This is a genomic window from Janthinobacterium sp. 61, from assembly GCF_002846335.1.
Classification (GTDB): Bacteria; Pseudomonadota; Gammaproteobacteria; order Burkholderiales; family Burkholderiaceae_D; genus Janthinobacterium.
On sequence record NZ_PJMQ01000001.1, the window covers coordinates 5373875 to 5431545 of the forward strand.

Below are 57671 nucleotides of genomic sequence, written 5' to 3' on the forward strand. Positions count from 1 at the left end.
GTCGTATGATGCGATGGGGGGACGGATCGCGGAAGGTTGTCCAACTGTTGGAATAGTTGGTTTTTGGCTCATAGAAGGCACTTAGGCAAATCCGGGTGCGGAATTCAAGGGGTTGAGACGAGTGAACTTGTTCACGAAGCAATCGGAAGTGGTTCCAAGAAAAGCCTCTAAGCTTCAGTCATACGAGACCGTACCGCAAACCGACACAGGTGGGCGAGATGAGTATTCTAAGGCGCTTGAGAGAACTCGGGAGAAGGAACTCGGCAAATTGGTACCGTAACTTCGGGAAAAGGTACGCCCCGGTAGCTTGATTGGTTTACTCCATGAGGGTGAAAGGGTTGCAATAAACTGGTGGCTGCGACTGTTTAATAAAAACACAGCACTCTGCAAACACGAAAGTGGACGTATAGGGTGTGACGCCTGCCCGGTGCTGGAAGATTAAATGATGGGGTGCAAGCTCTTGATTGAAGTCCCAGTAAACGGCGGCCGTAACTATAACGGTCCTAAGGTAGCGAAATTCCTTGTCGGGTAAGTTCCGACCTGCACGAATGGCGTAACGATGGCCACACTGTCTCCTCCCGAGACTCAGCGAAGTTGAAATGTTTGTGATGATGCAATCTACCCGCGGCTAGACGGAAAGACCCCATGAACCTTTACTGTAGCTTTGCATTGGACTTTGAACCAATCTGTGTAGGATAGGTGGGAGGCTTTGAAGCGGGGACGCTAGTTCTCGTGGAGCCAACCTTGAAATACCACCCTGGTTTGTTTGAGGTTCTAACCTTGGTCCGTTATCCGGATCGGGGACAGTGCATGGTAGGCAGTTTGACTGGGGCGGTCTCCTCCTAAAGTGTAACGGAGGAGTTCGAAGGTACGCTAGATACGGTCGGACATCGTGTTGATAGTGCAATGGCATAAGCGTGCTTAACTGCGAGACTGACAAGTCGAGCAGGTACGAAAGTAGGACATAGTGATCCGGTGGTTCTGTATGGAAGGGCCATCGCTCAACGGATAAAAGGTACTCTGGGGATAACAGGCTGATTCCTCCCAAGAGTTCATATCGACGGGGGAGTTTGGCACCTCGATGTCGGCTCATCACATCCTGGGGCTGTAGCCGGTCCCAAGGGTATGGCTGTTCGCCATTTAAAGTGGTACGTGAGCTGGGTTTAAAACGTCGTGAGACAGTTTGGTCCCTATCTGCCGTGGGCGTTGGAAATTTGAAGGGGGCTGCTCCTAGTACGAGAGGACCGGAGTGGACGAACCTCTGGTGTACCGGTTGTCACGCCAGTGGCATTGCCGGGTAGCTAAGTTCGGAAGAGATAACCGCTGAAAGCATCTAAGCGGGAAACTTGCCTTGAGATGAGATTTCCCAGAGCCTTGAGCTCTTTGAAGGGTCGTTCGAGACCAGGACGTTGATAGGCTGGGTGTGGAAGTGCAGTAATGCATTAAGCTAACCAGTACTAATTGCCCGTACGGCTTGTCCCTATAACCTTAGCAGGTACAGAGGATAAGACGGTACAACGTTGTGAGTTTGTTGATACTACTATTCATTACCCCAATCTTTGCTTCTTCCAGATTCAGGCTTTGTCGCTCAATTGAGGACAAATGCCAGTACAAGTTATGCCTGATGACCATAGCAAGTTGGTCCCACCCCTTCCCATCCCGAACAGGACCGTGAAACAACTTTGCGCCGATGATAGTGCTGCAACCAGTGTGAAAGTAGGTTATCGTCAGGCTTGTTATTCGCAGTAGAAGAAAACCCCACCGGAATCCGGTGGGGTTTTTTTTCGTCTGCTGCTTTGTCTTGCAAAGCAAACAGGCGTAAAAAAAGCAGCGCTGCGCGCTGCCTTTGTCGCTTAACGTCGCTTAACTCCCCCGGTAAGTCGAATACGACCAAGGAGATACCACCAGCGGTACGTGGTAGTTTTCATCGGTATGCGCAATGCCGAAGGCCAGGGTAACCAGGTCGATGAAGCGCGGTGTAGGCAAGTCGAGGCCTTGGGCGGCGAAGTAGTCGCCTGCGTTGAACACCAGCTCATACTGGCCCGCTTTCATGCTGTCGCCTTCCAGCAAAGGCGTGCTGCAACGGCCGTCGCTATTGGTCATATCCATCTTTAACAGCACTTTTCCTGCCGGCGCGACTGAAAACAAGGCCACCTTGACGCCGGCTCCCGGTCTGCCGTGGGCGATATCGAGTACATGCGTGCTGAGTTTTCCCATTTGCTATCCTGTATATAGGGTGAGTGAATGTGCTTATCGTGCAAATCATATACCGGTGACTGCGCCCCGCTATATGATTGGGCATATAGCCAACATTGTCCTCCTATAGGCGCGCCTCCGCATGAACAATTACGAACATTATCCACGCGACTTGATTGGCTACGGCCGCACGCCACCCCATCCGCAATGGCCAGGCAAGGCCCGCATCGCGCTGCAATTCGTCCTCAATTACGAGGAGGGGGCGGAAAATAGCGTGCTGCATGGCGACCCCGCGTCGGAAACGTTTTTATCGGAAATGATCGGCGCGGCCGCTTTTCCTGCGCGCCACCTCAGCATGGAGTCGATTTATGAATATGGCTCGCGCGCCGGGTTGTGGCGCCTGCTGCGCATGTTTGAGGAGCGGCGCTTGCCGTTGACGGTGTTTGGCGTCTCGATGGCCTTGAAGCGCAATCCGGATGCGGTGGCCGCGTTCCAGGAACTGGGACATGAAATCGCCTGTCACGGCTTGCGCTGGATTTCTTATCAAAATATGGATGAAGCGACGGAACGCGAACACATGCGTGTCGCCGTGCAGATCATCCGTGAATTGACGGGAGCCGCCCCGCAAGGCTGGTACACGGGGCGTGATTCGCCCAATACACGTAAACTGGTGGTCGAGCACGGCGGTTTCCGCTACGACGCCGATTATTACGGCGATGACTTGCCATTCTGGGAGAAAGTGGCGTATACGGATGCAGCCGGCATGCCGGCCGTGCAGCCGCAGTTGATCGTGCCCTACACCCTGGATACGAACGACATGCGCTTTGCCGCCATGCAAGGCTTTAATTCGGGTACGCAGTTTTTCGATTATCTGAAGGATGCCTTCGATGTGCTGTATGCGGAAGGCGATCCGAACGGCTTGAATCAGCCGAAGATGCTGTCGGTGGGCTTGCATTGCCGTCTGGTGGGGCGTCCTGGACGGGCCGCGGCACTGGCGCGCTTTCTCGACTATGTACAGCGACACGAGCAGGTGTGGATCACGCGTCGCATCGATATTGCCGAACACTGGCATGCGACACATCCCTATGCCGCTTGATAGGTATTGATATTGGATGATAAGTAAAATCAGTCTTTGCATATAGTTGTCCCATATGCCGGTGTTAATCTCCTATACTGGGACTATACCGAGGCCAGCATGTCAGAACCGATCCGCTTTTACTACCGTGGTGCCGTACAGGAAGTACGTAACGCCGCCCCTACGCAGACTGTGTTGCAGCACCTGCGGGAGGATTTGCATTGCACGGGCACCAAGGAGGGCTGCGCGGAAGGCGATTGTGGCGCCTGCACCGTCGTCATCGGCAGCCTGGTCGATGGCCAGGTCGAGATGAAGGCCGTCAACGCCTGCATCCAGCTCACCCCTACCCTCGACGGCAAGGCCCTGTTTTCCGTGGAAGACTTGCAACAGCCCGATGGCGCCTTGCACCCGGTGCAGCAGGCGATGGTCGAGTGCCACGGTTCCCAGTGCGGTTTTTGTACGCCAGGTTTCGTGATGTCGTTGTGGGGCATGTATCTGCAGAAAAACGGCGAAACCCCCACGCGCTGCGAAATCGACGATACGCTGTCCGGCAATTTGTGTCGCTGCACGGGCTACCGGCCGATCATCGATGCGGCCAGGCGCATGGGCGAGTTGCCGCATGTCGCGTTTGACCGCGATGCTCTGGCGCAACAATTGCAGGCGCTGCAGCGCGGCAGCCTGAGCACCTATGAACATGGCGGCCAGCACTTCCACGCACCGCGCAGCATCGACGAACTGGTGGCGCTGCGCGCGGAAAAGCCGCAAGCGTGCCTGCTGGCCGGCTCTACTGACGTGGGCTTGTGGGTCACCAAGCAACTGCGTGACCTCGGTGACATCATTTATCTGGGCAACGTGGCCGCGTTGAAAACCATCAGCATCGTTGACGGCAAGCTGCACATCGGCGCTGGCGCCAGCCTCAACGATGCCTATGCGGCGCTGTGCCAGCACTATCCAGACGAGTTGTCGGAACTGTGGCAGCGCTTTGCCTCTTTGCCGATCCGCAACGCGGGTACTTTGGGCGGCAATGTGGCCAATGGTTCGCCCATCGGTGACTCGATGCCGTGGCTGATTGCGCTGGGTAGCGATATCGTGCTGCGCGGCCCCGGAGGCCAGCGCGTGATGCCGCTGGAAAACTTCTATCTGGCTTACCAAAAGAAAGATCTGCAACCTGGCGAATTCGTCGAAGCCGTGCGCGTACCCTTGCCGCGTGCCGATGTGCATTTCCGCACGTATAAACTGGCGAAGCGTTTTGACCAGGATATTTCGGCCGTGTGCGCCGCGTTTGCCTTCCGTCTGGATGGCGACGTGATCGTCGATGCGCGCATCGCCTTTGGCGGCATGGCGGCCACGCCGCAACGGGCAGCGCAAACGGAAGCATTTTTGCTTGGGCAGGCGTGGACGGAGGACAACCTCGTCATCGCCATGCGCTTGCTGGCCGACGATTACGCGCCGCTGTCGGACATGCGCGCCTCGAATACCTACCGCATGACGACGGCGCAAAACCTGTTGCGCCGCTTCTGGCTGGAAACACGCCCTGGTGCGCCGCTGCTGCGCACTGCCGTCAACGCCTACGCTTGCCGCGCCTGAAAGGACCAGCATGAACCATCCTGTCACGCCCGAATTGCAAGCGGCCGCCTGGGCCGCCGTGGGCAAGCCCAGCCCCCATGAATCGGCGCAATTGCATGTGCTGGGGCAAGCCACGTACACGGACGATATCGCCGAATTGCAGGGTACTTTGCACGCGGCGCTGGGCCTGTCGCAAAAGCCTCATGCGCGCATCACGGCCATGGACTTGTCGGCCGTGCGCAATGCGCAGGGTGTCGTCGCCGTCTACACGGCGCAGGATATTCCCGGCACCAATGATTGCGGCCCCATCATCCATGACGACCCCATCCTGGCTTTTGATCTGGTGCAATACGTGGGCCAGCCCATCTTCATCGTCGTGGCCGATACGCATGACCATGCGCGCCGCGCCGCCCGTCTGGCGCAAGTGTCGTATGCGGAATTGCCCGCGATCATGACGCCGCAGGCGGCCAAGGCGGCGCAATCGTACGTGCTGCCGCCGATGCAGCTGACGCGGGGCAACTACCAGGCCGCGTTCGAGAAGGCGCCGCACGTGGTCAAGGGCCAGCTGTATGTGGGCGGCCAGGAACAGTTTTACCTCGAAGGACAGATTTCCTACGCCATCCCCAAGGAAGCGCAAGGCATGTTGGTGTTGTGTTCGACCCAGCATCCGAGCGAGATGCAGCACGTGGTAGCGCATGCGCTGGGCGTGCATTCGCATAACATCACCGTCGAATGCCGCCGCATGGGCGGTGGTTTCGGAGGCAAGGAATCGCAATCGGCTCTGTGGGCGGCGGCGGCATCGATTGCGGCAGCCAAACTGAAGCGCCCCGTGAAGCTGCGTGCCGACCGCGACGACGATATGTTGGTGACGGGCAAGCGCCACTGTTTTTACTATGAATACGAAGTGGGCTATGACGATGACGGCAACATCCTTGCCGCCAAGGTCGACATGACCACGCGCGCCGGCTACTCGGCGGACTTGTCCGGTCCCGTCGCCACGCGCGCTGTCTGTCACTTTGATAACACCTATTATTTGTCCGACGTGGATATCCGCGCCGCCTGCGGCAAGACGAATACCCAGTCGAACACGGCTTTCCGCGGATTCGGCGGGCCCCAAGGCGCCATCGCCATCGAGTACGTGATCGATGAAATTGCCCGCCATTTGCAACGCGATGCGCTCGATATCCGCCTGCTCAATTTCTATGGTCGCAATGATGCGGAAGGGCACAACGTCACGCCATACGGGCAGAAAATCGTCGATAACGTGATCCATGAACTCGTTGCCGAACTGGAAGACAGCAGCGATTACCGGGCGCGTCGCCGCGCCATCGATGCCTTTAACGAGGCCAGCCCTGTCTTGAAGAAGGGCTTGGCATTCACGCCCCTGAAATTCGGCATCGCCTTCAACGTCACGCATCTGAACCAGGCCGGTGCGCTCGTGCACGTGTACGTGGATGGCTCAGTGCTGGTCAACCATGGCGGCACGGAAATGGGACAGGGCATCAATACCAAGGTGATGCAGGTGGTGGCGCACGAACTGGGACTGGACCTGGACAGAGTACGTGCCACGGCCACCGACACCAGCAAGGTGGCGAACACCTCGGCCACGGCAGCGTCCACCGGCGCAGACCTGAACGGCAAGGCGGCGCAGGATGCGGCGCGCCAAATCCGTGAACGCATGGCCGATTATGCGGTCAAACTGTATGGCGGCGAGCCAGCTTGCGTGCGCTTCTTCGACAATCACATCCACGTCAACGGCCATGTCGTGCCGTTTGCCGAGCTGGTGCAGAAGGCTTACCTGGCCAGGGTACAACTGTGGTCGGATGGTTTTTATGCCACGCCCGGCCTGTCGTGGGATGCGAAGACGATGACGGGCCATCCGTTTTCCTACTACGCGTATGGCGCGGCCGTGGCCGAAGTGGTGGTCGATACCTTGACGGGCGAATGGAAACTGCTGCGTGCCGACGCCTTGTATGACGCGGGCCAGTCGCTCAATCCCGCGATTGATCTGGGTCAGGTGGAAGGTGCATTTATCCAGGGCATGGGCTGGTTGACCACGGAGCAGCTGTGGTGGAATGCGGCGGGCAAGCTGATGACGCACGCGCCATCGACATACAAGATTCCCGGCATTTCGGATTGTCCGGAAGATTTCCGGGTGAAACTGTTCCAGAACCGCAACGTGGAAGACAGCATCCACCGTTCCAAAGCCGTGGGCGAGCCGCCGCTGCTGTTGCCGTTTTCCGTGTTCTTTGCCATCCGCGACGCCATTTCCAGCGTGGGAAATCACGCCGTGCAGCCGCCGCTGAATGCACCGGCCACCAGCGAGGAAATCCTCAAGGCAATCATGGCCGTACAAGCGGTTTGCGCCAAGGTATAGGAACAGATGATGAACGACTGGTTGACGGCAATCGAGAACGACACGCAGGCATCTGTGCTGGTGACGGTGGCCCTGGTGGAAGGCTCGGGTCCGCGCGAAGCGGGGGCGAAGATGCGCGTCACCCTCGATGGCCAGGTCGATACCATCGGTGGCGGCCACCTGGAATTGCGTGCAGTAGAAATCGCCAAGACCATGCTGACCACGGGAGACACCCATGCGCGGCTCGAGCGTTTCGCGCTGGGCCCCAGCCTGGGCCAATGCTGCGGCGGCGTCGTGCACCTGGCATTTGAGCATGTCGACGCCAGCCTGACAGCGTTGCTGGCCGCCTTGCGCGAGCGCCGTCAGCAGGATAGTTGGCGCCTGACGGCGCTCGATGGCGACACCGCCGCCGCCCTGTTCGATGCGGCGGGCGCGCTGATCGCCGGTGTGCCGGCACAGGCGCCGGACACGTTTTCGCGCGAACGCAGTACCCATGTTGCGCAGGATGGCACGGGGCGGCGCTGGCTGGTCGACCCTTGCCGGGCACCGCGCGCGCACCTGACCTTGTTCGGCGCCGGCCACGTGGGCACCGCCATCGTGCGCGCGCTGGCCCACTTGCCCTGCAATATCACCTGGGTTGACGAGCGCGAAGACATGTTTCCCGCGGCGTTGCCTGCGGGTTTGCCAGCGAATGTGCGCATCGCCGCCACCGATATGCCGGAGGAATTTGTTGCGATGGCGCCGCCGGGCGGCAGTTTTCTTGTCATGACACATAGTCATGCGCTCGATCAGCGCCTGACGCAAGCCATCATGGAGCGCGAGGATGCGGGCTGGTTCGGCTTGATCGGCTCGCAAACGAAACGCAAGCAGTTCGAGCACCGTCTGCAGGCGCGCGGCGTGCCGGATGAGCGCATTGCCGCCATGGTGTGCCCGATCGGCATGCCAGGCATCCGCAACAAGGCCCCGGCCGTGATCGCCGCCTCCGTGGCCTGTCAATTATTGATGGTGTGGGAAGAGGCCGCCAGCGCGGCCCTGGCCGCACCGCTGCGGCTGGCTAATGCCAGCACGCCACTGCGCCGCCCAACCCGCGCCGCCATTCACCCCTTATAGAAAGAAGTCATGCCGATTGTTCCTGCCACATTGCAAGCTTACCGTGCCAGCTTGCTGCACTTCCACGCCGATCCCGCTGTCAACGAGGAGGCGCACGCCTGGCATGCGGATGGCTTGCTGATCGTGGCTGATGGCAAGGTCGTGGCAGCGGGCGATTACGCGCAACTGCTGGCCACCTTGCCACCCGGCACGCCTGTCGTCGATTACCGGGGCAAGCTGATCGTGCCCGGCTTTATCGACACGCATTTGCATTTCCCGCAGACGGAAATGATCGCCTCGCCCGCGCCCGGTTTGCTGCCGTGGCTGGAAACGTACACCTTCCCCACCGAACGCGCATTTGAAGACCCTGTCCATGCGCGCGATGTGGCCGAGTTTTTCCTCGATGAACTGCTGCGCTGCGGCACCACGACGGCCATGGTGTATGGCAGCGTGCATCCGCAATCGGTCGATGCCTTCTTTGGCGCCAGCGAGGCGCGCGGCTTGCGCATGGTGGCGGGCAAAGTCATGATGGACCGCAATTGTCCTGAATTCCTGCGCGACACGGCCGAGTCCGGCGCGCGTGAAAGCGAGGAACTGATCCGGCGCTGGCACAAGCATGGCCGCTCGCTATATGCGATCACACCCCGTTTCGTACCCACCTCGACGAACGAACAGATGCACCTGGCGGGCGAGCTGGCGCGCGCCTATCCGGATACGTATCTGCAAACCCACGTGTCGGAGAACGAGGATGAGTGCCGCTGGGTGCGCGAACTGCATCCGCAGGCGCGCAGCTACCTCGATGTGTATGACCAGTACGGCATGCTACGCCCGCGCGCCATGTTCGGCCATTGCATCTGGCTCGATGAGCGCGACCGCGCGCGCATGGCGGAAACGTCCTCGGCGGCCGCCATTTGTCCCACATCCAACCTGTTCCTGGGCAGCGGCCTGTTCGATTTCGAGCGGGCCGATGCGGCGAGAGTGCTGCTGTCGCTGGCCACCGACGTGGGCGGCGGCACCTCGTTCTCGATGTTGCAAACCATGAACGAAGCCTATAAAGTAGCACGCTTGAAAGGCAGCTATCTGCCCGCCTTGCGCATGTTTTACCTGGCAACCCTGGGCGCAGCACGGGCCATGCAACTGGAAGGCATCCTGGGCAATTTCGCGGCTGGCACGGAAGCGGATTTTATCGTGCTCGACAAGCAATCGACGCCGCTGCTGGCTCGCCGCACGGCCGGCTGTCAAAGCCTGGAGGAATTGCTGTTTGCCTTTGCGCTGCTGGGCGACGACCGGGCCGTGGCTGCCACCTATTCAGGCGGGCAATGCGTGCATGTGCGGGGGCAGGGCTGACCTACCCGTTGTTCCATACGAATTATCCTGAGCGAGAACGCGAATGCACAAGAAACTCACTGGCCTGGCGCTTGGCGCCGCGCTGGCATTGACCGGACCGGCGCAAGCAGCCAAAGCAGTGGCCGCCCCAACTTCCAACGAAGCTGCCACCGCGCGCCATTTTGCCGCCTTGGTTGCGGGTACGCAGCCTAAGACGGCCGAGTTGAGCCTGTTCTTTTCCATGATGCCCAAGGGCGGGGACTTGCATCACCATTACTCAGGCGCCATTTACGCCGAGCAATTCCTCGACTGGGTCGACAAGGAGAATTACTGCGTCAACAAGACGACCTACCGCATCGAAAGCAACAGGGACGTCGTGGCGGCCGAGCGCGCCAAGCCGGCCGCGCAGCGTGGCTGCCTGTCGTCCACGGAAGTGTTTGCCGATGCGGGCCTGTATGCGGAATTGCTGCAGCGCTGGTCAACCAAGGATTTCTACAACCACGGCGCCATCCAGACGCCGCCGGACCGCACTTTTTTTGATACCTTTGGCTATTTCGGCCCCGTGGCGTCGAGCAACACGGCGGATGGCCTGAAAACCCTGAAGCAGCGCGCCATCGCGGAAAACCTCAGCTACATCGAGACGATTTTCGAGCTGTCGCCCTTCGTGCAGAACGCGCAGTTCGACCAGCAAGTGCTGGCGCCGGGCTTGCAGCCGGCAGCGTTGCAAGCCGTGCTGGCCAACTGGACGCAGAGCCTGGAGCAGGACGCCAGCTTCCAGAAAAGTATCACCGCCTACAACGATAACGTCAACGCCAGCAGCGCCGGCATCGACGATGCGAATTTCACCATGCGTTACCAGGCGTATGTGCTGCGTTTCCTGTCGCCATCGCAAGTTTTTTCCTCGATGGTGGCTGCGTTCAAGGCAGCGAGCCTGAATCCGCTGCTGGTGGGCGTGAACATCGTGGGCCAGGAAAGCGTGAACGTGTCCATGCGCGATTACAGCCTGCACATGGAAATGTTCAAGTTCCTCAAGGCAAAGTATCCGAACGTCAAGATCGCCCTGCATGCCGGCGAGCTGGCGCTGGGCATGGTGCCGCCGGAAGGCATGGCCTTCCATATCGCCGAAGCCGTCGATGTGGCGGGCGCCGACCGTATCGGCCACGGCATGGATATCGCCTACGAGCACAATGCGCTGGCCACCATGCAGAAGATGCGCGAGCGGGGCATTCCCGTGGAAGTGAATCTGACCAGCAACGATTACATTCTCGGTATCAAGGGCCAGGCCCATCCGATCACCCTGTACCGCAAGTATGGCGTGCCATTCGTCATCTCCACTGATGATGCGGGCGTTTCGCGCAATACCCTGTCGAATGAATATGTGCTGTTTGCCAGCCAGTACAAGACCGATTATGCGGAAATCAAAAAGCTATCCTATAACAGCCTGCGGTATTCCTTCCTGGCGGAAGCGGACAAACAACGTTTGCTGAAAGCACTCGATGCCCGTTTCACCCGTTTTGAAGCGGACATTGCCGCAGCCGACAAGGCAGGCAAGAGCAACAAACCGTAAGTTGCGCGACGTTCACGACTGACACTATCAAGGCGGCCGGATCTTCCGGCCGTTTTTCATTTTCCCCCTCAAACCTTCGCGATGCTATTTTGCCAATTTTGTGGCAGCCATGCGACACAATTCGCACCAGATGCACGACTTTATACAATTTCCTGGATGAATCAATTTCAAGTACATATTGCTCATTTATAATCTCGCGCCATAAGCCCGGACGCTGCCAGCACGATATCAATCCAGCTAGTTACTCATGCTATTTATACTTTAAACATATAAATATGTAAAAAAAAACGTATTTGTCATCCATTTTTTGATGATGCATAGTGGGATGAGGGTGATATTAAAAAGTCACAATTTACTTTGGCGATATCGTATGAAGATGGGTATTTGCAGTAAATAAAGGTGAGATGCAGAGTGAAACACACAGTCGCGCAGCTAGATGACGACATTCTTCTGTATTTTGCCACCGTGTCACAGTCTTGAAATATTTAACAATTACACTCGCGGCTTGCCATGTTAGCCGGGTAAGGCTGTCGGGTGAATGACACAGGTGCTAGCGCCCTGGGTCGTACGGATCGGTTGCAGTTTTTTCCGCCGTTTTTGTCTGGATAGGAATAGTTGTGATGTGTGGAGTGGCGTTTTGTGATGGTCTTATCAGGACCGCAGCCAGTCCCGCCGGCGTAACAGTTGCAGCATCGTAAAGAGGAGATCTTGAGTTTGTGTTGCTGTGCGGCGCAGCCGGACGGTGGGGCAATCCAGGATTTTCAAAAATAATAGTCTTTTCTGGGGTTAAAGATGATCAATCACAAACGACTTCGGCTAACGCAAATCGCGTTCAGCCTGTCTATTGCACTGGCGGCGGTACCATCGTTCGCACAGAACACTACCTCGGCCATCAGCGGACGTATCTCGTCCAATGACGGCAAGCCTGCAGCTGGCGCCCAGGTCAATATCGTTCACGTTGAATCTGGCTCCGTCAGCAACGTGACCACCGATGCCGAAGGCCGCTATGTTGCACGTGGCTTGCGCGCAGGCGGTCCTTACACGATCACCATTACCAAGAATGGCGAAGTGGAAAAACGCGAAGGCGTCTTCATCCAGCTGGCTGAAACGGCCAGCGTCGATGCGACCCTGGGCGCGCAGATGCAAGTGGTGAATGTCAGCACGAACGCCATCCGCAATCAGGTGTTTAACCGCAACAACATGGGCGCCGGCACCAATATCAGCCCGACCGAACTGGCTACCCAGGCATCGATCTCGCGCAGCCTGCAAGACTATGCCCGCGCCGACCCACGCCTGTCGCAAACAGACAAGGAACGCGGTGAAATTTCCGTCGCTGGCCAGAACTCGCGCTACAACTCAATGACGATTGACGGCGTGGCCGTGAACGACACCTTCGGCCTGGAAGCGTCCGGCACAGCAACGGGCAAGCAACCGATCTCGATCGAAGCGATCCAGTCGGTGCAAGTGAACGTCGCCAACTATGACGTGACGCAAAAAGGCTACACGGGCGCCAACATCAATGCCGTGACCAAGTCCGGTACCAACAAGGTCAAGGGCAGCGTGTATTACGTCTTCCGTAATGACACCACGTCCGGCGACCGTTACAACAGCACCGACGACACCTACAGCGCGCCACCGAAATCGAAGGACACCACCAAGGGCATCACCCTGGGCGGCCCGCTGATCGAAGACAAACTGTTCTTGTTTGCTAACTACGAAGAAACCAAGAGCTCGCGCGGCGCCCCTTCCTTCGGTCCGATCGGCAGCGCGCAGACTAACGTTGCTATTACGCAATCGGCTATCGATGGCGCCGTCACCATCGCCAAAGACAAGTACGGTCTCGATATCGGCACCTCGGCTGTGCCTAGTGGTTCGGAATTCACGGCCAAGGAAAAGCTGCTGAAACTGGACTGGAACTTGACCGACACCCAGCGCATGATGGTGCGTTATGCCAAGACCGAACAATCCGAGCCAATCTACACGGGTTTCTCGGCGACTGGCCTGTCGCTGAGCTCGTACTGGTACGCGCAAGAGAAAAGCCTGGAGACTCTGGTTGGCCAGTGGACGGCCGAGTGGACGCCAACGTTCTCGACCGAAGTAAAGGTGTCGTCGCGCAAATATGACAGCGTGCCAAAAAACAATGCCTTCCTGCCGGCCATGGGCTTGCAGTTCACGGGCGCGCTGCCAGCCGGAGCGCCGGCTGGCCTGGCTACCGGTAGCCGCTTCCTGAACTTTGGTACGGAACAGAGCCGCCAGAAAAACGTATTGGGCACCAAGACCAAAGATTTCTACGCAGCCGGTACCTGGGCGCTGGGCGATCATGAAGTCAAGTTTGGTACCGATTACAGCAAGAATGACGTTTATAACGCGTTCCTGCAAAACGTCAACGGTAACTACACCTTCGGTTGTATCAACAGCAGCGCAACTGTGGCCTATTCGTTTGGCGCGATCAATTGCGGTACCGCCACTGCGGCGCAACTGCAAGCCGCCGTACTGGAAAACTTCAGCCGCGGCCGTCCAAGCTCGTACTCCTATCAGGTGGCGCAGCCTGGCCGCACGCTGAACGATGCCATTGCGACGTTCTCGCTGAAAAACATCGGCCTGTTCCTGCAAGATAGCTGGGATGTCAGCAAGCAACTGACGGTCATGGCCGGTTTGCGCATCGATGGCACACGCATCGGTGAAAAACCGCTCTACAATGCATTGGCTGCCCAGCCAACGGTGGCACGTACGACGCCAACCGGTCGTCAAACGGGCGGTTTCGGCATCGACAATTCGCACACCATCGATGGCGAGAACCTGTACCAGCCACGCGTTGGCTTCAACTACAAGCTCGATTCGGCACGTCCGACGCAGTTCCGCGGCGGCTTCGGCCTGTTCCAAGGTGCGGCAGCCAGCGTATGGCTGGGTAATCCTTACCAAAATACCGGTCTGGTCACCCAAAACATCACTTGCACCTCCTCGGCTGGCACCTGCCCGACAACCGATGGGTTCTTCAACCCGGATCCAACCAAGCAGCCTAGCAACCTGAGCGCTGTTGTTCCAGCCATGAAGGTCGATGCCCTTAGCACGGACTTGGCGCAGCCATCCGTATGGAAGGCCAACCTGGCGTTCGAACATGAGTTGCCATGGATGGGTCTGATTTTTGGCGCTGAATACCTGCGCCTGCAAACCAAAAACTCGATTTACTATGAAGAGTTGAATCTGGGTGCGCCAACGGCTTTCGGTAGTGATGGCCGTCCAATGTACTATGGCCCGAACGCCTACAAAACCTCGTGCTGGAATGCGACGGGCGGTCTGATCGGTGGTGCGAATTGCAGCGCGTTGACAAAAGCCGGCAGCAATGCCGCCTTCGGCCAGGTGCTGATCGCCAAGAACACCGATAAAGGTGAATCGAACGTGATGACCCTGTCCTTGCGCAGCCCGCTGCGTGAAGGCCTGTCGTGGGGTACGTCGTACACGTACAGCGATGCCACAGAAGTGTCGCCGCTGACGTCGTCGACCTCGAGCTCGAACTGGGGCGGCCGTGCCGTCTTCAATCCGAACGAGAATGTCGCGTCGAACTCGAACTACATGGTCAAGGACCGCTTCACGGCCAACGTCAACTGGCAAAAACGCTTCTTCGGCGAATACAAGACCACGTTTGGTCTGTTCTATGAAGGCCGTAGCGGCAAGCCATACAGCTGGACCATCAACAATGACTTGAACGGTGACGGTCTGGCCGGCAATGACTTGATGTACATTCCTAGCGCGCCAGGTTCGGGTGACGTCGTGTTTGCCGGCGCCACGCCAGCGGCACGTGCTGCCAACGAAGCGGCGTTCTGGAAAGTGGTCAACGCCAATGGCGACCTGCGTAAAGCCAAGGGCGGCGTGATTGGCCGTAACGAAAGCTTTGCACCATGGACCAACAGCTTCGACGTGCGTTTGAGCCAGGAAGTTCCCGGCTTCTTCAAGGGTAACAAGGGTATCTTCACCTTCGACATCCTGAACGTCGGTAACATGATCAACCGTAAATGGGGCCGTATCAATGAAGTGGCCTTTCAATCGGCTGGTGGTCAGGTACGCAGCTTCGTCGACTACGTCGGTATGGAAAACGGCAAGTATGTCTACAACACCCGTCCTGTCGTAGAGGGCCTGGAAACGCGTCAAGCCAAAGGCGAATCGCAATGGGCGCTGCAAGCAACGGTCAAGTACGAATTCTAATTTCGTCCTTGCCTCGTAGCTCGGCAAAGTAAAAAACGGCTGGTGGCGACACCAGCCGTTTTTTTATACACAAGATGGTTTACTCTTCCCCTTTTCAATAAATATCATTCCATGGCTCACTTCCTACGCACTCCGGTCGCTGCCGCGGCCCTGATCCTGATCCTGTCCGCCTGCAGCAACCTGGCGCCTGCACCCAGCGGCCCGATTGAAGTGAATCTGGTTGCCCTGAACGATTTTCACGGCAACCTCGACCGCAGCAAATTCACCTACACGAGCGCTGCCGATGCGGAGCGCAAGACGGTGCAGGCCGGCGGCATCGATACCTTGTCCGGCGCCCTGACGGCGTGGCGCCGCGAAGACGCGCAGCTGATTTTTGTCGGCAATGGCGACCTGGTCGGCGCCAGCCCCGCCATGTCGGCGCTGTGGGCGGACGAACCGAGCATCGTGGCCATGAATATGCTGGGCATGAAGGCCAGCTCGGTCGGCAACCATGAATTTGACCAAGGCAAGGCGGAGCTGCTGCGCCAGCAGCGCGGCGGCTGCGAGTCGTCGCGCGCCGACAAGGCCTGCAAGTTCACGCCCGACTTCAAGGGCGCCAGCTATACCTATATGGCGGCCAATGTCATCGATACGCAAACGGGCAAGTCCCTGCTGCCAGCCTACCGCATCGAAGAGGCCCATGGCGTCAAGGTGGGCTTGATAGGCGCCGTGCTGAAAGATACGCCGTCCGTGGTGACGGCCGCCGGCATTGCCGGTTTGCAGTTTGGCGATGAAGCGGACGCCATCAACGCCACCTTGCCGCAGTTGCGCGCGCAGGGCGTAGGCGTGTTCGTCGTGCTGCTGCATCAGGGCGGCGAGACGAAGGAAGCCGTCGATCAGCCCGATTGCAGCCACTTGAAGGGCGCAGTGGTCGACGTGGTGAAACGCCTCGACCCGGCGATCCAGCTGGTCGTCAGCGGCCATTCGCACCAGGGTTATCTGTGCCGTGTCGATGGCCGCCTAGTGACGCAGGCACAGATGGGCGGGCATATGTTGACGCGCATCAAACTCAAGGTCGATCCCCTCAAGAACGCGCTGATCAATGCCAGCGCGCAAAACGTTGTCATGCTGCCGGGCATGTATGAGCCGGACCCGGCCGTGGCAGCTTACCTGGAATCGGTGAAGCAGCGCAGCGCGGCCGAGTTGTCGCGCCCCGTCGCCGCCATCGCCGTGCCCACCGTGGGCCGCAGCACCAAGGGCAGCGGCGCTTCCGCGCTGGGCGACCTGGTGGCCGACAGCACCCTGTTCGGCGCGCGCGCTGCCGGCGCACAAATCGGTCTGATGAACAATGGCGGCATCCGCAAGGATCTGGAAGCGGGCGCCGATCTGATGACGAACGTGGGCCAGAACCAGGCGGTTGTCCCGTTCGGTAATACCCTGATCGTGGTCAGCCTGTCCGGCGCACAAATCCGTACCTTGCTCGAGCAGCAATGGCCGGGTGCCGAAGCGGAAGACAACAACTTGCTGCAAGTGTCCGAAGGTTTCAGCTATCGCTGGGACAGTACACGTCCCCAGGGCCAGCGCGTGCTGCCGGGCAGCATCATGCTCAATGGCGTGGCTATTGATGACAATCAACAATACCGTGTCGCCGCCAATAGTTTCCTCGCTGGCGGCGGCGACCGTTTCACCGTGCTGGCGGCCGGCACCCGCCGCCTCGACACGGGCGTGCGCGATATCGACGCCTTCAGCGATTACCTGATTGCCCGCGCGCGCGCCGGCAAGCCCGCTGGCAGCGCCACGGCAGCCGGCCGCATCGTGCGCGTCAAATAACATTTCAAGGAATAACCATGCGTCGCTTATTTGTTTCCGTACTTCTCTCCAGCCTGTTCGCAGGCACGGCCCACGCCGAATTCAGCATTCCCGGCTTTGAGCTGGTGCATACCTCGCCCGTGGAAACCACCTTGACGAATCCCGACTTGCGCGAACCTGTCGCCGTGTGGACTGAGCTGTTCGATGCGGCAAAAAAAGAGATCGTTATCGCCCAGTTCTATGCCGTCAGCAAGCCGGGCACGGCCTTTGAAAAGGTGCTGGCCAGTTTGACGGCCGCCGGCCAGCGCGGCGTGAAAATCCGCTTCCTGCTGGACCAGAAAGGCGTGGGCTTGTCGGACGCGGCGACCATCGCCCGTATCAAGGCGATGCCCAACCTGGACTTGCGCCTCATCGATTTCAATAAAATCACGGGCAATGGCATCGTGCACGCGAAATATCTGGCCGTCGATGGCCAGGTCGCCTATATCGGCAGCCAGAACTTCGACTGGCGCTCGTTCGAGCACATTCATGAAACGGGCTTGAAGATCACGGAGCCTGCCATGGTCAGCCAGGTGCAAGCCATCTTCGAGCAAGATTGGCAAGCCCAGGCGTTGACGTCGCAGGGCGGCCGCGCCACGGTGCTCAACAGCAAGGTGGTACCGGCCAATTACGCGCAGAACGCTTTCCTGCTGGCCAGTCCGAATGCGTACAACCCGGCTGGCGTGGGCGACTCGGAAACGGGCTTGCCTGCCTTGCTGGCCGAAGCGAAAAGCGAAGTGCGCATTCAGCTGCTCGACTATGCGCCCTTGTCGTATGGCCCGAACCGCACGCGTCCATACTACGCCGTGATTGACAACGCCGTGCGCGCAGCTGCCCAGCGTGGCGTGAAGATCAAGCTGATGGTGTCAAGCTGGAATACGGAAGCGCCGGCCATCGCCTACCTGAAAAGCCTGGCCCTGCTGCCGAACGTGGAAATCCGCATCGTGACGATTCCTACGGCTTCGACAGGGTTCATTCCGTTTGCGCGCGTGATCCACAGCAAGACCATGAGCATCGATGGCAAGCTGGCCTGGGTCGGCACGAGCAACTGGGCGGGAGGCTATTTCGACTTGTCGCGCAACCTGGAAGTGGTACTGCGCAATGATGCCATGGCGCAGCGGATTGCCGCGCTGCATGAACAGACGTGGAGCTCGGCGTATGCGCAGCCCATCGACATCAACAAGCAGTACCCGAAACCGGCCAAGGCAGCGCCGCAAGGCAAGGAGTAATGGTGAGAAAATCGATGAAGAAGTTAGTTTGCTTGCTGGCGCTGGGCGCCGCTTTTGCTTCCGGCAACGCACTGGCCTGGGGCAACGACGGCCACCGCGCCGTGGGCGCCATCGCCGACCAATTGCTCAAGGGCAGCGCCGCCCAGGTTCAGATGGCCAAGTTGCTGCTGCCGGGTGAAAGTCTGGAAAAGATCGCCAACTGGCCCGACTGCGTGAAGGGTACGTATTGCGGCCCGCAATCGCCCGAAATGCTGACCTATGTCGCGGCAAACCCCAAGCATGGCCAATACCATTACACGAACGTGCCATTCCAGAACGAGCACTACCATGACCATGGCGTGGGCACGGCTGACGACGATATCGTGCAAACGCTCAAGCAGGCTATCCTGGTATTGCAGGGCAAGGCTGATGCCGCCAGCAATCCGCATGGCTTCAGCCAGCGCGAGGCGCTGATCCTGATCACGCACCTGGTGGGCGATATCCACCAGCCATTACATGTTGGCAATGCGTTTCTCGGCAAGGATGGCCAGTTTTTCGTGCCGGCCACGCAGGCACAGATCGACGACGTCGTCATTTTCAATGCGCGCGGCGGTAACGACTTGCTGCTCGACGATGCGAAGATGACGGCGCTGTCGGACGCCGTGATTCCCGCGCCGCCGCCGGTGGAAGAAGGCATGGCGAAAGCTCCCGCCTATCCGAAGTCGCCCACCAAGCCCCTGCATTCGTACTGGGATACGACCGTGGTCGATTACGCCATGCGCCGCCTGAGCACGCGCACGCCGCAGCAGTTTGCGCGTACGGTGATTGCCAGCCAGCCACAAGTGAGCGGCAATACTGGCGACCCTGCCACCTGGCCGTATCAGTGGGCTGATGCCTCGCTGGCGGCATCAAAAATTGCTTTCACGGACGTGGTAGCCGGTCCGGCCACGCAGCAGACCAGCCGCAAGGGCGAGGTGTATAAGGTGTGGGCCTTGACGGTGCCGGACAATTACCCCGTGCCCAGCTCGGCGCTGGCGAAGCAGCAACTGATCGAGGCGGGCTATCATCTGGCTGCCCTGTTGCAGGTGATTTGGCCACAATAATTTGGCGACGACAGGCTGTGGAATAGAAAGAAAGCGGCCTGCGGGCCGCTTTTTTTATGCCAGGGTGATGGCAATTCCCATGTCGCGGTAGGGCGCGACCAGGGCGTCGTCGATGTCGCGGTGCACGATGATATCGTTGACCTGGCTCAAGGGCGCGATCTGGAACGGCGAGGCCGTATTGAACTTTTCCGGCGAGGCCAGCACGACAGTGCGGTTTGACGCCTCGCTCAGCGCGCGTTTCACGCACGCTTCTTCATAGTCCCCGGTGGTGATGCCCGCTTGCGGATGCAGGCTGGCCACGCCCATGAAATACAGGTCGGCGCGAATGCGGCCGATGGCTTCCACTGTCGCTGCGCCGACGCCCACGATGGAGTGCTTGTACAGGCGCCCGCCCAGCATCAGCACCTCGATTGATGGGTGATTCACCAGTTCGACGGCAATCGAGGGACTGTGCGTGACGACGGTGGCGTGCAATTCGCGCGGCAGCTGGCGCGCCAGTTGCACGGCGGTCGTGCCGCCATCAATGAACACCACGTGTCCCGCTTGTATCATGGCCGCTGCCGCGCGGCCGATGGCGGGTTTTGCTTGCGGCGAAATCTGTTCACGCCCGGCAAACGGCGCCAGGGCGGGCGAGCGGGGCAGCAAGGGCAAGGCGCCGCCGTGCACACGTTCCAGCAAGCCCTCCTTGGCCAGTTCGCGCAGGTCGCGCCGTATCGTGTCTTCCGACAAGCCCAGGGCATCGCTGACGGCCCTGGCGACGATCTGTCCTTCGCGCTGGAGCAAGTCCAGCAGGTATTGTTTGCGCTGATGTGTGAGCATAGATTTTCTTGAGTTTTCTTGTATTTTCTTGATATTGCACGAGTCTGCATGATAAAGTCGACAAAAGCAAGTACACGCAAGCACAAGGAGATGACATGCGCGAAGACAGTACAAAGCAGGAACGGGTTCGCATCCAGCAAGTGCAGACCCTGTCGCACGACTGGTATCTATTGCAAAAGACGACGTTCGACTATCTGCGCCACGATGGCCAGTGGCAGACGCAGACGCGGGAAACCTATGACCGCGGCGATGGCGCCACCATCTTGCTCTACAACAAAGTCAAACGCACGGTGATCCTGATCCGCCAGTTCCGCTTTCCCACGTATCGCGAGGGGCACGATGGATTCCTGATCGAATCAGCGGCCGGCTTGCTGGAAGAAGCCAGCGCGGAGCAGCGCATCCGCGCCGAGGTGGAAGAGGAAACCGGTTACCGGGTGGGGCAGGTGCAAAAGATATTCCAGGCCTTCATGAGCCCCGGTTCCGTGACGGAGCGTTTGCATTTCTTCGTGGGCGAGTACGACCCCGCCAGCCGCATCGGCGACGGTGGCGGCCTGGCGCACGAGGGGGAAGATATCGAAGTGCTGGAATTGCCATTGGCGCAGGCACTGCAGATGGTGGCGGACGGCCGCATCTGCGACGGCAAGACCATCATGCTGCTGCAGCATGCGCAGTTGCACTTGATGCCGCGCAAACGGGGACTGCAGATTCTGGTTGCCGGCCCTTACCGTTCGGGCACGGGCGACGATACGGTCTTGATTGCGCGCAATGTAGCGGCCATGGAAGCCGTCTGCCTGCCTTTGTACGCGAACGGTCACATGCCCGTGCTCGGTGAATGGCTGGCCTTGCCCATGCTGGCGCTGGCCGGCTCAACCCGGGTGGGCGACCTTGTGTATGAAGAACTGTTCCATGCACACGCGACGCGCCTGCTCAGCCACTGCGATGCCGTGCTGCGCATCGGCGGCGCGTCCCAGGGCGCCGACCAGATGGTGGATGTGGCGCATGGCCTGGGGCTGCCGGTCTATTTGTCGCTGGACGAGATTCCACCGGCGTAAAAAAAGCGAAGCCCGCGGGCTTCGCTTTTTTTTTGCATCAAGTTACAGTCAGACTTAGCGAGATTTTACAAAGGGGATGCCAATAGCTTTTGGCGCGATGGATTTCGCCATCAAGCCCGCCAGCACGATCACCGTGACCACGTAAGGCACCATCTGGATCAGCGAGCCGGGGATGCGGCCCACGACTGGTAAATCCACGCCTTCGATCTGGATCTGGATGGCCGCGAAGAAGCCGAACATCAAACAGCCGAGGAAAGTGTAGACAGGGCGCCAGTTGCCGAACACCATGGCCGTCAGGGCCAGGTAGCCGGCGCCGGCCGACATGTCGCGCAGGAAGAAGCCGCTTTGCACGATGGCCAGATAGGCGCCCGAGAACGAGCACAGAACGCCTGCCACCAGCATCGCCATGTAGCGCGTTGCTTCGACGCTCACACCAGCGGAGTCGGCCGCATGCGGGTTTTCGCCGCAGGCACGCAGGCGCAGGCCGAAGCGCGTGTGGTACAGCAGCCAGTGCACGAGCGGTATCAGCAGGAACGCCACGTAGACGAGGATGGAATGGCCGCCGATCAGGTGGGCATACACCCAGCCGATGAAGGGAATGTGTTCCACATACTGCGTGCCTGGCAAGACCACGTCGAACAAGCGCGCCGAACCGAGGTCGGGCGTACGGCCGCCTTGCTGGAAGAAAAATTGCGCCAGCACAAACGTCAGGCCGCTCATGGCAATGTTAATCGCCATGCCAGCCACCAGCTGATTGCCCTTTTGCGTGATGCTGACATACGCCTGCAGCAGGGCCAGGGCGACGCACACGAGCATGCCGGCAGCCATGCCGTAGTACGGGTTTTGCGTCGTGTAGGCCACGGCGGCGGAGGCGAAGGCGCTGGCCAGGATCTTGCCTTCCAGGCCGATGTCGATCATGCCGCTGCGTTCGGCAAACAGGCCGGCCATGGCGGCAAAGATCAGGACGGGCGCATTGCGCACGGTCGATACCAGGATGCTGGCGAATTGAAAGTCGTCGAGTGTCATGGTGTTAGCCTTTGGTGCGCTTGAGCAGGGCGGAAATGGCCGGTGCGTAGAAGTTTTCCATGGCGCCGCAGAACAGGATGATCAAGCCCTGGATGAAAATGAAGGTTTCCGTCGGGATATTCGGTTTTTCCAGCGACAGGTCGAAGCCCCCCTGGATCAGGGCGCCGAACAGCACGGCCGACAAAAAGATGCCGACCGGATGCTGGCGGCCCATCAGGGCGATGGCGATGCCGATGAAACCGGCGCCGCCCACGAAATTGAGCGACAGATAATGCGTCGAACCCATGATGGAATTGACGGAGCCGAGGCCCGCCAGCGCGCCGGAAATCAGCATGACGATGATGATCATCTTGCTGATCGATACGCCCGCGTAGTGCGCCGCATGCTTGTTGAGGCCGGTGGCGCGCAGCTTGAAGCCCCACGACGAGCGCCATACCATCACGCCGTAGATCACCAGCGCGGTAATTGCCAACAGAAAACTGATGTTCAGCGGCGTATCGCCCAGCGACGGGAACCAAGTGGAGAGGCGCGGCATTTCGCCGCTTTCCGCAAACACGCGGCTGGCCGTGTTCTGTTCACCGGGCGGAATCAGGTACTTCACGATGATGAAGTTCATCAGGCTGGCTGCGATGAAGTTGAACATGATGGTGGTGACCACGATGTGACTGCCGCGCCTGGCTTGCAGATAGCCGGGCAGCAAGCCCCACAGCGCGCCGAACAGGGCCGCGCCGATCATGGCTGCGGGTATCAGCAGCCAGGCGGGCAGCGTCTGGTCGAAGGCCAGCATGGCCACCGTCAAGCCCAGGCCGCCGATATACATCTGGCCTTCGGAACCGATATTGAACAGGCCGGCCTGCATCGCCACGGAAACCGACAGGCCCGTGAAAATGAAGGTACTGGCATAGAACAGGGTGTAGCTCAAGCCTTCCGGATTGAGGATGGCGCTGTGGATCAGGATCGACAGCGATTCGGCCGGGTCTTCGCCCAGCATATAAATGACCAGGGCTGCGACCAGCAAGGCCGACAGCAGGTTTAACATGGGCATGACAAAGGCTGTCGCCCAGCGTGGCAAGTCGTTATTCATGATTTATGCATTCCCCCCATCAGCAGACCGATGCGGGTGGTATCGAATTCTTCAATTTTCAGTTCGCCGGTGATGCGTCCGCCGCACATGACCAGAATGCGATCGGCCAGCGCCCGCACTTCTTCCAGTTCGACGGACACCAGCAGGATCGCCACGCCCGCGTCGCGCAGGGCCAGCAATTGCGTATGGATGCTTTCGATGGTGCCGATGTCGACGCCGCGCGTGGGCTGGCCCACCAGCATCAGTTTCGGCTTGGCCAGCACTTCGCGCGCGATCACCACCTTTTGCTGGTTACCGCCAGACAACAAGCCGATGCGCAGGTCCGGATTGGCCGGGCGCACGTCGAAGGTTTTCAGCAGTTGCGCGCAGCGGGCGCCGATGGCCTTGAAGTTGAACAGGCCCCAGCGGTTTTTCAGGTGATCCTGGTAACCGAGGATGGTGTTTTGCATGACGGAGAAATTTTTCACCACACCATCGCGCAAGCGGTCTTCCGGAATGTGGGCGATGCCCAGTTCGCGGAAGGCCAGCGGCAAGCCGTCGGCATCAGTGCGCTTGCCAAACGGCAAGTCCTTGTCCAGGAAACGCAGCTTGCCGGACGTCGGCAAACGCATGCCGGACAGGATTTCCAGCAATTCGCTCTGACCATTGCCGGAAACACCCGCGATGGCGACGATTTCGCCGGCGCGCAAGTTGAAACCGATGTCGGCCAGCAGCTTGACTTGCTGCGCGTCGGCCAGTTGCAAACCGTCCACTTCCAGCACCGTGGCGCCCGGATTGTAGGGCGCGCGTGGCAAGTGGCTCTGGATGGGGCGGCCCACCATCATGTTGGCCAGTTCCTCTTTCGAGGTGCCGGCTGTCGCCACGGCGCCCACCACCGTGCCGCCGCGCATGACGGTGACGTTGTCGGTGATTTCCAGGATCTCTTGCAGTTTGTGCGTGATCAGGATGATGGTCTTGCCCTGTTCCTTGAACAGGCGCAGGATTTCAAACAGCGAGGCCGTTTCCTGGGCCGTCAGCACGGCCGTCGGCTCGTCGAGGATCAGGATGTTGGCGCTGCGGTAAATCTGCTTGAGGATTTCCACGCGCTGCTGCGCCCCGACGGAGAGGTCTTCGATCTTCGCCAGCGGGTCGACGTCGAGGCGGTAGCGCGCGCAAATCTCGCGCAATTTGGCTTCCGCTTCGGTACGGTGGCTGGCCAGGCGGAAACCGCCTTCCGTGCCCAGCATAATATTGTCGAGGACGGTGAAGTTCTCGACCAGCATGAAATGCTGGTGCACCATGCCGATGCCGAGATTGATCGCTTCCTGGCTGTTGCGGATAGGCTGTACTTTTCCGTCGAGCAGGATCTCTCCGCCGTCGGCACGGTAATACCCGTACAGGATACTCATCAAGGTCGATTTGCCGGCGCCGTTCTCCCCCACCAGGCCGTGGATACTGCCCTTGGCGATGGAGAAACTGACGTCGGCGTTCGCCTTCACATGTCCAAACTGCTTGGAAATGCTGCGAAATTCTACTGCTGGCTGCATAGGTTCATAACTGGATAGTTTCATGGAAACGCGCCGCGCGGAGACAGGCCCCGGCGGCGCGCTAAAAGATACGGAGAAAAATTAAACCGGGCAGCTGCTGCCGACGCGGTAATCGATCACTTTGATCTTGCCATCGATAATGTCCTTACGCGCACCCAACACGCGTTTTTCGATTTCCGGCGTAATCAGCTTGCGGTTGTTCGCATCGAGCGCCCAATCCACGCCGCCTTCTTTCAAGCCTTTATAGCTGACGCCGCCCTTCCAGGTGCCGTTCTTGACTTCCATGAAGCTGTCATACACCGTGTTGTCGACGCGCTTGACCATCGAAGTCAGGATGCTGCCCGGGTACAAACCATTCTGGTTCGAATCAACGCCGATGGCCAGCTTGCCTTTTTCCTTGGCCATTTGCAGGGTACCCATGCCGCTGCCGCCGGCGACGGCGAAGACGACATCGACGCCGCGCTCGAATTGCGAGCGGGCCAGTTCGCCACCCTTGGCTGGGTCATTCCAGGCGCCGGACGTGGTGCCAACCATGTTTTGCGTGATTTCCGTCTTTGCATTGACGGCCTTGACGCCTTGCGCGTAGCCGCAGGCGAAGTTGCGGATCAGAGGAATATCGATGCCGCCGATGAAGCCAACCTTCTTGCTCTTGCTGGCCATGGCTGCAGCCACACCCACCAGATAAGAGCCTTCTTCTTCCTTGAAGACGACGGAATTGACGTTGCTGCCGGCAGCCTGGCCGTCGATCAGCACGAATTTCACGTTAGGGAATTCTTTTGCGACTTTTTGCACGGCTTGCGTTTGCGCAAAGCCGATGGCGGCGATCATGTCGAGTTTCTTGCGGGCCAGGCCGCGCATGACTTGCTCGGCTTGCGTATCGCTCGATGCCTGAACTTCGATGAAGGAAATGCCTGTGTCTTTTTTGAAGCGCGATGCGCCTTCGAAAGCGGATTGGTTGAACGACTTGTCGAACTTGCCGCCCGCGTCATACACGACACCCAGTTTTGGGGTAGCCGCGGACGCTTGAGCAGTCAGAAATACGGCTGCGATCGTCAAACTAAATTGTGTAAGTTTCATGAATTGGCTCCTGGAAGATCGATATTGTATATTTTTTATAGGTGAAACATATAATTTGGGGCTGATTTAGCCTGTTTTTGATGCACGAGATGATAATTCCTTATCAACATTGCACCGTATTGCACAAGATCATTGCCGGCCTCGTGTGCTTTTATGTCAACAGTGTGATGCTCATGCAACAGTCGCGCCCCGTCTCTTTTATAGTTACAACATCGAATGGGGCTGCCGGAGCGGGCTGTGATGCGCCGTCAATGGACGGGCAGGGCAGGCGCAGGACCGGCGCCACGATGGGCGTCCGAATCACTATGCATCATGCCAGATATGTATGACAAATACGTTTTTGTTTAACTATTTATATGAATGCCATATAAATAGGCCGTGTCAGGCCGGGCAGCGTCAGGCTGACGGGGGATTGATGATATTCAGGAAGGCCCGCACGACGGGAGCGTCGTCGAGCGTGGTGTAGCTGATGTACAGGTTGGCCGACGGCGGATTGGTCTTGATCGGCAGGAAGACGACGCCGGGCCAGCCGATGCGGCTTGTCGTTTCCGGCACCAGGGTCACGCCCAGGCCCGCGCCCACCATGGCCAGCAGGGTTTGCGGCTCGCTCGCTTCCTGGAAAATCACGGGTTCGAAACCGGCATTGATGCAGCATTGCACCAGGTAGCGCGGAAACGCGGATTTATCGAGGTTCAGGGTCAGCATCGGCTCGTGGGCGATGTCGATCAGCTCGATGGCCGTGTTTTTTGCCAGCGAATGGTGTTCGTTGACGGCCACGCAGACATTTTCGCGGAAGCACAGCTCCTGGCGCAGGTTGTCGTGGCGTAAGTCGTCGTCATTGAGTTTCGGTTCGCGCCAGAAACCCACGTCGATCTGCTTGGCGCGCAAGGCTTCGTATTGCACCGTGGGACCAAATTCGTGGATGGTCCAGCTGACGCGGGGAAATTTGGTCTGGAATTCTTCCAGCAGGCTGGGGATGGGACCCCACATGGCCGAGCCGACGATGCCCACGCGCAAGCGGCCCACTTCGCCACGGTCGATCTGGCGGATGGTATCGATGGTCATGCGCATCTTGGCCAGCAGGTCGGCCGCTTCGTTCATCAGCGCCTTGCCTGCCACGGTCAGCTCGAAAGTACGCGTGGTGCGCGCAAACAGGCGCACGCCCAGTTCGCTTTCCAGTTTCATGATCTGCTGGCTCAGGGGCGGCTGCGAGATATGCAGGCGCTCGGCGGCGCGGCTGAAGCTTTTCTCCTCGGCGACGGCAAGAAAATACTTTAACTGTTTCAGATCGATGGACATGCTTTCCTTGGCGTTGCGTGGTGCTTGGCGATGGAACGGCGCGCAGACCTTGATGCAGGCATGCGCGCTTTCTTTACAGCAGTCCTATTATCGTGCCACGACTGCCTGCATGGCAATGGCAAGTGCCGTACCGACCTGGGCATTGTGCTTGACCAGGGCGATATTCGTCGCCAGGCTGCGCCCGTCCGTCAGCTGCTTAATGCGCGACAACAGGAATGGCGTGACTTGCTTGCCTTTCACGCCGCCCGCATCCGCTTCCTGCAAGGCCTGCGTGGTGATCGCATCGATTTCTTCCTTGGGCATGGCTTGCGCGGCCGGCACGGGGTTGCTGACGATCACGCCGCCTTTCAATCCCAGTTGCCACTTGGTACCGATGAAGGCAGCCTGCTCGGCGGCCGTGTCGAGGCGGAAATCGGCTTTGTAGCCGCTTTCGCGCGTGAAGAAGGCGGGGAAACCTTCCTGGCCTACGCTGATGACGGGCACGCCATGGGTTTCCAGGTATTCCAGGGTCAGGCCGATGTCGAGGATGGATTTGACGCCCGCGCAGACGACGGCCACCGACGTTTGCGCCAGTTCCTGCAAGTCGGCGGAAATGTCGAAGCTGGTTTCTGCGCCGCGGTGCACGCCGCCGATGCCGCCCGTGACGAATACGGCGATGCCGGCCAGTTCTGCGCAAATCATCGTGGCGGCCACGGTGGTGGCGCCCAGCTTGCCTTGCGACAAGACGAACGGCAGGTCGCGGCGGCTCACTTTCATGGCGTCGGGCGAAGTGCCCAGCAATTCCAGCTGCTCGGGCGAGAGGCCTACGCAGATTTTGCCGTCGATGATGGCGATGGTGGCCGGCACGGCGCCGCCGTCGCGGATGATCTGTTCCACTTCGCGTGCCATTTCCACGTTTTGCGGATACGGCATGCCGTGCGAAATGATGGTCGATTCCAGTGCCACGATGGCCTTGCCGGCGGCGCGCGCGTCGAGGACTTCTTGCGAGAACGAGAGGAAATTATTCAGTTGCGTCATGGTTCAATCCTGTTGAAAGAGGGTAGGGGGAGGTGGCGCCAGATCGGCGTCGTCGATGTCGTCGAGCGCGCCCGCCGAAATCAGGGGCGAGACGGTGGCATCGGATTCCAGCGTCATGGCGGCCAGCTTCAGGCCGCGCCGGCACGCCAGTTTCAAGTCGCTGCTGTCGTGGTAGAGCGACCAGCAGACGGCGGCGGAAAACGCGTCGCCGGCGCCCGTCACGTCGACGGCGTCCACTTCGCGCGCGGCCAGATGCACGACAGGCGCGTCCGGGCTTTCGCCATCTGTAAAGTACACGCCTTCGCCGCCGCAGGTGACGATCACCTGGCGCGCGCCCTGGCGCTGCACTTCACGACAGGCGGCGCGCACGTCAAACGCCGTTGGCAAGGCCCGCGCCACGCGCGTTTCCAGTTCGCCCCGGTTAAGGATCAGCAGGTGCAAGCCCGTCAGGTCTTGCGGCAAGTGCGCCATCTTCGGCTGCGAGACGGCGACGATGACGAGCGGCGTCGCGTTGGCCGCGTCCTGGCGCGCGTCGGCCAGCAATGCCTGCACGCTGTCGTGGCCCAGGTTCAGGTCGCAGACGGTGAGGGCGGCGGCGGCGCGCTGCGGTTGACGGCTATGCAAGAAGGCCGGGGTCAGCTGTTCGTAGAGTTGCATGTTGGCCATCGCCAGCAGCATTTCGCCATGTTCGTCGAGCACGGCCGTATAGGTGCCGCTGCTGGTGTTGCTCAGATGCAAGCTGCCGCGCATATCGATGCCCGCGTCTTCCGCATGCGTCTGCAGGGCGTGGCCGGCCGCGTCGTCGCCCAGCGCCGTCAACAGGGCCACGGGGATCGCCAGGCGGGCCAGGTTTTCCGCGATGTTGCGGCCTACGCCGCCAAACACTTCTTCCGAACGCACGGGATTCGAAGTGCCCATCTGCAGGGTTGCCAGGGTGCGCATCTTGCGGTCGAGGTTGGCGGCGCCTATGCACAGCACGGGGCGGCTGTCGGGCAGCACGTAGGCGCGTCCCAGCAGGCGGCGCTCGCGGATCAATCCGGCGATGTGGCCGGCGACGGCAGAGCGCGACAAGCCCAGTTCGCTCGCCAGGTCTTGCTGCGAGATGAAGGGGTTGTTGCGGATCAGCGTGTACAGCTGGTCTTTTTTATTGGTATCGGTCACAAGGTTTTCACTGAAGGTTTAAACATTTGTCTGAAACTGTAAACATTTGTCTGTTTGATGTCAAGTTCGTGTCAGGAGAGCGCCAAACGTGTTCGTATGGAGCATGTATGCATGCATTTCCGGGGCATCGCCGGGGCGTGGCCGCTGCTGGCAGGCGAGCGCTTGCCTGGACTATAATATCGGCCATTTATATTTGAATTGTATAAATGGGCAAGAAAAATGGTATTTGCCATACATATTCCGTTTGATGCATAGTGGCGGCAAATAGAAGCAATACGCATTTCGATATACCTGTAACAGCAAACATACCCGATACCTGGGCCTTAATCCCTCACCGGGCACGGCCACGCAGGCAGCAACCATCATCATTAGTCAATCAGAGGATAACCATGTCGAACAACACCCCTTTCCACGCCGCCGAAATCATCCGTGCCCGCGCTCCTGAAAATTTCAAGCCGCGCGTGGCGATGGTCCTCGGCTCCGGCCTGGGTGTGTTGGCCGAGCAGATGACGGACGCCGTCAGCATCAGCTTTGACGAATTGCCAGGCTTCCCTATCAGCACCGTGCACGGCCATGCCGGCGAACTGGTGGTCGGTACCCTGTCGGGCGTCGCCGTCGTCTGCATGAAGGGCCGTGGCCACTTCTATGAAGGCTATGGCATGGGCGTGATGACGAGCGCCATCCGCACGCTGAAACTGCTGGGCTGCGAAATGCTGTTCGTCACCAACGCCGCCGGTTCCCTGCGCCCTGAAGTGGACGCCGGCAGCCTGGTGGCCATCAGCGACCATATCAACCTGCTGCCAGGCACGCCGATGGTCGGCCCGAACGACGACCGCTTCGGCCCGCGCTTCTTCAGCATGGCCAACGCCTATGATGCGGACCTGCGCAAGCTGGTCAAGGACACGGCTGCCTCGAACGGCATCACCCTGCACGAGGGCGTGTTCGTCGCCTACCCTGGCCCGAACTTCGAGACGGCTGCTGAAATCCGCATGATGGCCCGCCTGGGCGCCGACACGGTCGGCATGTCCGTGGTGCCGGAAGTGGTCTCGGCCCGTCATTGCGACCTGAAAGTGGTGGGCGTGTCCGTCATCACCAACCTGGCCGAAGGCATGTCGCCATTCGCACTGTCGCACGAGCAAACCCTGAAATACGCGGCCATCGGCGCGAAAGATCTGGTCAAGCTGATCCTGGCTTTCCTGGCGACCGTATCGGCTACGCCGCAAGCCTAAGCACCTTTTTACGCAGTAGCGGCGCGCCGGCCACCGGCGCTGCCGCGCGGCAGGCCGGGGAAATCCGGCCTACACTGTCCGCATCACCCCGCATCAATCCATAAAGCGAGCCTTATCATGTCACGCGCATTTATCCTCCTGCTTGATTCCTTCGGCCTTGGCGCGACGCCAGACGCCGCCAAGTATGGCGACGCAGGTGCCAATACCTTTGGCCACATTGCCAGCACTGTCGCCAAAAGCGGCAAGACCTTGAAACTCCCGAACATGGAACGCCTGGGACTGGGCGCCGCCGCGCACCTGGCCAGCGGCGAATGGGCCTCGGGCTTCGACCAGCGCGACGGTTTTACCGGTGCCTACGGCGCGGCGCGCGAGCGCTCCACCGGCAAGGACACGCAGAGCGGCCACTGGGAAATCGCCGGCGTGCCCGTCGAATTCGACTGGGGCTACTTCCCTCGCACCACGCCGTCGTTCCCCGCTGACCTGACCGACAAGCTGAAAGCCATGTCCGGCGTCCCCGGCTTCCTGGGCGACTGCCATGCCTCGGGCACGGACATCATCAACAAGCATGGCGATGAACACGTCGCCACCGGCAAGCTGATTATTTATACGTCGGGCGACTCGGTGATGCAGATCGCCGCGCACGAAGAATCGTTCGGCCTTGAGCGCCTGTACCAAGTGTGCGAAATGGCTTTCAAGCTGGTGGAGCCATACAACATCGGCCGCGTCATCGCCCGCCCGTTCACGGGCAGCAATGGCAACTACACGCGCACTTCCAACCGCCACGACTACGCCGTCGCGCCACCCGCACCGACCCTGCTCGATCACGTGAAAAATGCGGGCGGCGAAGTCGTCGGCCTGGGCAAGATCAGCGACATTTTCGCCACCCAGGGCATCTCGCGCGTCGTCAAGGGCGTCGACAACATGGCGCTGTTCGAAGCGCTGTTGAAGACGGCCGATGAAGTGCAGGACAAGTCGCTCACTTTTGTGAACTTCGTCGATTTCGACCAGGCTTTCGGCCACCGTCGCAACGTCGAGGGCTATGCCGATGCGCTGCGCGAAATGGATGCCCGCCTGCCTGAATTCATGGCCAAACTCAAAGATGGCGACCTGGTCGTGATCACCGCCGACCATGGCTGCGACCCCACCTGGCACGGCTCCGACCACACCCGCGAACATATACCGATGATCTTCTTCGGCCCCGGCGTCGCCCCGCGCGCACTGGGTATTTCCGAGACCTTCTCCGATATTGGCCAAACCCTCGCCAAGCACCTTGGCGTACCACCACTTGCTAATGGAACCAGCTTGTTATGACACTCATGCACCCCGAATTCAAGCGTAACGAGGCCGTAGGCCTCGACCTGGGCTGGATCAACCAGATCCGCGTCAACCGCGCCGCGACGGACCGCCGCGCGGCCAGCCTGGCGAACCGCCGTACGGTGAAAAAGGAATACCAGGCCGCCTGGCTGGTCAAAGCCATCCAGATGATCGACCTGACCACCCTGGGCGGCGACGATACGCCAGGCCGCGTGGAACGTCTGTGCATGAAGGCCATGCGCCCGCTGCGTGCAGACCTGATGGATGCACTGGGCCTGACGGAACTGAGCACCGGCGCCGTGTGCGTGTACCACGAGATGATCGCCCCGGCCGTAAACGTCATCCAGGGCCGTTTGCCTATCGCCGCCGTGTCGACCGCCTTCCCGGCCGGCCTGACGAACATGGAAACGAAGCTGCGCGAGATCGAACTGTCGGTCGCCGCAGGCGCTTCCGAAATCGATATCGTCATCACGCGCCAGCACGTCCTGAACGGCAACTGGCAAGTGCTGTACGACGAAATGCTCGCTTACCGCAAGGCGTGCGGCGAAGCGCACGTGAAGGCGATTCTCGCCACGGGCGACTTGCTGACCATGGAAAACGTGGCCAAGGCATCGTGGGTCTGCATGATGGCGGGCGCCGATTTCATCAAGACCTCCACCGGCAAGGAAAGCGTGAACGCCACCATACCCGTGGCCCTGACGATGGTGCGCACGGTGCGCGAATACTACGAGCAGACGGGTTTCAAGGTGGGCTTCAAGCCGGCCGGCGGCGTCAGTTCGGCCAAGAGCGCGATGCAGTTCCTGACCCTGATGAAGGAAGAACTGGGTAACGAATGGCTGCAGCCGCACCTGTTCCGCATCGGCGCTTCCAGCCTGCTGACCGACATCGAGCGCCAGCTCGAGCACTACGTCACCGGCAGCTACTCGGCCAATCATCGTCACGCACAACCTTAAAGAACAATCGTCATGCCAACAATTAACGAGATTCTCACTACTATGGACTACGGCCCTGCTCCCGAAAGTCAAAAAGAAGCGCAGGCGTGGCTCGATGGCCACCAGCGCACATTCGGTCTGTTCATCGACAATGCATGGAGCGAGCCGGCGGAGCTGTTCGCCTCGACCAATCCTGCCGACGGCACGCAGCTGGCCGAGCTGACGCAAGCCACTGATGCTGACGTGGAACGCGCCGTGGAAGCGGCACGCCGCGCGCTGCCCGTATGGCAGGGCATGGGCGGCCACGGCCGCGCGAAAGTCATGTATGCGCTGGCCCGTCTGCTGCAAAGGCATTCGCGCCTGTTCGCCGTGCTCGAAACCCTGGACAACGGCAAGACCATCCGCGAAACGCGCGATATCGACCTGCCGCTGGCCGCGCGCCACTTCTACCATCACGCCGGCTGGGCGCAGCTGCAATCGGAAGAATTCGCCGACTACCGCGCCGTGGGCGTGGTGGGACAGATCGTGCCGTGGAATTTCCCCTTGCTGATGCTGTCGTGGAAAATCGCCCCGGCGCTGGCGGCCGGTAACACGGTGGTCTTCAAGCCGGCCGAATTCACGTCGCTGACCGCCATGCTGTTCGCCGAATTGTGCGTGCAGGCGGGCGTGCCGGCCGGCGTGGTCAATATTGTCACCGGCGACGGCCGCGTGGGCTCGGCCATTGTCAACCACCCTGGCGTCGACAAGATCGCGTTTACGGGCTCCACGGAAGTGGGCCGTTTGATTCGTGTAGCGACGGCCGGCAGCGGCAAGAAGCTGTCCCTGGAGCTGGGAGGCAAGTCGCCGTTCATCGTCTTCGAAGACGCTGACCTGGATGGTGCCGTGGAAGGCCTGGTCGATTCGATCTGGTTCAACCAAGGGCAAGTGTGCTGCGCCGGTTCGCGCCTGCTGGTGCAGGAATCGATCCAGGAGCGCTTCCTGAACAAGGTGCGCGTGCGCATGGAAAACCTGCGCCTTGGTTCGCCCCTGGACAAATCGATGGACGTGGGCGCGCTGGTCGACCCTGTGCAGCGCCAGCGTATCGCCGCGCTGGTCGATTCGGCTAGAGCCGAAGGCTGCGACGTCTGGCAGCCCGCGTGCGAATTGCCGGCGGACGGCTCCTGGTTCCCGCCTACGCTGATCACGGGCGCGTCGACGTCGGCTGCCGTGGCACAGGCTGAAATCTTCGGCCCCGTGCTGGTGGCCATGAGCTTCCGCACGCCGCCCGAAGCGGTGCAGCTGGCGAACAACACGGTGTACGGCCTGGCCGCCAGCGTGTGGACCGAGTCGATCAGCCTGGCGCTGGACATTGCTCCCGCCATCAAGGCCGGCGTGGTGTGGATCAATAGCGCGAACCAGTTCGACGCCGCTTGCGGCTTCGGCGGCTACCGCGAGTCGGGTTTCGGTCGCGAAGGCGGCCGCGAAGGCATGCTGGAATACATGACGGCCCTGGCCGAAGATGCGCGCCCGGCCTTGCCGGTAGTGGAAGCCAAGGCTAAAGGCAACGCGAAACCGGCGGCAGCCGATCCGTTCGCCATCGACCGCACGGCCAAGATGTACATCGGCGGCAAGCAGGCGCGCCCTGACAGCGCCTACAGCGCACCCGTGTTCGGCGCCAATGGCACTCTGCTGGCCGAAGTGGGCGTGGGTAGCCGCAAGGATATCCGCAATGCCGTCGAAGCGGCACATAAAGCGTCCGGCTGGACCAGCGCTACGGCGCACAACCGCGCGCAAGTGCTGTACTACATCGCCGAGAATCTGGCAGCGCGCGCCGACGAATTCGCCGCCCGCATCGCCGCCATGACGGGCAGTAAAAATCCGGAGAAGGAAGTACAGGCATCGATCGAGCGCCTGTTCTACTACGCCGCCTGGGCCGACAAGTACGACGGCCTGGCGCACCAGCCGCCTACCAAGGGCATCACCGTGGCGCTCAACGAAGCGGTCGGCGTGATCGGCATCGTCTGCCCGAATGAAGCGCCACTGCTCGGCTTCATCTCGCTGGTGGCGCCGGCCATCGCGCTGGGCAACCGCGTGGTGGTGGTGCCGTCGGAGGCGCATCCGCTCTCCGCGCTGGACCTGTACCAGGTCTTCGATACGTCCGACTTGCCGGGCGGCGTCGTCAACATCATCAGCGGCAACGCCGATGAACTGGCGCGCACCCTGGCGACACACGCCGACATCGACGCCGTCTGGCGCCATGACGGTTCCGGCGAAGGCTGCGCGGAAGTCGAGCGTCTGTCGGCCAGTACCCTGAAGCGCACCTGGGTCGGTGGCGCCAAAGGCCGCGACTGGTACAGTGCCGCTCAAAGCGGTGGCCGTGCCGTGCTGGCGCATGCGTCGCAAGTGAAAAACGTGTGGATCCCTTACGGCGTCTAATCGATAAGTAGTGCTGGAAAAGCTGGGGTCAGAGCCGTCGGCTCTGACCCCAGATCTCATGATTGGAGTTATTCCATGTTGTTAACCCAAGAAATCATCCGCAAGAAGCGCGACAAGGGTGTTTTGAGCGCCGAGGAAATCCAGTTTTTCGTGCGCGGCATCACTGACGGCAGCGTCAGCGAAGGCCAGATCGCGGCACTGGGCATGGCCGTCTTTTTCAATGACATGAACATGGACGAGCGCGTGGCGTTCACCCTGGCCATGCGCGATTCCGGCCACGTGCTGGACTGGCGTTCGCTGAACCTGCCTGGTCCCGTCGTCGACAAGCATTCGACGGGCGGCGTGGGCGATGTGGTTTCCCTGCTGCTGGGTCCCATGATCGCCGCGTGCGGCGGCTACGTGCCGATGATCTCTGGCCGCGGCCTGGGCCATACCGGCGGCACCCTGGACAAGTTCGACGCCATTCCCGGCTATTGCACGGTGCCGGACAATGAATTGTTCCGCAAAGTAGTCAATGAGGTTGGCGTGGCCATTATCGGCCAGACGGCGCAGCTGGCACCGGCCGACAAGCGTTTTTACAGTATCCGCGACGTCACCGCCACGGTGGAATCTGTGGCCATGATCACCGGCTCCATCCTGTCGAAGAAACTGTCGGCGGGCCTGGACGCGCTGGTGATGGACGTGAAAGTGGGCACGGGCGCCTTCATGCCTACCTACGACAAGTCGGTGGAGCTGGCCGAGAGCATCGTCGCCGTCGGCAATGGCGCGGGCATGCAGACCTCGGCTATTTTGACGGACATGAATGAATCGTTGGCGCCGTACGCCGGCAATGCGCTGGAAGTGCGTGGTGCCATGGATTACCTGACGGGCCGTTCGCGTCCCGCACGCCTGCATGAAGTGACCCTGGCGCTGTGCGCCGAGATGCTGGTGCTGGGTGGCCTGGCCGCCACCGAAGAGGAAGCGCGCGTCAAATTGATGGCGGCCCTCGATTCGGGCGAAGCGGCTGAACGCTTCTCGCGCATGGTGTCCGCCCTGGGCGGCCCGGCGGACCTGGTCGAGAATCCGGACAAGCATCTGGAACAGGCGCCATTCGTCGTGCCGGCGCCAGCGCTCACCGCCGGTTCTGCCAATGTGCGCGATTGCCGCGGCATCGGCCTGGCAGTCGTCGCGCTGGGCGGTGGCCGTCGCCGTCCAAGCGACAGCATCGATTTCGCCGTCGGCCTGACGGATCTGGTGGGCCTGGGCGAGCAAGTTGCCGTTGGCCAGCCGTTGGCCATGGTGCACGCGCGCACGGAAGCGGCGGCGCAGCAAGCCGTCAAGGAAATCCAGGAAGCGTATGCCATCAGCGCGATCGCGTTGACGGCCAATCCGGTGATTTACCGTACGATTCGTCCCTAAAGTAACACTGGGGTCTGCCTCCCGTTTGCGAGAACGCTGAGCTATGCGTCAGCGGCATTGAGGGGCTGACCCCGGCCTTAATGATTTCAAAGGTATTACAGAAAAAATGAACAACCAAGAACTGATCGCGGAAGCCAACGCCGGCCGTGAACTGGCCTACGCGCCGTATTCGCGTTTCAAGGTGGGCGCGGCATTGCTGTGCAAGGATGGTCGCGTCTTCCGTGGCTGTAACGTGGAAAACGCCGCGTATGGCCTGTGCAACTGCGCCGAGCGCACGGCGTTTTTCAGCGCCATCGCGCATGGCTGCAAACCGGGCGACTTCGCCAAGCTGGCCGTCACGGGAGACACGGCGGAACCGATCTCGCCATGCGGCGCCTGCCGCCAGGTGATGTTCGAGATGGGCGGCGCCGACCTGCCCGTGATCCTTACCAATCTGAAAAACGATGTCATGGAAGTGACGGCGGGCTGGCTGCTGCCACACGGCTTCGGCAATTCCGACCTGGACATGAAGTAACAGGATACGCTTGAACAAGACGATCGACATCCAGGCGGCCGTGGCGATTGCCGCGGCCGAAGCCATGGCGGCCAAGACGCAAGGTACCTTTGGCGTGGGCGGCGTGCTGCTCGATGGCACCGGCAACGTGCTGCAATCGATGCACAACAATGTCGTGCGCCAGGGCCTGGTGTTCGACCCCACCGCGCATGGCGAGCGTCAGTTGGTGGACTGGTATTTCGCCGAGCGCGCCAAGGGCACGCCCTTGCCGCCGCCAGGCGAACTGACTATCGTCACTTCGCTCGACCCTTGCTGCATGTGCACGGGGGCGATTTTGGCTGCCGGTTTCAATGTGGTGGTGGCCGCGCCCGATGTCAAGGCCGGCGTCAATTACGATGGCGCTGCCACGTTCACGGCCTTGCCGGCGCCGCTGCAGGCGCAGGCTGGCCGCAGCTTTTGCTATCCGGCCGTGCGCGGCGCCACCGAGTATGCGCGCGTGCCTTCCGGCGCCGCTCCCAAATCTTTTTTCATTGGCAAGAGCATCCACGAGGCGACGCAGGCACTGTGCTCGCTTGTGTTTGAAGCGACATCGGCCCAGGTGATGCAGCTGTTGAACGCCGGCGACGATGTGCACTTGCGCGATCCCGCCACCTTGCCATCCGAGCATGCCGTGGTGCGCGCTTTGCGCCGCCGCTATCCCGACGCCCTGACTTACCGCTGCGCGCCGCATGCGCCCGATGCCGGCCTGGCGCCATTCCTGCAGGCGGCCATGGAGCAGGACGCGCGCGATGGCGGCCAGGGCGACGCAGCCGCCTTGCTCGATTCCTTTGGCAACCTGCTGCTGTGCATGCCGGGCCAGCTGGCACGCTCTCTGATTCGCACGCCGTTCATGGAATGCACGCGCCAGTACGCGCAATTGCGTTATGAATTGATGGCTGGCGCCGAGCCGGCGCTGCAGGAAGAAATCAAAAGTTATCTGGGTCATCCCAAGCATGGCACCTTCGTGCTGGCCGTCGGGCCGGACGACACTGCCGCCAGTTTCATGACCCTGGGCGCCTATGGTTCCACCATGGAAGGGGCGGTGCCGGAGAATAATCCCGCGCAATTCCAGTACGTGCGCCCGGCCATGGCGCAAGACGCGCTGCTGGCGCTGTGCGACGCCATGCCGCCGCTATACCGCAAACTGATACGTATCCGGCCACACCAGGTGGCGGACCAGGCCCTGGTCAAGGCATTGGCCTAGGCGTCATCGTCGGGCAGGTTCTTGAGTAAAAAGTCGCGCACGTTTTCGCCCGCCACGCGGCGAATTTGCGCTTCCGACAAGCCCGCATCGAGCAGCGCCTGCGTCAGGCGCGGCAGGCCTGCCGCGTCGATAGCGGTGGTGACGGCGCCATCGAAGTCCGAACCATAGGCCACGTGTTCCGCGCCGATCAGTTTTACCGTGTACTTGATGGCGCGCGCGATGGATGCCACATCCTTGCCGCAGACGGCCGTATTCCAGAAGCCGATGCCCACCAGGCCACCCTGGGCGGCGATGCGTTTCAATTGTGCGTCGCTGAGGTTGCGGCCGTTGGCGCAAGTGCCGCGCACGCCCGTGTGCGACACCATCACGGGGCGTTTCGCCATGGTTAATACGTCGTCGATGGTGGCTGGCGAGGCGTGCGCCAGATCGACGATCATCTTGCGCTGTTCCATGTCGCGCAACCATTGCCGGCCCAGCGGCGTCAGGCCGCCTTTTTTCAGGCCGTGCTGGGAGCCGGACAGTTCTGTATCAAAGAAATGCGTGGGCGCGGCCATGCGGAAGCCCGCCTTGTACAAGGTATCAAGGTTGTCCAGCTTGCCTTCGAGCGCATGTGCACCTTCCAGTGTCAGCCAGCCGGCCAGCAGGGCGGGGTCTTTTTCGCGCGCGGCGATGAAGCTGCGCAGCTGGGCGCGGCTGCCGATCACCCGGACCTTGCCATTGCTCCTGGCCACTTGCTGGCGCAATTCATCGGCCTGGTAAGTGGCGCGCGCCAGCAGGCTGTTCCAGGTGGCAGGTGGCAAAGCTTGTGCCACTACCAGTGCCGTGATGTTGTCCGTGTCGCTGCCATTGCGCTCGATATTCATCTTGCGCGGCGTCTTGGTGACAACGGAAAAGGCTTGCAGTGCCACGTTGCCCCGCTGCAGGCGGGGAAAGTCGACATGGCCGCGCTGGCTGTCGCGGTTCAGATTGCGTTGCCACAGCAGGCTGTCGGCGTGCAGGTCGGCGATCCACAGGCGCTGGTGCAAGGCCTGGGTAGTGGCCGTCGGCGCCTTGGCAGCTTGGGAATAGACTTGATTGATTTGCTGGTCGACCAGTCCGGGAGCGGACAGGAAGCCGCCGGCCAGCGCAAGGCTGGCGGCGGTGAGGGTGGTGATAATCATTGTTCTCCGTCTTACCATGGATCGTAGGTGCCCAGGCTCCAGATATGGCCTTCCGGATCGCGGCAGGTAAAGCCCCGTCCGCCGTAGTCTTCATCCTTGATGTCGAGCACGATCTCGGCGCCGGCTTCGCGTGCGCTGCGGTAGACGGCATCGGCATCGCTGACGACCAGGTAGCAGTTTTGCGTGTTGGCGCCGCCGATGTCGCCAGGCAGTTTCATCAGGCGGCCATAGTCGCTGTCGAGGGCCGGTGCCACCATGACCATGCCATTGCCAAAGCTCAGTTGCGCGTGGGCGACACCACCGTTGCCGTCAGGCACGATCAATTGTTTTTCAAAACCGAGTGCGGTACACAGCCATTCGATGGCTGCGGGGGCATCGCGGTAGCGCAGGCAGGGAATGGTCGTACCTGTTGTGGCTTTTGCTGTCGTGGTCATCAGAAAACTCCTATGGCAGATGGGGAGTAGCTTCGATTATTAATCTTGCGCGGCGTTCCGTATCAGACCCCATCCATCGTGATGGGTTTGATGTCCGTCAGTGCCGCGCGCACTCATAGTGCCATAGAACAATCATTGCACTCTTGCCACGACGAAAATTTTTATTGCGGCGACTGCTGCGAGTCCGGCGTTTTCTCGTCTGCACTGGCATCGTCGCTGTTGCTTGCCCATTTCAGCAGCATGACGAGGGCAAACAGCATGATGGCAAGCGGCAAGATGGTGATCAGGAACGCCAGTCCCAGGCAGCACGCCAGCAGCATGGGCCAGGACATGGCGCGCAGGGCGGCCATGCCCTGGCGCGTGTAAGCGCACAGCTCGCTCCAGAAAGCGCTGAAGGAAGTGCTGCCCGGTACCGAATTGATGTCTTTCATGCCGTTCTCCTGTGGTTGCCGCTGCCGTATGCATGCTGGCGATGAAACCACTATAGGCAAAACCTTGCCGCCGAACATCGCGTATGCGACGAATGGCAGGAATGGCGGAGCGAACGGTGACAGGCGAAGACAAACGGTTACTCGAAGACCTTGAGTTTCAGCTGGAAACTGAGGGCGCCATACAGGCGGTCCTTGTAGGAAGGCACGATGGCGATATTCACGCCCACGCGCTGGTATTCATAGCTGATGGTGGGGACCAGGGCCGGGAACCAGCCGCCATCGTGCATCTTCGGATAGCCGCTGAAGCCGCCAACGACGGCACCGACGCGCAACGGGCCTACCTTGATGGGCTGATAATACACGCCCACATAGTTCGAGTAGGCGCGGTCGCTATTGTAGAAGCGGCCGGCCGTGGCCGACGCGACCGTGGAAAAACGGTATTCGGCGCCCAGGCCCGGATTGCTGTCGTTCAGATTCTTGTCGCGCTGAAAGTGATACGAATAAAAGCCCGCGTTGAGCCAGGTTTCGCTCAGCGGCTGATTGTCTATCATGCCCACTGTCTGCGCCTGTGCCGTGAATGCCACTGCCAGCAGCGCCGCGCAGGCAGCCTTGCCCAGCAATGACGCGGTGCGCGCCGATGACCATTGTTTCATGCCTGTTCCTTATCCTGTCGATAGATGGCGTCGCTATTGCAAACGCTCCAGCGCGCCATGCTATCACTGCCAGATTGTTCGTTGGAAATTTCATCACGTAGCGGGCGCTGCCGCAGGCAGGGCGATGGCCGCCTGCACCATGTGCGTGAGCAGGATTTCGGCATCCTCGTAATCCTTGCGCGTGAGCTGCTTGCGTTCCAGCACCAGGGTCATCTGCGCCGAAAAATCCGCATACGATTGCGTCATGGCCCAGATGGCGAACATCAGGTGGGTGGCGTTGACGGGCGCGATCCTGCCGGCGGCGATCCAGGCTTCGAAGACGGCGATATCCTTGCGCAGCAGGGGCACGACCCTGTCGCGTATCTGTGCGCCGTACAGGGGGGCGCCATTGATCACTTCGAGCGCATACACGCGCGAAGCCCATGGCTGTTCGCGCGAAAAACGCAGCTTGGCGCCGATGTACGCACGCAGCACGTCGCGTGGCTCGTCGTGTTCATTGGCCAGCGACTCCATGCGCGCCAGCCAGTCGTCGAGCACGTCGTCGAGCACACGTTGGTAGAGCAGCTGCTTGGACGGAAAGTAATACATCAGGTTTTGCTTCGACAGGCCGGCTCGCTCGGCGATGGTGGCGATCGACGCGCCCTCATAGCCGCTTTCGGCGAACGCGCGCACGGCTTGCTCCAGGATGTCCGTTTCCAGGCGGTCGCGGTTTTGCAGGCGCCGGCCGCCGGCAGTTTTCACGGAAAGGGCAGGGGATTTGTCGCTGGCCATGGCGGATTCTTTAGCGTGGGCGTATCGATTGCAGGAATGCCTGCAGCACGGGGTTGTCGGTGTAGGCCACGTTGAAGCGGAACCACACCGTCTCGGGCGCGCGCAGCATGAAAAATTCGTTCGGCGACAGCAGGATGCCGGCCTTTAATGCCATGTCGGCGATGATTTTTCCATTCCATTCCGGCGTCTGGATATCGGGCCAGCCGGCGCTGACGAACATGCCGCCACGCGGACGCGCTACTGGCGCCATCCCCGCCTGCGCCAGGCAGTCGATGCTGCGTTCCCGGGCCGCGTCGAGCTGCGCCACCAGCCGTTCCACCATGCGCTTGTAGGGCCGCGCGGAGATGGCGTGGTAGACGGCGCGCTCATTGATTTCGGATGTCGTCAGACCCGCCAGCATTTTGACGCGCACCAGTTCGGCCACCAGAGGGGGCGAGGCACAGATGGAGCCGACGCGCAGCACGGGCGACAAGGTCTTGGAAAAGCTGCCCACGCGGATCACGCGGCGCAAGCCATCCATCGCCGCCAGCGAAGCTTCGCCGCGCGCCGCCAGTTCGCGGTAGATATCGTCTTCCACCAGCCAAAAATCGAATTGCTCGGCCAGCGCCAGAAGGCGGTGCGTCTGCGCCTGGCTCAGTGAGGTACCCAGCGGATTTTGCAGCACCGTGTTGACAAACATCAGCTTGGGCTGGGTGCGCGCGGCCTCGCTGGCCAGTGCATCGAGGTCGAGTCCCGCCTCGCCACGCGCTATACCGACGGGGATGCAGCCGTGGTGGCGTATCAGCGACTGCAGATTGCTGTAGCCGGGGTCTTCCACCAGCACGGTGTCGCCCGGCTTGGTCAGGCTGCGCAAGATCAAATCGAAGGCGTGCGTGGCGCCGTGCGTCAGCAGGACCTGGTCTGGCTCGACCTGGAACAGCTCTTCCGACAGGCTTGTTGCCAGGTGCTGGCGCAGCGAGGGAAAGCCCAGCGGATGGCCGTAGCCGCGCAGCCGGCTGGCGGGTATGCGCATGGCCTGGCGCACGGCATCGAGCACGGTCGCTTCGCCATACATCTCGGGCGGCAGCCAGCCCGCACCCACGGGCAGGGCATCGGACACGCCCGAATACAAGTCTGGCGTGAGGGCGTCGATGGCGGTGGGGCTGGCATGCACCGCCGCTTGCGGCGAGGCGGCGATATCGTGGCGTGCGACGAAATAGCCGGAGCCGCGCCGCGACGACAGCATGCCCAGGTTGACCAGGCGATCATACGATTCGACGACGGTGAACGTCGACACGCCATTGCACCGGGCGAACTGGCGCACGGAGGGCATGCGCGTGCCGATGCGCAGGGCGCGGCTACCCACCATGACGCTGATGGCGATGACGATCTGTTCGACGAGGCCGCCCTTTTTCTGGCGGTCGATGTCCAGCATGGGCCAACCACTGCCTTGCTCGGGGGCATCGTCTGCGCTGTCGCTGTGCTTCACCGGTGGCTCCTTATGCTGCCTTGCACAAAACTGTAATGGTTTTCTGACCTGTACGGTTGGGATACTTTGCCGTTTGTGTATCTGTGCCATTGGGAATGTCCTGACTATTATTACATCAGCTTTTTGCCAACTGGTAAATTATTTTACGCTTCGTCAAAAACGATCCTGGCGCTCTGCCAGCCCATCTCAAGGAGAAGGTCATGAACGAAACAAGGCCGGAATCGATGTCGGCATTCTGGATGCCGTTTACCAATAACCGTGATTTCAAGGCCAACCCACGCTTGCTGGTCTCGGCCGAAGGCATGTATTACAAGGATGTCGATGGCAACGCCATCCTCGATGGAACCGCCGGCCTCTGGTGCGTGCCATGCGGCCATGCGCAGCCGAAAATCGTCGGCGCCATCCGCGAAATGGTGGGCCAGCTCGACTTCGCACCCACCTTCCAGATGGGCCATCCAGCCGCCTTCGACCTGGCGGAAAAACTGATGGACTACACGGGCCACAAGTTCGGTCACGTCTTTTATACCAACTCCGGTTCCGAGGCTGTGGACACGGCGTTAAAAATCGCGCTGGCCTATCACCGGGTGCGCGGTGAGGGTGCACGTACTCGTTTGATCGGCCGCGAACGCGGTTATCACGGCGTGGGCTTCGGCGGCATTTCCGTGGGCGGCATCGGTGGCAACCGCAAGACCTTCGGCCCCTTGCTGCCCGGCGTGGACCACCTGCCGCACACGCATAACCTGGACAAGAATGCCTACACGGTGGGCGAACCCGAATACGGCACCCACCTGGCCGATGAACTGGAACGCATCGTTGCGCTGCACGACGCCTCGACGATTGCCGCCGTCATCGTCGAACCTGTGGCTGGCTCCACGGGCGTGCTGATCCCGCCAAAAGGCTATCTGAAACGCTTGCGCGAGCTGTGCACCAAGCATGGCATCCTGCTGATTTTCGATGAAGTCATCACGGGTTTCGGCCGCATGACGACGCCATTCGCCGCCGACTATTTCGACGTCGAGCCGGACCTGATGACGACGGCCAAGGGCCTGACCAATGGCATGGTGCCGATGGGCGCCGTATTCAGCAAGCAATATATCCACGATGCCTTCATGGACGCGCCACCCGGTATCGAACTGTTCCACGGCTATACGTATTCCGGTCACCCGCTGGCTTGCGCCGCCTCGCTGGCCACCCTGCAGGTGTTCGAGGAGCAGGACATCCTGGGCCACGCGAAAAGCATGCAGGCGTATTGGAGCGACGCCGTGCATTCCCTGAAGGGGCTGCCGCACGTGATCGACTTGCGCAGCATCGGCCTGATCGCCGGCATCGAACTCGCCCCCATCGCCGGCAAGCCCGGTGCGCGCGCCTTCAACGCCTTCAACCAGGCCTTCGCCGACGGCGTGCTGATACGCACGACGGGCGACATCATCGCCCTGTCGCCGCCGCTGGTGCTGGAAAAACAGCATATCGACGAGCTATTCGGCAAGCTGGCCAAGGTATTAAAAAATCTCGATTAAGGACGGTCATGAACGATCTCGATACCATCACCCACCACATCAACGGCGCCAAAGTCGACACCCGGAGTGGCCGCTACGGCGACGTCTACAACCCCGCCCTGGGCGTACCCGTAGCCCGCGTGGCCCTGGGCACCGTGGAAGACGTCGACGCGGCCGTGCAGGCGGCGGCCGCCGCCTTTCCTTCGTGGTCCGCTACGCCGCCCCTGACGCGCGCCCGTGTCCTGTTCCGCTACCTGCAGCTGTGCCAGCAGCACACGGATGACTTTGCCGCAATGCTCACGCGCGAGCATGGCAAGACCTTTGCCGATGCGCAGGGCGAAGTGGCGCGCGGCATCGAGATGGTGGAGTTTGCCGTTGGTATTCCGCAGCTGTTGAAAGGTGAATTCACGGACCAGATTTCGCGCGGCATCGACGCCTGGTCCATGCGCCAGGCGCTGGGTGTGGTGGCCGGCATCACGCCATTCAACTTCCCCGTGATGGTGCCGATGTGGATGTTCCCCGTCGCCATCGCCTGCGGCAATACCTTCGTCTTGAAACCGTCCGAGCGCGATCCGTCGGCCTCCTTGCTGCACGCGAAATTGCTGAAAGAAGCCGGTCTGCCCGACGGCGTTTTCAACGTGGTGCAGGGAGACAAGGTGACGGTCGATGCCTTGCTCGACCACCCCGTGGTGCAGGCGATCAGCTTTGTCGGCTCGACGCCGATCGCCGAATACATTTATGCGCGTGGCAGCGCCAGCGGCAAGCGCGTGCAAGCGCTGGGGGGCGCGAAGAACCACATGGTGGTGATGCCCGACGCGGACATGGACATGACGGTCGATGCACTGATCGGCGCCGCTTACGGTTCTGCTGGCGAACGCTGCATGGCCATCTCCGTCGTCGTGGCCGTGGGCGACGCGGGCGACAAGTTGATCGACGCACTGGCAACGCGCACGGCTGCACTGAAAGTGCGCGACGGCATGGCTGATGGGGCGGAAATGGGACCGGTCGTGTCGCTGGCAGCCAAGCAGCGCATCGAAAAACTTATCGCCTCGGGCGTGGAGCAGGGCGCGACTTTGGTGGTCGATGGCCGCAACCATGTGGTGCCGGGCCGCGAGAACGGCTTCTTTGTCGGCGGTACTTTATTTGACCATGTGACGCGCGACATGAGCATCTACAAGGAAGAGATTTTCGGCCCCGTGCTGTGCGTGCTGCGCTGTCCTGACGTGGTGCATGCGGTGGAGCTGATTAACGCCAACGAGTATGGCAACGGCGTGGCCATCTACACGCGCGACGGCGGCGTGGCGCGCGAATTCGTGCGTCAGATCCAAGTCGGCATGGTGGGCGTCAACATTCCCTTGCCCGTGCCGATGGCCTTCAACAGTTTTGGCGGCTGGAAGCGCAGCATGTTTGGTGACCACCATGCCTATGGTCCCGAAGGCGTGCGTTTTTATACGCGGCACAAGGCCGTGATGCAGCGCTGGCCAAACACGGCAAGCGCTGGTGTGGAATTTGCTTTTCCCCAGATGAAGTGACGGTTTTACACTAAATCCACCGCAGGATCAAAGAAGGAAAACGCGATGATCGAGTCCCTGAACTATTTGCCGCATCCCGCCCTGCCCAACGAGGAATTGGCGGGCCATTTCACGGACCTAGCGCCGCCTTTGAGCGCGCGCCAGGCAGCCATCGAAAGCGCCCGCTGCCTGTACTGCTACGATGCGCCGTGCAGCCGCATCTGTCCGTCGGAAATCGACGTGGCCAGCTTCATCCGCAACATCCACGACAAGAACATCAATGGCGCCGCCGCTGGCATTCTGAAACAGAACATCCTGGGCGGCAGCTGCGCCCGCGTCTGTCCCACGGAAATCCTGTGTGAAGACGTCTGCGTGCGCAACCACGACGCGGAAGGCCAGCCTGTCAAGATCGGCCTGTTGCAGCGCTATGCTGTCGACCACATGCATTTCACGGCGCACCCGTTCAAACGGGCGGCCGCCACGGGCAAGACGATTGCCATTGTCGGCGCTGGGCCGGCCGGGCTGTCGTGCGCGCACCGCCTGGCCATGCTGGGGCACGACGTGGTGATCTTCGAGAAGGAAGGCAAGGCAGGTGGCTTGAATGAATACGGCATCGCCAAGTACAAGCTGACGGACGATTTCGCCCAGAAGGAGGTCGAATTCTTGTTGGGCATAGGCGGCATTGAAATCCGATGTCGCCAGGTGTTGGGCGAGAACCTGCAACTGCGCGACCTGCACGCGCAGTACGATGCCGTCTTCCTCGGCCTGGGCCTGGGGGCCAGCCGCAAGCTGGGCTTGACGGGCGAGGACGCACCCGGTTTGCTGGCTGCCGTCGACTACATCGCCGCGCTGCGCCAGGCGGACGACCTGGCCGCGCTGCCCGTGCCGAAGCGGGCCATTGTGATTGGCGCCGGCAACACGGCCATCGACATGGCCGTGCAAATTCAGCGCCTGGGCGCGGAGGAGGTTACCCTTGTGTACCGGCGCGGCTTCGACGCCATGACGGCCACTCATCACGAACAGGAGATCGCCAAGGCGAACCAGGTGCGCATGCTTACGTGGGCCCAGCCGCAGCAGGTGCTGCTCGACGCGGCTGGCCATGTGGCCGGCATGCGTTTCGAGAAAACGCGGATGCAGGGCACGCGCCTGGCGGGCACCGGCGAGACCTTCGACGTGGCGGCCGACGCCATCTTCAAGGCGATCGGCCAGAGCCTGGACACTGAAGTACTGCATGACCCGATGGCGTCTCTGTTGAAACGCGAGGGCGACAAGATCGCCGTCGATGCGGGCTTTCGCACGGTGCTGCCGGGCATCTACGCGGGCGGCGACTGCGTGGCGCCGGGGCAGGACTTGACGGTGCAAGCCGTCCAGCATGGCAAGCTGGCCGCACTGGCCATCCATTCCGATTTCCTGAATAAAGTGGAGGCTGCATAATGGCTGATCTCAGCATCGATTTTTGCGGCATCAAGGCGCCGAATCCTTTCTGGCTGGCTTCTGCGCCACCCACCGACAAGGCCTACAACGTGGTGCGCGCGTTCGAAGCGGGGTGGGGTGGCGTCGTGTGGAAAACGCTGGGTGAAGACCCGGCCGCCGTCAACGTCTCGTCGCGCTACTCCGCCCTGTACGGCAAGAACCGCGAAGTGGTGGGCTTCAATAATATCGAACTCATTACCGACCGCTCGTTGGAGATCAATCTGCGCGAAATCACGCAGGTGAAAAAGGACTGGCCCGACCGCGCCATGATCGTCTCCCTGATGCTGCCCTGCGAAGAGCACTATTGGGCCGACATTTTGCCGAAGGTGGAAGCGACAGGAGCGGACGGCATCGAACTCAATTTCGGCTGCCCGCATGGCATGCCGGAGCGGGGCATGGGGGCCGCCGTGGGCCAGGTGCCCGAGTACGTGCAGATGGTCACCGCGTGGTGCAAAAAGCACAGCCGTCTTCCCGTCATCGTCAAGCTAACGCCCAACATCACGGACGTGCGGATGCCGGCGCGCGCGGCCAAGGCGGGCGGCGCGGACGCCGTTTCGCTGATCAACACCATCAACTCGATCACCTCGCTGGACCTGGACCGCATGGTGGCCCTGCCCATTGTGGGCGGCGCCAGCACGCACGGTGGCTATTGCGGGTCTGCGGTGAAACCGATCGCCCTGAACATGGTGGCGGAAATCGCCCGTGATCCGCAGACGCGCGGCTTGCCCATTTCAGGCATCGGCGGCATCGGCAATTGGCGCGACGCGGCCGAATTCATCGCCCTGGGCGCCGGCTGCGTGCAGGTGTGCACGGCGGCCATGCTGCATGGTTTCCGCATCGTCGAAGAGATGAAGGATGGCCTGTCGCGCTGGATGGACGAGAAGGGCTACGAACGCATCAGCGATTTTTCCGGCAAGGCCGTGGCCAATACGACGGACTGGAAATACCTGGACATGAATTACCAGGTCATCGCGCACATCAACCAGGATGATTGCATCAAATGCGGCAAGTGCTACGTGGCCTGCGAAGACACCTCGCACCAGTCGATTGCGCAACTGATCGACGCTGCAGGCATGCGCACGTATGAGGTGATCAAGGAGGAATGCGTGGGCTGTAACCTGTGTGAAATCACCTGTCCGGTGCAGGGCTGCATCACGATGGTGCCGCAGGTCACGGACAAGCCGTACATGAACTGGACGCAGGACCCACGCAACCCGCATGCGTTGGTGGAGACGGCATAGGGAACGCAGCAAGGCATGTATCTTGCGTGTGTTTATTTTGTAAACGGCAGCCGTCCTTTGCGGTAAGCTAGGCTGCAGCCGTTTCTATAATACCGATCCCCTCCCAACCGATGGAGCATACCTGTGAACCACGACTATTCAGGCAACACGCAACTCTGGAATGAAGACCTTGCGCCCACCACTGCGGCGCAGCGCACCTGGCGCTGGTATCACTTCGCCGCGCTGTGGGTTGGCATGGTGATGTGCATTCCCGCCTACACCCTGTCGGCCAGCCTGATCGACAGCGGCATGTCCGGCTACCAGGCGGTGCTCACGGTATTTCTCGCCAACGCCATCGTGCTCTTGCCCATGCTCCTGATCGGGCATGCTGGCACCAAGTACGGCATTCCGTATGCCGTACTGGCGCGCGCCTCGTTTGGCACCATGGGCGCGCGGCTGCCGGCCCTGATGCGCGCCATTGTCGCCTGCGGCTGGTATGGCATCCAGACGTGGTTCGGTGGCCAGATGATTTACACCCTGATGGGCGTGCTGATGGGGCATGAACTGGGCGGCGAGAAGATCGCGGGCCTGGGCATCAACGGCAGCCAGTTGCTGTGCTTCCTGGCTTTCTGGGCCATCCAGTTCTATTACATCCTGCACGGCATGGAATCGATCCGCAAGCTGGAAACCTATACGGCGCCCTTGAAAATTCTCATCTGCTTCGTGCTGCTGTACTGGGTGCACAGCAAGGCCGGCGGCGTGGCCAGCCTGCTGGACCAGCCATCGCAATTCATCCCCGGCGGTAAGAAGGCGGGCCAGTTCTGGAGCGTTTTCTGGCCATCGTTGACAGCCATGGTGGGTTTCTGGGCGACCCTGGCACTGAATATTCCCGACTTCACGCGCTTTGCCAGGACGCAGCGCGACCAGGTGATCGGCCAGTCCATCGGCTTGCCCGTGCCCATGGGATTGCTGGCCATGCTGGCCGTGATCGTCACGGCAGGCTCCGTGGTCATGTACGGCAAGGCCATCTGGGACCCTGTCGACCTGGCCAGCCGCATGACGGGTGCCGCCGTGTTGATCGCCCTGATCATCTTGCTGATCGACACGGTCAGCGTCAACCTGGCGGCCAACCTGGTGGGGCCGGCCTACGACTTTTCCTCGCTGGCACCCAAGCAGATTTCGTACAAGATGGGCGGCTACATCACGGCCTTCATCGCCATTGTCATGATGCCGTGGAAGGTGCTCGAATCGACGCAGGGCTATATCTTCACGTGGCTGATCGGTTACTCGGCCCTGCTGGGGCCCATCGCCGGCATCCTCATCGTCGACTACTACTTTGTGCGCAAGACGCAGCTCGACGTCAGGCAGCTTTACCGCGATGACGGCATCTACTCATATGGCAATGGCTGGAACATGGCAGCGCTGATCGCCTTTGTCATTGCCGTGCTGCCGAATATCCCCGGTTTTCTGAATGCGGCCTTTCCCACGGCGTTTCCCGGCGTGGCCGAAGGCTTTAAAGCCATCTACACCTACGCCTGGTTCGTTGGCGTGGCCATCGCCGCCGTCGTCTACGGCATCATGATGAAGGGCAAGGCCGTGGCGCACGTGCAGCAGGCGCCGCAGTCGTAATCACTCAAGGAGACAAGATGACTACACTGATACGTGGCGGTACTGTCGTCAACGCCGACCGCGCCTTCCGCGCCGATGTGCTGATCGAGGGTGACATGATCGCCGCGGTCGGCGAGAACTTGCCGGTGCCGGTCGGCGCCACCGTGATCGATGCGGGCGGCCTGTACGTGATGCCGGGCGGGATAGACACCCACACGCACATGAATTTGCCATTCATGGGCACCGTGACGTCGGACGATTTTTTCACGGGCACCGCTGCGGGACTTGCAGGCGGCACCACCACCATCATGGATTTCGTCATTCCCGCCCCCAAGCAATCCTTGCTCGAGGCCTATCATCAGTGGCGCGAGTGGTCGTCCAAGGCGGCCGGCGACTACACCTTCCACGTGGCGATCACATGGTGGAGCGAGCAGGTACATGAAGAGATGGGCACCCTCGTTCGCGAGCATGGCGTGAACAGTTTCAAGCATTTCATGGCCTATAAAAACGCCATCATGGCCGACGATGAAACCCTGGTGAAAAGTTTTACCCGCTCGCTGGAACTTGGGGCTTTGCCGACTGTGCATGCGGAAAACGGCGAGCTGGTATTCCAGTTGCAGCAGGCGCTGCTCAAGAAGGGCATCACGGGGCCGCAGGCGCATCCCCTGTCCCGCCCTCCTGCCGTGGAGGCAGAGGCGGCCAACCGCGCCATTGCCATCGCCAATGTTCTTAATACCCCCGTGTACATCGTGCACGTCTCGTGCGCCGAGTCGCTCGACGCCATCACGCGGGCGCGCGCCAATGGCCAGCGCGTGTATGGTGAAGCGCTGGCTGGCCATTTGGTGATCGACGACAGCGTCTACCAGAGTGATGATTTCGACTACGTGGCGGGCCACGTCATGAGCCCGCCGTTTCGCGGCAAGCACCATCAGGCGGCCCTGTGGCACGGCCTGCAAAGCGGCAACCTGCACACGACGGCTACCGACCATTGTACCTTTTGCGCCGAGCAGAAGGCGGCCGGCAAGGACGACTTCACGCGCATCCCGAACGGCTGCGGCGGCGTCGAGGAGCGCATGGCCGTCGTGTGGGACGCTGGCGTCAATTCCGGCATGCTGACGCCCTCCGAGTTCGTCAAGGTCTCGTCGACCAATGCGGCGCAGATCTTCAATATGTATCCGCGCAAGGGCGTCATCGCCGCAGGCAGCGATGCCGACATCGTGCTGTGGGATCCGCAGGGCACGCGCACCATTTCCGCCGCCACGCAGTTTGCCAGGGGAGGCTTCAATGTCTTCGAAGGGCGCACCGTGCGCGGCATCCCCAGCACCACGATTGCCGCCGGCAAGGTGGTGTTCCACAAGGGCGAGCTGATGGCCGTCGAAGGGGCCGGACGCTATATCGAACGGCCCGCGTTTTCCGCCACCACCGCATAAGGAGTTGACGATGGATGAATTGCGTATCAATGGCGAGCGCCTGTGGGCGGCCCTGATGGAACTGGCGCAGATCGGCGCGACAGTAAAGGGCGGCGTCAAGCGCCTGGCCCTGACTGACCTGGATAAACAGGGGCGCGACCTGGTGGTGCGCTGGGGCACGGAGGCGGGCATGAGCATTACCATCGACCAGATCGGCAATGTTTTCATGCGCCGCGACGGCACCAATAATAGCTTGCCGCCCGTGATGACGGGCAGCCATATCGACACGCAACCCACGGGCGGCAAGTTCGATGGCAATTACGGCGTGCTGGCCGGCCTGGAAGTGGTGCGCACCCTGAACGATTTACAGATCAAGACGCTGGCACCCATCGAGGTGGCGTTCTGGACCAACGAAGAAGGCTCGCGCTTCGTGCCCGTGATGATGGGCTCCGGCGTCTTTTGCGGCGCCTTCTCGCTGGAAACCGCCTACGCGGCGAAAGACACGGAAGGAAAAACGGTGGGCGAGGAGTTGGCGCGCATCGGATACAAGGGCGAGCAGGTGCCGGGCGACCATCCCATCGGCGCCTATTTTGAAACGCATATCGAGCAGGGTCCTGTGCTGGAAGACGCCGATAAAGTCATCGGCGTAGTGCCTGCCGTGATGGGGTTGTCGTGGTACGACTGCGTGGTGACGGGCATGGAAGCGCATGCGGGACCCACGCCCATGGGCCTGCGCAAGGATGCGCTGCAGGTGGCCACCAGCATCATGCAGGAAGTCGTCGCCATCGCCAACCGCTACCCGCCGTATGGGCGCGGCACGGTGGGCATGGTGCAGGTCTTCCCTAACAGCCGCAACGTGATTCCCGGCGAAGTCAAATTCAGCATCGACCTGCGCAATGTGAACGACGAACTGCTCAACACCATGCATGGCGAAATCACGGCTTTCATCGACGCTACGCGCACCGGTACGGGACTGGATATATCTCTTGAACGGGTTTCCTATTATCCGCCATGCCCGTTCCACCCCGACTGCGTGGGCGCCGTGCGCAATGCCACCGCAAAGCTCGGTTATTCCGTGATGGACGTGGTGTCGGGCGCCGGCCACGACGCCATCTATGCGGCCAGGCTGGCACCGGCCGGCATGATTTTCGTACCGTGCAAGGACGGCATCAGCCACAATGAAATCGAGGATGCCAAGCCCGAGCACCTGGAAGCTGGCTGCAATGTGCTGCTGCACGCAATGCTGGAGCGGGCCGTGGCCGTATAGGTCACCGGCCCACGTCCGCCACTCAGGGCTTGGGCTGGAAGTTGCGCAAAAACGCCAGCAGCGCCCGCGCCGCGATGTCGGCGTCGTCCGCCGTCATGGTTTCCAGCGGATTGTGGCTGATGCCGCCATTGCCGCAGCGGGTAAACAGCATGGCCACGTCGGTGATGGCGGCCATGGCCATGGCGTCGTGGCCGGCGCCAGACAGCAACGTGTATGGTTCGATGCCGACCGATTCCACGGCCTGCGCCAGCTGCGCCATCAGCCACGGCGCACACGGCGCTGCACGCGCCGACAGCAGCAGTTCCAGCTGGTAGTCAATCTGGCGCCGCGCGCAGATGGCGGCGATGCCGTCGAGAATATCGTCGACGGCCGCCTGGCGCACGGTATCGACGGCGGCGCGGATGTCGAGCGACAGGGTGCAGGCGCCTGCGATCACGTTGACGGAGCCGTTGGGCACCTGCAGCTGGCCCACCGTGCCCACCAGCGCATCGCCCTGGCTGCAGCGGTGTTCGACCAGCAGGATGATTTCGGCGGCTGCGCTGGCCGCATCCTTGCGCATGGTCATGGGCGTGGTGCCCGCATGGCTGGCCACGCCGCCAAGATTGACCAGGTAACGCGAACTGCCGGCAATTGCCGTGACGATCCCCAGTGGCAGGTCGCGCTCCAGCAGCACGGGCCCCTGCTCAATATGCACTTCCACATAGCCGAGCAAATTGGCGGGATCGCGTGCGATGGTGCCGATGGCGGCCGCTTCATGGCCGGCGGCGGCCAGCGCCTCGCGCATGCTCACGCCATCTGCGTCAAGCTGTTCCAGCAGAGACAAGTCGAACTTGCCCGTGATGGCCGTGCTGCCCAGGAATGTGCTCTTGAAGCGCACGCCTTCCTCTTCGGCGAAGCCGACGATCTCGACGTGGAAGGGCAGCTTTTCACCCCGCTCATGCAGATGGCGCACGACGGCGATCGGCAGTACGATGCCCAGCCGGCCATCGTACTTGCCGCCGTTGCGCACAGTGTCGTAATGCGATCCCGTCATCAGGGTTTTCGCGCCAGGCGCGTCCGACAGATAGCGCCCGACGACATTGCCGACGGCGTCGATCTGCACCTGCATGCCCGCCTCCCGCATCCAGTCGGCCAGTTGCGCGGCCGTCTTCTGGTGCGCTGGCGTCAGGTAGGCGCAGGTGAGGTTGTAATCGCTGTCGCTCCAGCCGGCCAGCGTTTCCGCCTGCTGCATGATGGCCGGGCCGAAGTCCAGCCGCACGTCGAACAGGTCGTTCAGGCGCAGTTCGGCGATGCGCTTGATCTGCCGCAGCGATTCGGCCAGTTCATCGGCAGGCCGGTTTTTCAGGCGCCGCGCAAACGTGGCGATGATGTCCTGGCGCGTCAATCCTTCGCCCGTCGGGCCCTTGACGGCCAGGATGAAGGGAAAGCCGAACTTGGCGTTGTATTCGCTGTTGAGGCGCTGCAGGGTGGAAAATTCCTCGGGACTGCACAGGTTCAAGCCGGACTTGGCTTGCTCGCGCGTTGACTCCGCCGTCAGTTGCCCCGCGATGGCGGCCTTGCCTGCCAGCTCGGGATGGGCGCGGATCAGCCCCAGCTGCTCATCGGGAGAGGCCTGGGCCAGCACGCGCTGCAGCTCCATCTTCAGGGCCGTCAGGCTGGCAAACGGCATGGCCGCTGCCGCGCGCTGGGGTATCCAGGGCGAATGTTCGTAGATGCCATGCAGTTGCGCAATAAAGTCGGCCTGGCTGCTGGTGTTCAGGTCTGAAAGGGTGGTCATGGTTTTCCGATCATGCAAGCGGTGATGATAGCGCCCTGTCCTGGCGTCCATTATATGCGCGCGCTGATAGCTGCTATCGCTGCACCAGCGCCTTGGCGGCCGCGCTGACCTGGTCGCGCAGCCATTTATGCTCGGGTGCCTGGTGCACGCGCTGGTGCCACAGCTGGTAAAAGCGCATGGGCGGGAATTTCAATGGCACGGTATACGTTTTCAGCGGCAGGGTCTTTTCATAGAAGCGCATGAATTGCCGGCCCGTGGTGAGCACCAGATCCGTCTGCGTCAGCATGTAGGGGATCAGGCCGAAATACGCCGATTCCACCACCACGTTGCGCTGCAGGTTTTGCCGTTCGAGGAAGGAATCGATCACGCCGTGGTAGCCGGGCATCATCTGCGACGGCGCCACGTGGGGCAGGCTCAGATAATCGTCCAGGGTCATGGCGTCGCTGGCCGTGCGCCGCGCATAGGCATTTTCCGCATGCATGGCGCAGATGATGGGGTCTTCGAACAGCTTCGAGATATGCAGGTGGGCGGGCGGCTCGTCCCAGTTGGCGATGACCAGGTCCAGGCCACCGTCGGAGAGTTGGCGGATATGGTCGATGCCCGGTCCCAGGCTATGCAGCACCACGCGGCTTTTCGGCGAGCCGCGGCGCAGCAGGGCCACCACGTTGGGCAGGAACTGGCTGTCCAGGTAGTCGGGCGCGGCGATATGGAAGGTGCGCGCCTCTTCCTGCGCCACGAATGGCGTCTTCTTGACGAACAGGCTCTCCGTCTGGTCGAGGATGCGCTTGGCCGGATTGAGCAGACTTTCTCCATGCTGGGTGGGCACCATGCCGCGCGCGCCGCGCACGAGCAGCGGGTCGCCCGTCAGTTCGCGCAGCTTGCGCAAGGAGGCGGAGATCGAGGGCTGCGGCTGATTGAGTTTCAGCGCCACGCGCGAGACATTCTTTTCCACCAGCAGCAGGTAGAGGATGCGGATCAAGTGCAGGTCGAGGTGTTGCGGCAGGCTGGACATGTGGCGGCGGCTCTGTTGTATATCGATTTGAATATGTCAAATATACGATATTTTTCATGTGAAGGGCGGTAAATCCGTTTATCTTGTGTAGATTGGCACGAATATGGCTTCGGTCTGACTAGAGGAAATTTATGGAAGTATTTGCCTACCTGATTCCGTACGGCCTTGAGTGGCTGAACCTGATCGTCCGCTGGCTGCACGTCATCACGGGCATCGCCTGGATCGGTGCTTCCTTTTATTTTGTTTGGCTCGACAATTCGATCCGTCCGCCCGCGCCTGGCTCCGAGCTGGCGAAGAAGGGCGTGTCGGGAGAGTTGTGGGCCGTGCATGGCGGCGGCTTCTACAACCCGCAAAAATACCTGGTGGCGCCCGCCGAACTGCCAAAGGAACTGCACTGGTTCAAGTGGGAAGCGTATTCGACCTGGCTGTCCGGTTTTGCGCTGCTGACGATTGCCTACTACTTCAATGCGCAGGCCATGATGATCGACAAATCCGTGGCCGATATTTCCAGCGGCCAGGCTGTCGGCATCGGCATCGCCACCCTCGTCATCGGCTGGACCGTGTACGACCTGCTGTGCCGGTCCAAGCTGGCGCAATATGAACTGTGGTTTGGCGTGACGGTGTTCGCGCTGATCGTCGGGGCCGCGTATGTGCTCACGCACTTGCTCAGCGGGCGCGCCGCCTACATCCACGTGGGCGCCATGATCGGCACCATCATGGTGGCCAATGTGCTGATGCTGATCATTCCCGGCCAGCGCAAGATGGTCGAAGCCATGGCGGCCGGCAAGCTGCCCGACCCCAAGCACGGCATGAAAGCCAAGCAGCGCAGCGTGCATAACAATTATTTTACGTTGCCGGTGCTGTTCATCATGATCAGCAACCACTATGCGATGACCTATCGGAACGATCACGCCTGGCTGGTGCTGGCGCTGATCATGGCGGCCGGCGTCTTCATCCGCCACTTCTTCAACCTGCGCCACAAGGGCCGTGTCGAGTGGCGTTATCCGGCCATCGGCGTGGCCCTGCTGATGGCAGTGGCCGTGGCCATTGCGCCGAAAGCGCCCGTGGCCGTGGCGGCCGCGCCGACGGTGGACCCGGCCGCGCAGTTCAAGAGCGTGCATGCCATCATCGCCCAGCGCTGCGCCACCTGCCATTCGGCCCAGCCCACGCAGCCGGGCTTCGCCACGGCGCCGGCCGGCATGATGCTGGATAATGAAAGGGAAATTCGCCAGCACGCGGCGCAAATTTATAAGCAGGCCATCGAGCTTAAAGCCATGCCGATCGGCAACCTGACCAACATGACGGAGGCCGAGCGCAGTGAACTGGGCGCCTGGCTGCAACAGACCATGCAAGGAGCAAAATGACAACGCAAGCGGAACG

At 60.9% G+C, this 57671-nt stretch carries 43 protein-coding genes, 2 rRNA genes and 1 pseudogene (2 of these 46 running past the window's edge); 29 read left to right on the forward strand and 17 right to left on the reverse strand.

The features are described 5' to 3' along the window. Both CLU92_RS24450 and rrf read left to right on the forward strand, forming a co-directional pair. Window positions 1–1482 (forward strand): 23S ribosomal RNA (locus CLU92_RS24450) (it extends 1408 nt beyond the left edge of the window). Window positions 1483–1620: 138 nt separating this feature from the next. Further along, window positions 1621–1733, forward strand: a 5S ribosomal RNA gene (gene rrf, locus CLU92_RS24455). Window positions 1734–1863: 130 nt separating this feature from the next. On the opposite strand, the gene uraH is transcribed toward rrf, so the two are convergent. Next, a complete protein-coding gene (uraH, locus tag CLU92_RS24460) occupies window positions 1864–2217 on the reverse strand; it encodes a hydroxyisourate hydrolase (protein ID WP_101483972.1) in 354 nt (117 codons plus the stop codon). 121 nt (window positions 2218–2338) lie between these two features. Here uraH and puuE point away from each other — a divergent pair, with 121 nt between their 5' ends. From puuE to CLU92_RS24510, 10 genes are all read left to right on the forward strand, one after another. Then, on the forward strand, window positions 2339–3292 hold the full coding sequence (gene puuE / locus CLU92_RS24465; RefSeq protein ID WP_101483973.1) for an allantoinase PuuE: 954 nt from the start codon (window positions 2339–2341) through the stop codon (window positions 3290–3292). 99 nt (window positions 3293–3391) lie between these two features. Beyond that, entirely contained in the window at window positions 3392–4858 is a 1467-nt protein-coding gene (gene xdhA / locus CLU92_RS24470) for a xanthine dehydrogenase small subunit (protein ID WP_101483974.1), read from the forward strand. A gap of 10 nt (window positions 4859–4868) precedes the next feature. Beyond that, complete coding sequence (gene xdhB / locus CLU92_RS24475; RefSeq protein WP_101483975.1) at window positions 4869–7214, forward strand: xanthine dehydrogenase molybdopterin binding subunit; 2346 nt, start codon at window positions 4869–4871, stop codon at window positions 7212–7214. Between the two features lie 9 nt (window positions 7215–7223). Further along, window positions 7224–8303 carry a xanthine dehydrogenase accessory protein XdhC gene (gene xdhC / locus CLU92_RS24480; RefSeq protein ID WP_101484871.1) on the forward strand — a complete coding sequence of 360 codons (1080 nt, stop codon included), beginning with the start codon at window positions 7224–7226 and terminating at the stop codon, window positions 8301–8303. Window positions 8304–8312: 9 nt separating this feature from the next. Then, window positions 8313–9629, forward strand: coding sequence for a guanine deaminase (gene guaD, locus CLU92_RS24485; RefSeq protein WP_101483976.1), 1317 nt, complete (start codon window positions 8313–8315; stop codon window positions 9627–9629). Window positions 9630–9672: 43 nt separating this feature from the next. Continuing rightward, window positions 9673–11175, forward strand: coding sequence for an adenosine deaminase (locus CLU92_RS24490; RefSeq protein WP_101483977.1), 1503 nt, complete (start codon window positions 9673–9675; stop codon window positions 11173–11175). A 792-nt stretch (window positions 11176–11967) separates the two neighbouring features. Next, window positions 11968–15378 carry a carboxypeptidase-like regulatory domain-containing protein gene (locus tag CLU92_RS24495; RefSeq protein ID WP_101483978.1) on the forward strand — a complete coding sequence of 1137 codons (3411 nt, stop codon included), beginning with the start codon at window positions 11968–11970 and terminating at the stop codon, window positions 15376–15378. A 111-nt stretch (window positions 15379–15489) separates the two neighbouring features. Next, window positions 15490–17187, forward strand: a complete 1698-nt coding sequence (locus CLU92_RS24500; protein ID WP_257561690.1) for a bifunctional UDP-sugar hydrolase/5'-nucleotidase — start codon at window positions 15490–15492, stop codon at window positions 17185–17187. A gap of 17 nt (window positions 17188–17204) precedes the next feature. Next, window positions 17205–18434 (forward strand): phospholipase D-like domain-containing protein, encoded by a 1230-nt coding sequence (locus CLU92_RS24505; protein WP_101483979.1) that lies wholly within the window; start codon window positions 17205–17207, stop codon window positions 18432–18434. A gap of 14 nt (window positions 18435–18448) precedes the next feature. Then, complete coding sequence (locus tag CLU92_RS24510; RefSeq protein WP_101483980.1) at window positions 18449–19516, forward strand: S1/P1 nuclease; 1068 nt, start codon at window positions 18449–18451, stop codon at window positions 19514–19516. 54 nt (window positions 19517–19570) lie between these two features. On the opposite strand, the gene CLU92_RS24515 is transcribed toward CLU92_RS24510, so the two are convergent. After that, the gene (locus tag CLU92_RS24515; protein WP_101483981.1) at window positions 19571–20335 is read right to left on the reverse strand and encodes a DeoR/GlpR family DNA-binding transcription regulator; all 765 of its coding nucleotides are present in this window, start codon (window positions 20333–20335) and stop codon (window positions 19571–19573) included. Window positions 20336–20430: 95 nt separating this feature from the next. Here CLU92_RS24515 and CLU92_RS28355 point away from each other — a divergent pair. Then, window positions 20431–21015: pseudogene (locus CLU92_RS28355) on the forward strand (NUDIX domain-containing protein); the annotation flags it as partial. A gap of 426 nt (window positions 21016–21441) precedes the next feature. Here the strand turns inward: CLU92_RS28355 and CLU92_RS24525 are convergent. The 7 genes from CLU92_RS24525 to CLU92_RS24555 all read right to left on the reverse strand — a co-directional run bounded on the left by CLU92_RS24525 (window position 21442) and on the right by CLU92_RS24555 (window position 29577). After that, a complete protein-coding gene (locus CLU92_RS24525) occupies window positions 21442–22413 on the reverse strand; it encodes an ABC transporter permease (protein ID WP_101483983.1) in 972 nt (323 codons plus the stop codon). Window positions 22414–22417: 4 nt separating this feature from the next. Next, on the reverse strand, window positions 22418–23497 hold the full coding sequence (locus CLU92_RS24530) for an ABC transporter permease (protein WP_101483984.1): 1080 nt from the start codon (window positions 23495–23497) through the stop codon (window positions 22418–22420). Next, window positions 23494–25023: an ABC transporter ATP-binding protein gene (locus CLU92_RS24535; RefSeq protein ID WP_101483985.1), complete on the reverse strand. Its 1530-nt coding sequence runs from the start codon at window positions 25021–25023 to the stop codon at window positions 23494–23496. The genes CLU92_RS24530 and CLU92_RS24535 overlap by 4 nt, the downstream gene beginning before the upstream one ends. An 81-nt stretch (window positions 25024–25104) precedes the next feature. Beyond that, window positions 25105–26100, reverse strand: a complete 996-nt coding sequence (locus CLU92_RS24540; protein ID WP_101483986.1) for a BMP family protein — start codon at window positions 26098–26100, stop codon at window positions 25105–25107. A 396-nt stretch (window positions 26101–26496) separates the two neighbouring features. Continuing rightward, window positions 26497–27399, reverse strand: coding sequence for a LysR family transcriptional regulator (locus CLU92_RS24545; protein WP_101483987.1), 903 nt, complete (start codon window positions 27397–27399; stop codon window positions 26497–26499). Window positions 27400–27486: 87 nt separating this feature from the next. Beyond that, window positions 27487–28416 carry a pseudouridine-5'-phosphate glycosidase gene (locus CLU92_RS24550; RefSeq protein ID WP_373918690.1) on the reverse strand — a complete coding sequence of 310 codons (930 nt, stop codon included), beginning with the start codon at window positions 28414–28416 and terminating at the stop codon, window positions 27487–27489. A 3-nt stretch (window positions 28417–28419) separates the two neighbouring features. Then, window positions 28420–29577: a carbohydrate kinase gene (locus CLU92_RS24555; RefSeq protein ID WP_101483988.1), complete on the reverse strand. Its 1158-nt coding sequence runs from the start codon at window positions 29575–29577 to the stop codon at window positions 28420–28422. 389 nt (window positions 29578–29966) lie between these two features. Here CLU92_RS24555 and xapA point away from each other — a divergent pair, with 389 nt between their 5' ends. From xapA to CLU92_RS24590, 7 genes are all read left to right on the forward strand, one after another. After that, entirely contained in the window at window positions 29967–30806 is an 840-nt protein-coding gene (gene xapA / locus CLU92_RS24560) for a xanthosine phosphorylase (RefSeq protein WP_101483989.1), read from the forward strand. A gap of 117 nt (window positions 30807–30923) precedes the next feature. After that, on the forward strand, window positions 30924–32117 hold the full coding sequence (locus CLU92_RS24565) for a phosphopentomutase (RefSeq protein WP_101483990.1): 1194 nt from the start codon (window positions 30924–30926) through the stop codon (window positions 32115–32117). Next, window positions 32114–33073 carry a deoxyribose-phosphate aldolase gene (gene deoC, locus CLU92_RS24570; protein ID WP_101483991.1) on the forward strand — a complete coding sequence of 320 codons (960 nt, stop codon included), beginning with the start codon at window positions 32114–32116 and terminating at the stop codon, window positions 33071–33073. The genes CLU92_RS24565 and deoC overlap by 4 nt, the downstream gene beginning before the upstream one ends. Before the next feature lie 12 nt (window positions 33074–33085). After that, a complete protein-coding gene (locus CLU92_RS24575) occupies window positions 33086–35467 on the forward strand; it encodes an aldehyde dehydrogenase family protein (protein ID WP_373918693.1) in 2382 nt (793 codons plus the stop codon). Between the two features lie 75 nt (window positions 35468–35542). Next, a complete protein-coding gene (gene deoA, locus CLU92_RS24580; protein WP_101483993.1) occupies window positions 35543–36865 on the forward strand; it encodes a thymidine phosphorylase in 1323 nt (440 codons plus the stop codon). A gap of 106 nt (window positions 36866–36971) precedes the next feature. Continuing rightward, window positions 36972–37379 (forward strand): cytidine deaminase, encoded by a 408-nt coding sequence (locus CLU92_RS24585; RefSeq protein WP_101483994.1) that lies wholly within the window; start codon window positions 36972–36974, stop codon window positions 37377–37379. Between the two features lie 10 nt (window positions 37380–37389). Further along, on the forward strand, window positions 37390–38601 hold the full coding sequence (locus tag CLU92_RS24590; RefSeq protein ID WP_101483995.1) for a nucleoside deaminase: 1212 nt from the start codon (window positions 37390–37392) through the stop codon (window positions 38599–38601). On the opposite strand, the gene CLU92_RS24595 is transcribed toward CLU92_RS24590, so the two are convergent. From CLU92_RS24595 to CLU92_RS24620, 6 genes are all read right to left on the reverse strand, one after another. Further along, the gene (locus CLU92_RS24595) at window positions 38598–39761 is read right to left on the reverse strand and encodes a dipeptidase (RefSeq protein WP_101483996.1); all 1164 of its coding nucleotides are present in this window, start codon (window positions 39759–39761) and stop codon (window positions 38598–38600) included. The two genes, CLU92_RS24590 and CLU92_RS24595, sit on opposite strands and share 4 nt — an antisense overlap. A gap of 11 nt (window positions 39762–39772) precedes the next feature. Next, on the reverse strand, window positions 39773–40195 hold the full coding sequence (locus tag CLU92_RS24600) for a VOC family protein (RefSeq protein ID WP_101483997.1): 423 nt from the start codon (window positions 40193–40195) through the stop codon (window positions 39773–39775). Between the two features lie 161 nt (window positions 40196–40356). Further along, the gene (locus CLU92_RS24605) at window positions 40357–40626 is read right to left on the reverse strand and encodes a hypothetical protein (protein ID WP_101483998.1); all 270 of its coding nucleotides are present in this window, start codon (window positions 40624–40626) and stop codon (window positions 40357–40359) included. A 137-nt stretch (window positions 40627–40763) separates the two neighbouring features. Continuing rightward, entirely contained in the window at window positions 40764–41279 is a 516-nt protein-coding gene (locus CLU92_RS24610; RefSeq protein WP_101483999.1) for a hypothetical protein, read from the reverse strand. A 93-nt stretch (window positions 41280–41372) separates the two neighbouring features. Next, a complete protein-coding gene (locus CLU92_RS24615) occupies window positions 41373–42050 on the reverse strand; it encodes a TetR/AcrR family transcriptional regulator (RefSeq protein ID WP_101484000.1) in 678 nt (225 codons plus the stop codon). A gap of 10 nt (window positions 42051–42060) precedes the next feature. Further along, the gene (locus CLU92_RS24620) at window positions 42061–43464 is read right to left on the reverse strand and encodes a PLP-dependent aminotransferase family protein (RefSeq protein ID WP_257562709.1); all 1404 of its coding nucleotides are present in this window, start codon (window positions 43462–43464) and stop codon (window positions 42061–42063) included. 254 nt (window positions 43465–43718) lie between these two features. Between CLU92_RS24620 and CLU92_RS24625 the strand changes: the two genes are divergently transcribed. From CLU92_RS24625 to CLU92_RS24655, 7 genes are all read left to right on the forward strand, one after another. Further along, entirely contained in the window at window positions 43719–45035 is a 1317-nt protein-coding gene (locus CLU92_RS24625) for an aspartate aminotransferase family protein (protein WP_101484002.1), read from the forward strand. An 8-nt stretch (window positions 45036–45043) separates the two neighbouring features. Next, window positions 45044–46546, forward strand: coding sequence for a CoA-acylating methylmalonate-semialdehyde dehydrogenase (locus CLU92_RS24630; protein WP_101484003.1), 1503 nt, complete (start codon window positions 45044–45046; stop codon window positions 46544–46546). 45 nt (window positions 46547–46591) lie between these two features. After that, entirely contained in the window at window positions 46592–47959 is a 1368-nt protein-coding gene (locus CLU92_RS24635; RefSeq protein ID WP_101484004.1) for an NAD(P)-dependent oxidoreductase, read from the forward strand. Continuing rightward, window positions 47959–49239 carry an NAD-dependent dihydropyrimidine dehydrogenase subunit PreA gene (gene preA, locus CLU92_RS24640; protein WP_208327820.1) on the forward strand — a complete coding sequence of 427 codons (1281 nt, stop codon included), beginning with the start codon at window positions 47959–47961 and terminating at the stop codon, window positions 49237–49239. The genes CLU92_RS24635 and preA overlap by 1 nt, the downstream gene beginning before the upstream one ends. A gap of 123 nt (window positions 49240–49362) precedes the next feature. Next, window positions 49363–50847, forward strand: coding sequence for an NCS1 family nucleobase:cation symporter-1 (locus CLU92_RS24645; protein WP_101484006.1), 1485 nt, complete (start codon window positions 49363–49365; stop codon window positions 50845–50847). Window positions 50848–50864: 17 nt separating this feature from the next. Continuing rightward, entirely contained in the window at window positions 50865–52256 is a 1392-nt protein-coding gene (gene hydA / locus CLU92_RS24650; RefSeq protein WP_101484007.1) for a dihydropyrimidinase, read from the forward strand. A gap of 10 nt (window positions 52257–52266) precedes the next feature. Beyond that, window positions 52267–53502 (forward strand): Zn-dependent hydrolase, encoded by a 1236-nt coding sequence (locus CLU92_RS24655; protein WP_101484008.1) that lies wholly within the window; start codon window positions 52267–52269, stop codon window positions 53500–53502. A 22-nt stretch (window positions 53503–53524) separates the two neighbouring features. On the opposite strand, the gene CLU92_RS24660 is transcribed toward CLU92_RS24655, so the two are convergent. Both CLU92_RS24660 and CLU92_RS24665 read right to left on the reverse strand, forming a co-directional pair. Further along, window positions 53525–55279: an allantoate amidohydrolase gene (locus CLU92_RS24660; protein ID WP_101484009.1), complete on the reverse strand. Its 1755-nt coding sequence runs from the start codon at window positions 55277–55279 to the stop codon at window positions 53525–53527. Window positions 55280–55352: 73 nt separating this feature from the next. Further along, the gene (locus CLU92_RS24665; RefSeq protein ID WP_034754583.1) at window positions 55353–56291 is read right to left on the reverse strand and encodes a LysR family transcriptional regulator; all 939 of its coding nucleotides are present in this window, start codon (window positions 56289–56291) and stop codon (window positions 55353–55355) included. 131 nt (window positions 56292–56422) lie between these two features. Between CLU92_RS24665 and CLU92_RS24670 the strand changes: the two genes are divergently transcribed. Both CLU92_RS24670 and CLU92_RS24675 read left to right on the forward strand, forming a co-directional pair. After that, the gene (locus CLU92_RS24670; RefSeq protein WP_101484010.1) at window positions 56423–57655 is read left to right on the forward strand and encodes a urate hydroxylase PuuD; all 1233 of its coding nucleotides are present in this window, start codon (window positions 56423–56425) and stop codon (window positions 57653–57655) included. Further along, on the forward strand, window positions 57652–57671 hold the 5' portion of the coding sequence (locus CLU92_RS24675) for an ArgE/DapE family deacylase (RefSeq protein ID WP_101484011.1). It continues 1216 nt past the right edge of the window; only the first 20 of its 1236 coding nucleotides appear in the window; it begins with the start codon at window positions 57652–57654; its stop codon lies off the right edge, out of view. The genes CLU92_RS24670 and CLU92_RS24675 overlap by 4 nt, the downstream gene beginning before the upstream one ends.

What these genes read in the sequence shown, in the direction of transcription:
- uraH (WP_101483972.1), bottom strand. Translation starts at nt 2,217, where the DNA reads ATGGGAAAACTCAGCACGCATGTACTCGATATCGCCCACGGCAGACCG.
- puuE (WP_101483973.1), top strand. Translation starts at nt 2,339, where the DNA reads ATGAACAATTACGAACATTATCCACGCGACTTGATTGGCTACGGCCGC.
- xdhA (WP_101483974.1), top strand. Translation starts at nt 3,392, where the DNA reads ATGTCAGAACCGATCCGCTTTTACTACCGTGGTGCCGTACAGGAAGTA.
- xdhB (WP_101483975.1), top strand. Translation starts at nt 4,869, where the DNA reads ATGAACCATCCTGTCACGCCCGAATTGCAAGCGGCCGCCTGGGCCGCC.
- xdhC (WP_101484871.1), top strand. Translation starts at nt 7,224, where the DNA reads ATGAACGACTGGTTGACGGCAATCGAGAACGACACGCAGGCATCTGTG.
- guaD (WP_101483976.1), top strand. Translation starts at nt 8,313, where the DNA reads ATGCCGATTGTTCCTGCCACATTGCAAGCTTACCGTGCCAGCTTGCTG.
- CLU92_RS24490 (WP_101483977.1), top strand. Translation starts at nt 9,673, where the DNA reads ATGCACAAGAAACTCACTGGCCTGGCGCTTGGCGCCGCGCTGGCATTG.
- CLU92_RS24495 (WP_101483978.1), top strand. Translation starts at nt 11,968, where the DNA reads ATGATCAATCACAAACGACTTCGGCTAACGCAAATCGCGTTCAGCCTG.
- CLU92_RS24500 (WP_257561690.1), top strand. Translation starts at nt 15,490, where the DNA reads ATGGCTCACTTCCTACGCACTCCGGTCGCTGCCGCGGCCCTGATCCTG.
- CLU92_RS24505 (WP_101483979.1), top strand. Translation starts at nt 17,205, where the DNA reads ATGCGTCGCTTATTTGTTTCCGTACTTCTCTCCAGCCTGTTCGCAGGC.
- CLU92_RS24510 (WP_101483980.1), top strand. Translation starts at nt 18,449, where the DNA reads ATGAAGAAGTTAGTTTGCTTGCTGGCGCTGGGCGCCGCTTTTGCTTCC.
- CLU92_RS24515 (WP_101483981.1), bottom strand. Translation starts at nt 20,335, where the DNA reads ATGCTCACACATCAGCGCAAACAATACCTGCTGGACTTGCTCCAGCGC.
- CLU92_RS24525 (WP_101483983.1), bottom strand. Translation starts at nt 22,413, where the DNA reads ATGACACTCGACGACTTTCAATTCGCCAGCATCCTGGTATCGACCGTG.
- CLU92_RS24530 (WP_101483984.1), bottom strand. Translation starts at nt 23,497, where the DNA reads ATGAATAACGACTTGCCACGCTGGGCGACAGCCTTTGTCATGCCCATG.
- CLU92_RS24535 (WP_101483985.1), bottom strand. Translation starts at nt 25,023, where the DNA reads ATGCAGCCAGCAGTAGAATTTCGCAGCATTTCCAAGCAGTTTGGACAT.
- CLU92_RS24540 (WP_101483986.1), bottom strand. Translation starts at nt 26,100, where the DNA reads ATGAAACTTACACAATTTAGTTTGACGATCGCAGCCGTATTTCTGACT.
- CLU92_RS24545 (WP_101483987.1), bottom strand. Translation starts at nt 27,399, where the DNA reads ATGTCCATCGATCTGAAACAGTTAAAGTATTTTCTTGCCGTCGCCGAG.
- CLU92_RS24550 (WP_373918690.1), bottom strand. Translation starts at nt 28,416, where the DNA reads ATGACGCAACTGAATAATTTCCTCTCGTTCTCGCAAGAAGTCCTCGAC.
- xapA (WP_101483989.1), top strand. Translation starts at nt 29,967, where the DNA reads ATGTCGAACAACACCCCTTTCCACGCCGCCGAAATCATCCGTGCCCGC.
- CLU92_RS24565 (WP_101483990.1), top strand. Translation starts at nt 30,924, where the DNA reads ATGTCACGCGCATTTATCCTCCTGCTTGATTCCTTCGGCCTTGGCGCG.
- deoC (WP_101483991.1), top strand. Translation starts at nt 32,114, where the DNA reads ATGACACTCATGCACCCCGAATTCAAGCGTAACGAGGCCGTAGGCCTC.
- CLU92_RS24575 (WP_373918693.1), top strand. Translation starts at nt 33,086, where the DNA reads ATGCCAACAATTAACGAGATTCTCACTACTATGGACTACGGCCCTGCT.
- deoA (WP_101483993.1), top strand. Translation starts at nt 35,543, where the DNA reads ATGTTGTTAACCCAAGAAATCATCCGCAAGAAGCGCGACAAGGGTGTT.
- CLU92_RS24585 (WP_101483994.1), top strand. Translation starts at nt 36,972, where the DNA reads ATGAACAACCAAGAACTGATCGCGGAAGCCAACGCCGGCCGTGAACTG.
- CLU92_RS24595 (WP_101483996.1), bottom strand. Translation starts at nt 39,761, where the DNA reads ATGATTATCACCACCCTCACCGCCGCCAGCCTTGCGCTGGCCGGCGGC.
- CLU92_RS24600 (WP_101483997.1), bottom strand. Translation starts at nt 40,195, where the DNA reads ATGACCACGACAGCAAAAGCCACAACAGGTACGACCATTCCCTGCCTG.
- CLU92_RS24605 (WP_101483998.1), bottom strand. Translation starts at nt 40,626, where the DNA reads ATGAAAGACATCAATTCGGTACCGGGCAGCACTTCCTTCAGCGCTTTC.
- CLU92_RS24610 (WP_101483999.1), bottom strand. Translation starts at nt 41,279, where the DNA reads ATGAAACAATGGTCATCGGCGCGCACCGCGTCATTGCTGGGCAAGGCT.
- CLU92_RS24615 (WP_101484000.1), bottom strand. Translation starts at nt 42,050, where the DNA reads ATGGCCAGCGACAAATCCCCTGCCCTTTCCGTGAAAACTGCCGGCGGC.
- CLU92_RS24620 (WP_257562709.1), bottom strand. Translation starts at nt 43,464, where the DNA reads ATGCTGGACATCGACCGCCAGAAAAAGGGCGGCCTCGTCGAACAGATC.
- CLU92_RS24625 (WP_101484002.1), top strand. Translation starts at nt 43,719, where the DNA reads ATGAACGAAACAAGGCCGGAATCGATGTCGGCATTCTGGATGCCGTTT.
- CLU92_RS24630 (WP_101484003.1), top strand. Translation starts at nt 45,044, where the DNA reads ATGAACGATCTCGATACCATCACCCACCACATCAACGGCGCCAAAGTC.
- CLU92_RS24635 (WP_101484004.1), top strand. Translation starts at nt 46,592, where the DNA reads ATGATCGAGTCCCTGAACTATTTGCCGCATCCCGCCCTGCCCAACGAG.
- preA (WP_208327820.1), top strand. Translation starts at nt 47,959, where the DNA reads ATGGCTGATCTCAGCATCGATTTTTGCGGCATCAAGGCGCCGAATCCT.
- hydA (WP_101484007.1), top strand. Translation starts at nt 50,865, where the DNA reads ATGACTACACTGATACGTGGCGGTACTGTCGTCAACGCCGACCGCGCC.
- CLU92_RS24655 (WP_101484008.1), top strand. Translation starts at nt 52,267, where the DNA reads ATGGATGAATTGCGTATCAATGGCGAGCGCCTGTGGGCGGCCCTGATG.
- CLU92_RS24660 (WP_101484009.1), bottom strand. Translation starts at nt 55,279, where the DNA reads ATGACCACCCTTTCAGACCTGAACACCAGCAGCCAGGCCGACTTTATT.
- CLU92_RS24665 (WP_034754583.1), bottom strand. Translation starts at nt 56,291, where the DNA reads ATGTCCAGCCTGCCGCAACACCTCGACCTGCACTTGATCCGCATCCTC.
- CLU92_RS24670 (WP_101484010.1), top strand. Translation starts at nt 56,423, where the DNA reads ATGGAAGTATTTGCCTACCTGATTCCGTACGGCCTTGAGTGGCTGAAC.